The organism is Vibrio ishigakensis, from assembly GCF_024347675.1.
Classification (GTDB): Bacteria; Pseudomonadota; Gammaproteobacteria; order Enterobacterales; family Vibrionaceae; genus Vibrio; species Vibrio ishigakensis.
Map to the genome: position 1 here is coordinate 1323876 of NZ_AP024882.1, position 57095 is coordinate 1380970.

Consider the following 57095-nt stretch of genomic DNA (forward strand, 5'->3'; position numbering starts at 1 on the left):
CCCACATGATTGGTCATGAGGTGACTTCGCTGTTCAATATTCCACATGCGCCAAGCCTTGTGATGATCATGCCTGCACTTTGGAGAGTGAGAAAAGAGCAGAAAGCAGCGAAACTAGTTCAGTTCGCAGAACGCGTTTGGGATATCACAGAAGGCAGTGATGACGAGAAGATCGACCTTGCGATTCAGAAGACCGAAGATTTCTTCCGTTCACTGGGTTTGAAAACACGTTTTTCTGATTACGGTTATCAGTTCTCGGATGTAGAGCCTGTGTTAACCCTATTAGAAAAGCATGACATGACTGCTTTGACTGAAACTAAGGATGTTGACTTGGTTTGGTCGAAGAAGATCTTAGAATCAGCGCTATAGGAGATTAAAGTGATAAGCCTAGGTTTTATTGCAGCCTTCTTTACCACAGTATCTTTTATTCCTCAGGCCATACAGACAATTAAAACTCGAGATACTTCTGGTATTTCATTACCTATGTATACATTGTTTTTTATTGGTGTGAGCCTTTGGATTATATATGGGTGGCACATTCAAGACTTCTCTATATTAATAGGTAACGGACTAGTCTTGATGTTTATAATTCCAATTTTATATATCAAGGTAAAGTCTACTATTGCTGTCGCAAAAGGTTGCACTTCGTAAGCTTTTGTTACTGGTATTAAACTCTAGATAAAAAGGCGCTCACAACAGGTAGCGCCTTTGTTCATTCCATATAGTGGGAGTTTATGTTTGGCATTCATACAGTGACGAATGTCACTATATGGTGGCGAAATAACCTGTATATTTAGCGCCTTTATATCTCGGAGATATATTTTTGTTTTAGAGGGTTGTTTTAATAAATTCCCATGGAGTGGGAACAATAATAACCCAAAATTTTATGTAGGCTTGATCACATGTTTATATTCGGATCTTAGATAATATAACTGCATTGAAGATAACTAATCGAACTTCAATTTAAATTATAAAGTTATATTCTACATAGGAGTTTTATATGTCACAGTCTCAAGTCGAACGCTTAGACTTATCGACAGGAAAACAAACCAAGAAACGATTTTTTATTGTATTTCTTTTGTTTGTAACTGTTGTAATCAATTATCTAGACCGAGCCAACTTATCTATTGCAGCTCCCGCAATGATGAGAGATCTAGACCTAACCACAGAGCAAATTGGTTGGATATTTTCTGCTTGGGGACTTTCTTATGCATGTTTTCAAATCCCTGCAGGTTGGTTAGTTGATAAGTTTAAGCCTAAGTACTTCTTAGCAACCATTTTGATCCTTTGGTCTATCGCAACCGTGATTATCGGTTTCGTATCCAACTTCCTACTTATCATTGCACTTCGCTTTATCGTAGGTATGTTTGAGGCACCAAGTTACCCGATAAACAGTAAGATAGTGACCAACTGGATTCCTGAGAGTGAGCGTGCTTCTTCTATCGCTATCTATACCTCAGCTCAGTTCGTTGGCCTTGCGTTCTTAGCGCCAGTGCTCAGCTATATTCTAATGACTTATAACTGGCAAATGGTGTTTATCGTCACTGGTGGTGTCGGTATCTTGTGGGCGATTTACTGGTTGTTTGCATATAATGAACCGAAAGATTTCCCTGGTATCTCTCAATCTGAACTAGATTATCTGAAGGACAATGGCGCACTGCTTGATGAGCAGGTAGCAGAGAAGAAGGTTACAGACAGTGAGAGTAAAACGGACTTCTGGGGTGACCTACTATATATCGTAACTCGTCGTAAGATCATCGGTACTTGTATTGGCCAGTTCGCACTAGGCAGTGCAACTATATTCTTCTTAACCTGGTTCCCAACGTATTTAGTTGAATATCATAACCTGTCATTTGTTAAAGCTGGTTTCATGGCATCACTACCTTTCTTGTGTGGTTTCCTAGGTGTGCTTTGCTCTGGATTTACTTCTGATTATCTATTGAAAAAAGGTTATTCACTAGCAACGGCAAGAAAGATCCCTATTATTACGGGTCTACTCCTAACAAGTACAATTATTGGTGCTGAGTTCTACCAGTCGACCACTATGGTAGTTGTATTTATGTCGATTGCATTTTTCGCTACTGGCCTAGCATCTATTACCTGGTCATTGGTAGCATCACTAGCACCAAAACGACTAATTGGTTTAACAGGTGGTGTATTTAACTTTGTTGGTGGCCTCTCTGCGGTAATAACACCGGCTATTATTGGCTATCTTGCAGATGGAACGAGTTTCTTCTATCCATTGCTATTTATTGTTTGTCTAGGATTTATTGGGGCACTTTCTTATATCTTCCTAGTTGGAAAAATTGAACGAATCGAAGACCGAGTATAATAAAAATAGGATTTATAAAAATGAAAATTACAAATATTACTCCATACGTGATTAAAGTAGGTAGCCGCGACCAACTATTGGTTAAGGTTGAAACTGATGCTGGAATATATGGTTGGGGTGAATCGGGCTTCTCAAGTCGTGAAAAGACCGTAGCTGAAATGCTAAAGCAATTCTCGCGCTTCTTAATTGGCCAAGACCCAATGAATACGGGCCGAATCTGGCAAGAGTGCTATCGTTCTCACTACTTCGAGGGCGGTCGTGTAACCACTGCGGCTATCTCTGCTATCGATATTGCACTGCACGATATTAAAGGTAAAGCTTTAGGCGTTCCTGTGTATCAACTTCTGGGTGGCAAACAGCGCAACAAGGTTAAAGCATTTGCTACAGTTCCTTGTGACACTAACGAGGTAATGATCGAGAAAGCACAGAAGATCAAAGATCTTGGGTGGGATACTATTCGCTTCGTTGGTTATGGTATCGATGACTACATGCAGGCAGGTGAGATGGTATGGGAACCATTGCCATCTATCGCCAAAACAGCTGAGATGCTAGTTCACGCTCGAGAAGCTCTAGGTCACAGCGTAGTGATTGGTCTAGAGTACCATCACCGTTTATCTGTGGCGCAAGCTGCTTCTTTCTGCCAGAAGATGCCAAGAGGTACGCTGGACTTCCTTGAAGAGCCGATTCGTGATGAGACTCCAGAGGCTTACGAGCAGTTGCGTACCCTTACCGACGTGCCATTTGCTATCGGTGAAGAGTTCCACTCTAAGTGGCAGTTTATGCCCTATATTGAGCGCGGAATTTTCCAATATAACCGCTTAGATATCTGTAACGTAGGTGGCTTTACCGAAGCAATGAAGGTCGCAGGTTGGAGTGAGACTCATTATATCGACCTCATGCTACACAACCCGCTCGGTCCAATTTGTACTGCGGCGTCTGTGCATTTTGCTGCTGCCATTCCAAACTTTGACAGCCTAGAGAGTCGTATCTCGCCAATAGAAAACCTTGGTTTTGACAACCCAGAATTGTTCCCGGTACAACCTAAACTGGCAGGAAATTACTATGAGATCCCAGAAGTTCCAGGTCTTGGTGTCGAAGTGAACGAAGAGATGCTCAAGAATGCGGTAATTGCTGACTGGGAGTGTGGTCACCTGACTCGCGAAGATGGCAGCGTACAGAACTGGTAATTCGCAAAAGCCTTTATGGAGACAACTGTAGAGGCTCTTAAAATACATAGCATGCGCAATTAGGCGTATGCTATATGTCAGTTTGCTGTCTGAACTAAATTATTTGGAAAAGATATTAGTTCGGCAGCTGGTAAATTACGTACAAATCTAATAATAAATGTTTCTTGATTGTAATTTTCTTATATTGCTCCCCCTTTGGTAACAAAGAAAATTTAATTAATCTATTTGCCATTTTTGTAAGCCTAAGCCCAACTGTTGCAACTTACCCTTAGCCACTGGTGCAGTAGCGTTCGGTGCGACGCGCAGTCTGCGCTGAGGACTGTGAATACTAGCCATGCCTTTGTGCATGGCTTTTTATTTCTGTGATATCTATCTAATAATAATGATTGGTTAATTACTCTAAAAATACCAGCTACTTTGACTGTTCCATAGTATGGGAATAGCCTGCAGAAAACAGGATATAGATTGGGGCGAGCTATTAACTGAGTTAATATTATTTCAGTCCTTATTTAATCTCATAAACAAATAATCGAATGTCTTTGGTTTAGGGATTAATTTAGTTTTAATTTAAGTGGGCAATATTTATATTGCCTAAGGTTGTATTAGATGAAAATTGTAAATGTCATACCTCATGCAATCTCTGTCCCGTTACAAACGCCATTTTACTTTTCTCAAGGTTGGGTCCACGCAAGAAGCTCTTTGATCATCGAGATCCAAACTGACGAAGGTATCACTGGTTATGGTGAGTCTTTATGTCACGGTTTGCAGAGCCCACACGTAGCGGCAGCCATGATTGAACACAGCCTAAAGCCACTCTTATTAGGCCGTTCTCCGTTCGATGTCGAGGTGCTTTGGGAGGAGATGTATAACCTTACCCGTCCGTATGGTCAGGCCGGTATCGCGGTCAATGCCATTAGTGGTGTGGATATCGCTATCTGGGATGTGATTGGTCGAGCGCTAAACAAACCTATTCATTCTCTAATAGGTGGCGCCTTTAGAACCGAAGTTACTCCCTATGCAACAGGGTTTTATCGCACTGCAGTTCAGAGCTATCCAATGGCTTCTGTGGACGAGGCTCATACCTACTTAGAGTCAGGCTTTGAGGCGTTCAAGCTAAAGATAGGGTTTGGGGTAGATGAAGATATCGCTTTGATTGCGGCCGTTCGAGAATCAGTAGGGCCAAACGTGAAGATCTTAGCTGATGCCAATGGAGCATATGATCTTGCGACAGCTCGTAAACTCGTCGGAGAAACAGAGTCATTAAATATTTATCTCTACGAAGAGTTGCTCAGTCCAGAGAACCTAAAAGGTTATAAATCCCTGAAATCCCACTCTACGCCGTTAATCGCTGCTGGAGAGCAGGTGTTCGGCAAGATGGGCTTTCAACCATGGCTTGCTGAGCGTGCATTAGATGTTATCCAGCCAGATCTATGCTCCTCGGGTGGTATTACCGAATGTAAAAAGATAGCCGCTTTGGCCCAAGCAAACCATACCCAGATGATCCCGCACGTATGGGGTTCTGGAGTGGGTATTGCAGCGTCTATCCAATTCATAGCATCACTGCCTTCTACGCCACTATCTCTAAATCCAACAGAACCTTTACTAGAGTTTGACCAGTCTTCTCATCCGTTTAGAACGGACCTTATTTTTGATGGTATTGAGATGAAAAATGGCAAGGTGCAGGTGCCAACTAAACCTGGCATCGGTGTAGAGGTGAATGAAGAAGTTATTGAAAAATATAAGGTTAACTAAGACCTAACCAGACTGGAAAAGAAAGAAATGAAAAATAGCAGCACAGTAACCTGGTTGATCTTGGACTGGGGAACAACAAATTTCCGAGCCTTTGCGATGAACAGTCGCAATGAGCTAGTCGGAAAAATCGAAAAGAAAATGGGGCTTCTTCAAGTCAATGAAGGGCGCTTCGCAGAAGCCTTGCAATTGGTTCTCGAAGAATGGCTTGGTGAATATCAGTCACTACCTATCGTCATGGCTGGCATGGTGGGTTCGGCTCAAGGTTGGGTAAACGTACCTTACGTCGAAACCCCAGTTTCAGTAAATGAACTAGCAAGAGAGTCACACCGTTTCACACTACCTTGGGGCGCAGACGCGGTCATAGTTCCAGGTATCAGCCATGCTGATATTGATGAGAGTTTTGATGTCATGCGCGGTGAAGAGGTGCAGCTTTTTGGCCTGCTCGAGAGGTTAAGCCAAAGCGAGGTTGAAGCAGTCTTTCCTGGGACACACAGTAAGCATATTCGAGTAGAAGAGGGCAGATTGACCTCGTTTAGAACCTATATGACGGGCGAGCTTTTTTCTGCTCTATCGGAGCACACTATTCTTGGTCGAGGTCTACCGGAGCAATCTCAATCCAGTGATTCATACCTCAAGGGTGTTCAAGAGAGTCATAACGGTCACTTCACTAATCAACTATTTAAAACACGTACACACCGCTTATTTGAGAACCTGCCAGAGGTAGAAGTTCACGAATATCTATCGGGCTTACTGATTGGTTCGGAACTGCGGCAGCTCGATGATGTAGGCATCTATCTGGTGGGTGGAGAGAAGCTTTGTGAGCGCTACACACAAGCGTGTGACTATTTAGAAAAACCTAATCAATTCGTATCCGGTGACGACTGCTTTTTGGTCGGCATGTTAATAATTAAAGAGGCTTTAGCACAACATGAACCAGTTTAATATTCAGCAGCACTTCCCACTTATCGCCATCATTCGTGGTGTAACACCAGACAACTGTATTCAAGTCGCAGAAATCCTGATTGAAGAAGGCTTCACCATGATTGAGGTGCCTTTGAACTCACCGAAAGCTCTAGAAAGCATCCAAATTTTGGTAGAAAAATTCGGCGATGAATACTTGATTGGCGCTGGCACGGTAACAACGCCTGACAAAGCACACGCTGTAATTGAGACGGGTGCTAAACTTGTGGTCACGCCAAACGTGAACCAAGATGTTATCCGCCTAGCTAGGAGTGCAGGTTGCGTTACCTTTCCAGGTGTTGTAACACCAACAGAGGCGTTCGATGCACTAGAAGCAGGTGCAACGGGTCTTAAATTGTTCCCGGTATCGAGTATTGGGCTAGATGGATTTAAAGCACTAAAAGATGTGTTGCCAGCAGAGACACTGTGCATGCCAGTAGGTGGTGTATCAGCTCATAAAGAGAGCTTAAAACCATTTGTAAACTTGGGCGCCAATGGCTTTGGCCTAGGTTCAGCCCTGTATAAACCAACAATGAGCTTAGATGAAATCAGAGATAATGCTCGTGCGTTTGTCAGCGCATATAAAGAAGCGGTTGCGTAAAACAAACAGCGCACCTGAGTTGGTGCGCTTTTTCATTTATCTCCAATGGTACATGGCGGAGATACCAAAGAAGTTGATGTCGGGGCCACCGATATCGTTGTACCAGGTGTATTCAAAGGCTCCTGACCAGTTTGGGTGGAACTGGTATTCAACGCCTGCACCTAGGTGTGGGGTCCAGCCATCGTCGTCTTCGAAGACGCCTTCACCATTTGCATCCCATTCGTATGCTTGGGTACCTAGTTTGCCAAAAATTGAGACTTTTTCGGCGACTTCATAGGAGGCTTTTGCAGTAAAGGTTAGAGCCTTGGCATCATAACTACCTGACACATCTTTAAGATCGGCTTCACCCAGATCGTGGTAACCAATTTCTAAGGCTAACCATTCATAGGCTTGGATACCTGCAAATAGTGACCAAGAGAAGACGGTATCATCCACGCCAGTTACATCTGTAACTGCAGAGCCAAGGTCGCCAAAGTTTGAAGAACCGAGTTTTACACCACCATAGAAGTGAGAGAAGGTGGCATTTTCGGCAGCAATTGAAGTAGAAGAGATAGCCATCATAAGTGGAGCGGCTAACAGGATTTTTTTCATCGGCTGACATCCTTTCCAAGCACAAGTTAGAAATCTATTAAGTGAGTGTATATCTAATCTTCTACATTGCGAGTCGGGGATGATTTCTGCACAAATAATTGTTAGTCATTCGTGCGGTTTGATTTAAAAATGTGAAGCAGGTCTTAGATGGTTAAACCATTGCCACGGCGAGCGTACTTGATAGCATCATGGCGGGAGTGCACATCTAACTTCTTGTATAGCTTATAGATATGGCTCTTAACCGTGCTCTCGGACAGGAATAATTTGGTCGCAATCTGTTGATTAGAGATACCGTAAGCAAGGAGTTCGAGGATCTGTCTCTCCCTAAATGTCAGCTCGCAGTTGCTGTGACTAACTGGAAGCTCAGATGAACGATAGCTGTTCAACAGCTTTTCCATATAGGGCCGAGGAAGCCAGAGACCACCGCTGAATATGTACTGGATGCTCTCGTTGATGTGTTTAATTTGAGCGTTGCGAAGTAGCAGTCCTTTGAGGACCTTCCAGCGCAAAAGCTTTTCATTGAAATGTTCTTCTGGAACATTGTGAATGAGAAGGGGCCACCCAAGCATATCAAAGTCAGGAACGAGGAATTTACGCTCCATGTCGTTAAGGTAGTCGTAATCAATGAGTACAAGATCGGCGATGAAGTTGTGGCTTTTGAAGACAGCCTCGACAGGCAGGAATCTATGTACCTCCGTGTTAGAAAGGGCTGATACCTGACGCTCTATCAAGCTTGTTTGTAGACTCTTTTCCGCAAGGATAAGAAGGTGTCGAGTTTCCATAATTTTCTTCGTTTAGTGGATAACACGATACAACAAAATCTTCGCAACTAAACTGAACCACTGCATTAATTTCCATGTATCAATTATAGTGCAAAGCTTCTCTCTACATGGGCTTCTGGCCTTAGTTCAGTGCCAGTAAAGGAGGGTAAATACTGAGTGAAAGTATGAGAATGAAAAACAAAAATTAAGACTATTTTCATACTTGTTGGTAGCAAGGTGCTGATTTTTTGCTGAAAACCACTGTAACAACTAGCGATAACTAACCCTTAGGGACTAGATAAATTTCCTCCCATAATACTTTCCTCAGCCTTTCATCTAGGGCTATTTCATACTCCAAGCAACTTCTTCGAAATTGCTTGCAATATTTTGTTTTAATTGGATTTTTTTGTACTATGAACCTTGTGTGACAGTATGTGTCTGGAACGGCGTACATAAAGAAAAGTTCCCTACCTATAATCGAAATGCTCTTGCAAGGTTGGCAGGGGTGGAAGGTTAGTTTTTGTAATTTTCTAAATCGTAAAAGTTAGGAACCTGGAGTACATATTATGACTCTGAACAAGACAAGTTTAGCTATTGCTCTAGCTGCAATGTTGTTTGGTGGTAATGCATTGGCAGATAGAGGTGGTTATAAACACCACGGCGCATCTGATGACATTCATGTAGATAATTATGTCGATGATGGTAATGGCAACAATCAATGGGAAGATAGTGCCAATCATACTGATAGCTACAACGATAAATCTGACAACAGCACCGTAACTAAAAACGATGCTAGTAATACAGCGAAGGATAGCTTTAACGATAAATCTGACAATAGCATGGTCGATAAGTCTGACAACAGTACTGTTAACAAGAGTGACTCTAGTCAAAGTGCAAAAGACAGTTTCAATGACAAATCAGACTCAAGCCTAACTCGTAGTCAGAATGATAACTCCGACAACAGTACGGTGGACAAATCTGATAACAGTACAGTTAATAAAAGTGACTCTAGTCAAAATGCTAAAGACAGCTTCAATGACAAATCAGATTCAAGCTTAACCCGTAGTCAGAATGATAACTCTGACAACAGTACAACTGATAAATCTGATAACAGCACTGTTACCAGAAACGATGCTAAAGACAGTTTCAATACTGACTCTAGTACCAACTACAAAAACAGCTTCAACGACAGAAGCACAACTACTAATACTACAAACAACATCACAATGGATGCCGACGTAGTTATCGCTAACTCGAACCAAATGGGTTTCGTGGCAGCAAATAATGTGTCGAATGCCGGTAGCGGTGGTTTCTTGCGTCGCCCTGGTGGCGGTGGTGCTATGAACCTAAACAGCACTAACAACCTCGGCGGTCTTGGTGGTGCAGCAGGTATTACCTCAGTTGCACAATCTGCTGGAGCAAACAATTTGATCCAACAAAACGTGACAACCAACGCCAGCGTTCTAACCGACTAAGTTGTTAGGAGAGTACGATGCGATTGGCACTGTGTACTATCAGTTTGGTATTTGCTAGCACTGTTTATGCTGATGAGATAGCTCTGCCGGATGAGTTAGTTTCGGTCGATGAGATGCAACAGTCCCGTGGTGGTCAACATATAGAGCTTGACTACACGAGTCTTGCTTCAGATATCGATGGATTCAGCTCAGGAAATTCAGCAATCAATACAGTGAATGGCAATAACGTACTGTCGTCAGGTGCGTTCGCGGACAGTTCTGGTATTTCGAATGTTATTCAAAATACTGGGAATAACGTACTGATACAGAACTCAACCGTCGTCAACCTGACTTTAAAGTAGAGTTATGAAGAAGGTAAGGTATGGAGTAGTAGGGTTGATGCTGGCAATGTCAGCATCAACCTTTGCTATTGAGTTTTTGCCACACAGAGCCAATTATTCTGTGCCGGTAAAAAGCTATAAAGAGATGCTTTTTGGTGACGTTTATCGTCAGCAATATGATTTCAGTTGTGGTTCAGCCGCATTGGCGACTTTACTGGAGTTTCACTACGACAGACCATCCAAAGAACAGCAAATCTTTGATGCCATGTATGCGAATGGTGACAAAGAACTTATTAGTCAACAGGGCTTTTCCTTGTTGGATATGAAGCATTATCTGCAATCGGTCGGTTTGAATGCCGACGGATTCAAACTAAGCCTCGAAAAAATGCGCAAAACGGGAGTACCGGGGATAACCTTGGTTAACTTCGATGGATACATGCATTTTGTAGTAATTCGAGGAATCAATAATAACAACGTAATCTTGGGTGACCCATCAAGAGGCACCTTGGTATTACCTATAGAGGTATTTCAAGAGTATTATCAAGGGCTTGTGTTGCTAGTTCGCAATGAAGCAACAGTAGGACGAGCAGGCTTTATCACGGACGAGAACTTTTCAATTTATCAGGCCTCACCGCTAGAGACAGGTGTTAATCGCGACTCTCTTGGCGTGTATAGCATTACATTACCGAATGCTGGAGACTACTAGGAGTTCCTATGATGGCCAGAAAACTTATCGTCGCATTTGCCCTCTGTATTCTTCCTGTGAGTTTCCTGCATGCTGACGAAATATCTCTGCCTGAGAGTCAGGTAGTAGACAACCAAACATTATCTAGTATGCGTGGCGGGTTTCAGATTGGCGGAGACTACATTGTGGATATTGGGATTAGTATTGCCGCCGCTGTGAATGGCGAGAATATTTACCGTACCACCATTGCCAATTTGGTTTTTAAAAACGGCACACTTACGTCAACTGGCGGGACATCTGTAGGCAACGAGCCTGTTCCTGCAAATCTGGTTAATGTAGTTCAAGTGGGTGAGGGGAATGTAATTGAAAACCCGCCTTCGCCCGAAGCACCTACCCCTGGAATTGTTGACTCGAGCGTGATTAATATTATCCAAAATACTGTAGATAACAGTGTGATAGGTATTAATACCATAGTGGATATTGATGCGAGAGTGGACAGCATTAACAAGCAGATCCAAGCTGACCTTCGTCTGAAAGATGCCCTGCTAAATCATAGACAATAGTTAGAAGTAATATGGCACTCTAACCGTTAACTGGAAGTCTGGAGAGTCTTCCGTCAAGCCCGCCTGAGCGCTCACATTCAAAGAGGAGCGCTGATTCAATCTTAGGTTTACCCCAACATTGAGTGAGTCTAGATGCAGTAACTTGGCATCGTCCGATTCACGTCCATCGACCTTACTTTTCAGAATCGTCTTATGGGTTACGCCTAAGGAGAAAGAGAGGTCAGGATTTACCGCAAAGCCCATACCACCGCCAATGGAGATGGTATCCCCAAGATCCACCTCTACGTCTTGTCCATTAACGTCTACTTTGTCTTTTATGTTGTAGATGTAACTGATGTTGGCAAAAAGCACGGCCGGATCAGATGGGTATAGCATGGTAAGACTCGGCTCAAGACTCCAGAATCCTGAGCCTGTAGAGACTTCTTCTAAGGTGTTTGTTGTTTCATCGATGTCGATATCGTAGGGAGAACGTCCTGTACGGGTTTTTAGGCGTATTCCGCCAATCCAGTAGGGTGTTGTGTCAAAGTTAAACTGATGCCTCAAACCGAGTTCAAGATCGCCAATATCACCGCCACTGTTTGAACGATTAATGATGTCGTTATCACCGGAGCCATCTTGTATCGGTCTGACAGTGGTCTGGTTGTTTCGATACACATAAGGAAGGCGCAGTTCAAATTCAGTTGCGTTGGTAAGGCCTAGTCTCGCGGTGAGGCCAAGCGTTGCGGTGACATAGTCCGCGTCACTGACTTCAATGCGTCCTATGATCAGGGTTGGAAGCACAGTGTAGCCCACAACCGATACGCGGTTGGATGAGTTTTGGGTAAAGCTGAGAGAGGTTTCCAGAGACCAAGTCCCTTTTGGGGAGAGCACTCCGCGCTTTTCTATAACGTCACTTACGGTTAGGGTTACTTCGCTACCATCCTCGGCAAATGCGCTTTGGCCGAGAAGCAATAATGCGGTAGCACACCCGATAATAGGTTTCCCTAACATCACAGTATCCTTTTTCCCGAGACCCTTATTATGTAGGCAAGAAACGGTGTAATCGCAACTAAAAGTGGTTATTAATTGAACGGTTTTTGGACATGCCACTCGTCACTTTTAAGGGTGAAAAAAGCCACCTTACAAATGTTGATTTGACTATCAATCACTTATGTCGATACTAGCGTCGAAGATAAGTAAAAAGGTGACGCGCAATGACAGAAATACGTTTTTCAGAGGGACCGATTCAAGAGAGTGACCAAGATATCTTGAGCAATGGATTGGAACTGCACGGCAAGCAAAACAATGCGCCCGAGTACAAAAAAACACGTCTTAATTGGATGGTCTATCGTGATGAGCAGTTGGTCGGAGCTTTGACTGCCGATCTGCTGTGGGACTGGATCTACATTAGTGAGCTTTGGGTGGATGACAGTTGTCGTGGTACAGGTCTTGGTAAACAGCTTATGGCCAAGGTTGAGGAGTATGCCCGCGAGCAAGGTGTAACGGGTTTATGGCTTTGGACACAAAGTTGGCAAGCGCCAAAGTTCTATCAATCTGTCGGTTTTGAAGAATTCACTCGTTTTGAAGGCTTTCCAAAGGGACACAGCCGTATCGGGTTGAGAAAAACGCTCGCCTAGCTAGGGTTATATTTCATTTCTGACTAAACAGAACTAAGCTATATTTCAGTGACTTACCGTTATTTTTGCCCTGTTTTAACAGTCGCTCGGATAAGGGTTTAAAAGGAAGAAAACGAAATACCACAAGGATAAGGAAATGAAGAAATTACTGGCACTTACGGTCTTAGCACTTGCAGGTTGTGCTTCAGGAACGGATTCAAAGCCTGAGGGTGAAGGTAAGACGGACGCTGGTTCTGGTGCGTTTACTGTCACCACCAATACTTCGGGTTTTGACAACGAGGTGACCACTCATTTCACCGCTAACCCAGACAGTCCCATTATGATTGAACCCAAGTCGGATGAATTAGCTGCCTCTATATCACTGCAACGTATTTCAGTTCGTGATGGCAACGTGGTTGATGTGAAGGTCATGCGTGAGGACGTTCGCGGAATGCTCACCATGGTAGTGACCAATAATGACAAAGAATATCCATTTTCCACTTTAGGGGCGATTGAGAATCTAACCGGTGAGGGCGAAGGTTATTCGTCACAGCTGTTCAGAATGGACTGCAAGACCTTGCTTAACTACGCCAAGCAAAAGGGCGGGCAAGAGTACGAGCTTAGAATTACAGCGACTAACGGGTTTACAGACTATGTGCTGACAAAAGAGGCAAAACAGATGTTTGGAGCTGCATCTGGTGCGTGTCAGCAATAGCTTCTGAACTAGATACAAGAAAAAACGGTCACATTTGTTGTGACCGTTTTGTTTTATAGGGCATCAAATTGTGCTTTGGTGATGCCGTAATAGAGCTTGTCGTCAAAGCCTGTTTCCAACTTGTAATAGTTAGTCATGCGGCCTTCTTGGCGATAGCCACATTTCTGTAGTGTTTTGTATGAGCCAACATTTCCAGCATAACAATCAGCGCAGATCTTATGTGCTCCAAGCTCGCTAAAACCGAGCTCAGTTAGTATTTCACATACTTGGGTGGCGATACCTTTTCCCCACGCCTTAAATGGCAACTGATAACCCACTTCGTAGTTTCCTTGATGAAACATAACTTGGCTGAGGGCGCACATGCCCATGTATTCGCCTTGCTCATTGCGTATCACAAAGGTTGGGCTATCTGGCCATTTATTATCTGCTAGTGATTGCTCTGTATTCTCGATTATAGGAATGAAAAAAGCCTGATAAAGGGACTCATCGGCAGGCGCAAAGAAGAGATATTTGTTTACGCGTTCATCGTCAAACATAGCGATGATGTCTTTAAGATCTTCTTGCTTGATAAGGGCAATGCTCAGGTTGTCTTTGATGCTTACTGCTTTGCCTTGTTTTAGTTCTGTATATGACATGGTTACCTCGTTATTTGCTCTGCAGTTTAGCCAAAGTTGTTAGCCTAATATTGAATAAACGCGACAGATTAGTCCTCAAAGTCGCCATAGATGTCTATGGTTAGGTCACGTTTCTTTAGATATCCGGAAGGCGTTTTATTAACGAGTTGCTTTAGGGTTCGAATCAGGTGTGATTGGTCGCTAAAACCGTATTGCTGTGAAAAATCTGCCCAATCGACTTCTTTTTCTGTCGAATGAAGATCCAAAACCATTTGCTCGAGTCGCATCATCTGTAAGTAGGATTTTATGCTGAGTCCTACTTGCTGTTTAAAGGCTCGTTCCAAAGTGCGGCGAGAGCAAGCGCATGCATTGGCAAGTGCTTCAACCTCTGCGATTTGTTGACTCTCAACTAGTTGTATCGCTTTGTCTACTAAAACAAAGGGTTTGTTGCTCGGAGGGACAATATTAAGTGAATCAAGATGGGTTTTGATAGCTTTGGTTATATCTTGTTTTGATTTCAATTTAAGTAAATTGGATCTGAATGAAGTTGGGAATATGTTTTCAAGCGCAGTAGGCCACGCACACTGATTTAGCTGCAAGGATTCATTACCGTTTAAAAGGTCAGCAGTGTGAGGCTTGAAGGTGATGCCAATGCGCTTTAAAGGAGGGTGATCCTCAAGAAGTAGGAGTTTGTCGCTTATAGAAATAAGGTGAGATCCATTACCTGAAAACAGTTCATCTGAGGCACGATACGCATAGGCTTGTTCATGGGGAGTGATTAGCAGGTGAGCCCTTGGATTAGGGATCAGATAAGGCTGAGTCTCGATGGTGTCATTGTCACCAATTTCAAGATACCAAACCTGATGGATGAGCCATTCAAAGCCACGCAAGGACTGTTTCCAGGTGATCATTACTCGATTTTACCTTGCTTATCACGTATCTCTACGAGCAGTGCTTTGACCTCTTGTAACTCCGCTTTTAATTCTTCATGTTCCGCTGCTAGGTCTTCGTTATCTTCTTCACTCATAAACCAGGTGGCTACAAAGCCGGTAAAGGTACCGAATAGGCCTACACCTGCAGTCATTAAAACACTGGCGACCATTCGGCCTTCGGTAGTAACAGGGTAGTAATCTCCATAGCCTACCGTAGTGATGGTCACAAAAGCCCACCAAAGTGCATCTCCAGCCGATTGTATGTTGGATTCATCTACGCCGCGTTCGAACTGTAATATGCCTATGGCGCCGAATATCACCAACAGTACCGAAATACTGGCAACGATACTAAAGGTGCCTTCCCTCCGATTGCGGAACAGGTAGTAGAGGATGATCTTAGAAGAGCGTATGGCGCGCAGCATCCGCATGAAACGAAACAGGTGAACAAAGCGGCCATATCTGAGGGCGTCCACCATAGGGATACTAGACAACAGATCTATCCACCCCCATTTCATGAACTTGAGTTTGCTTTCGGCGCTATAGAAACGAATACCAAAATCGGTAAGAAACACCATGCACACAAGGGTGTCGATAGTCCTTAGCAGGTCTTTAACGTCTGCTGGAAGGACAAATGCGTTCTCAACAAATAGGGCGCACAGTACGTAGACTGAGAGGATAAGAGTGAAGAACTGAAAGGGGCCGAGTTCCTGCCGTGCTTCTGAACGCTTTGATTGTTCCATCTGATATTACCTTCCTTCGAACGCCTTTATAGTAGCAGGATTGGGTTGAGAAACCCTAAATATGTACTGTTTACAGTCGCTTATACTTGATTTCTATTGGGAGTAGGCGCCTTTTGTCTAAGTAATACCGAAGAAACTTTTATGTTTCGTATAAAAAAACACCATTAATTCGATGAGCTGGGTTGGATAAGATAGCAACCAATCGAGGCAATGAGCGTTTGCTTCCCTTACATGGATTGTTCTTTCACTAATTAATCCAGAGAGTTGCTATGAAATATCTACTGCCATTGTTTGCTACCTTTGCCTTAGTAGGCTGTGATGACACTATTGATTTACAAAGCCCGAACACACCGCCTTCTATTGAAAACCCGATCCCAGTAGACCCTGATTTTGGTATTCCGATTGAAGGTGAAGAAGAGGGTGTTCTTTATTATTACGAGGATGAACAAGGTCTTGGAGAGTTTACTAAGAATGGTATTGTTGTGGCGACAACTAACATGAACCTTGAGCTTATCGATGTGGCTGGTGAGAGAATTGGCACTGTTACTCACTGGAACAGGGATTCTGAGCATAGACCTGTAGGGTTTATTTTTACTTTTGATCAGCGTTTCTATTTCGATGGTCAAGTGTTTGAACCAAAGTACCAGGATGGTAGTGGTTACATGGAATATCATACTGACCGAGATGTTTATGATGGAGCCGTCACTATAGCGCCTCTACCGTTCGATCATTAACGCCACAAACTCAAGCTAAATTAAGTTAACTTATTGAAAAACAGCACTAAGCTTAAGTGACATTAGAAAAGGGAGCACTAATGGACCTTAAGCTTTTGCAAACCTTTAAAGCCGTGTATGAGCAGGGATCGCTATCGAGTGCAGCTGATCTATTAGATGTTACTCAGCCGGCAGTCACCGCATCGATCAAGAAGCTGGAAACCTCCCTTGGCTATCCGCTATTCGTTAGACGTGGGCGCAGTATTTGTGCAACAGCCGATGCGACGTCTCTGTATGAAAAAATCTCGAAGCATATAGATGCTATACAAGCATCACTGGCTCCAAAGCAATGTCTAAATGTTTATGCTTCAGAGAACGCCTTTTTCCTTCTAGGCGATGTCCCGAACATTAATCTAAAAGAGTCGCCAGCCTATGAAGAGCAGATCTATGCGGACTTAAGAGCTGGTTTGGTCGATATTGCTGTCGATTATTTTTCTTTAAAAGAGCAGGCTTTCAATTACCAACCAGCATTCGTCGAAACCTTAGTTGGAGTGCACAACAGCAAGTCATCGTTTAGCTATGAGGAGTATATGGACGCCACGCATATCTTAGTGAATATTCGTAGACACAATCAGAGTATCGTTGAACTGTTCGGTAAACTGGGCAGGCGCGAAGTGGGGTCAACAGCAAACGGCACGACCAATGCGATCATTGCTGCGAATAGAACGAACTCAGTAACGGTTACCACCAGTAGTTTGGTGTCGTTTGCTAAGCAACTAGGCATGGTGTCGTTTGATTTGCCATTTGAAACTAAGACTATCTCTTTAGAGATGACCTATCACAACCGATACAAAAATGACCCTCTATTTAAGAGAGTCATTGAAGATATAAAGAAGGCTTTTTAGCGAATGGTGACAGCGGTGCCGCTCGCTGAAACCATCAGCATACCATTGTCTTTACCCAGAACTTCATAGTCGATATCGATTCCCACAACTGCGTTAGCGCCTAATTCCAAGGCTTTGTTTTGTAGCTCTTGCAGCGCGTATTCACGTGCTTTTTCTAGTTCTTTTTCATAGGTACCGGAGCGGCCACCGACGAAATCACGAATACCGGCAAACATGTCTTTGAAAACATTCGCACCCAAAACCGCTTCTCCTGCGACCACACCGTGATATTGAAGTATGCTTGAACCCTCTACACTGGGTGTTGTTGTCATTAACATATTGAGCCTCTTGAAAAATTTAACGAATATTGACTTGATTCTAGTTGGTTTTTACCTCTGATTACACATAGAATTTAGCAAACGTTTTCTCCATGATTGAAGGCCTGTCATGTCCAAATTATTCAGCCTAAGCATCATACTTTTGAGCTTATCTTTTTCTGTTTTCGCTGAAGAGCAACCAAAACACTCCGAAACACCGATCCTCGACAGACCGTTAGTGGAGCGCTATATCCTCGATGAGCTAAAAGCACTGAGACACGATCAGCAGGATTTGGAGCGTCGCCTGACCATAGAGATCACGGACCGTGAGTTGGAAGTGGCAGACAAATCTCTCAACTACGCCAATATTACCATCAACTATTTCTTCTATTTTATTGCAGCAGTTGCGTCACTGATTGCGGTACTCGGTTGGCAATCCATTAAAGATATTAAGCAGAACACCAAAGAGATGGCAGACCGCCGTCTTGATAAGATCACTAAAGACTATGAGAAGAAGTTCTTAATTCTAGAGCGAGATCTAAGACGTAAGACTCGAATTATTACAGAGAACAACCGCGAGATTGAGATCATCAATGAGGTGCATAACCTTTGGATGCGCGCGCAAAATGCGCCAACACCAGAACAGAAGATCACGACCTATGATGAGATCCTTAAGATTCGTCCAGGTGACCTTGAAGCACTGGCACACAAAGCGGATGCTGCCATGGAAATGCGTGAATACCACTGGGCCATGAGTATCTGTAACCGCGTTCTAGAAGTAGATGACAAGAACGCCCACGCCCTGTATCAACGTGCTTGTGCCTATGCAAGATTGGGCGTTGAGAATCAAGCCATCTATGATCTTCAGCAGGCGATTGAGTCTAGTGCTTCAATGCGAGAATTGATGGTTGATGAGCCAGACCTTGAGTCACTGCGCGGAAACGAGAAGTTCGATGAGATGATAGAGCCGATACTTCACGAAAGTAACAATTAATTTTTCAAGCCTGAACTCATGGTTCAGGCTTTTTTCTAGGAGTAGGGATGATTCCAGTAAATACCTCGATAGTCTCAGGTGTCGCTTTGTCTAAGATAGATGGCGAGACAAAGATGCTATTGATGAAGCGCGTTAAGGGCGGGTTTTGGTGTCACGTAGCAGGCTCGATGGAGGCGGGTGAGACAGGCTCGGAGGCGATAGTTCGAGAGTTTCATGAAGAAACCCAGATCGAGGTGAGCGATCTCTACAATGCGCAGTTTCTGGAGAAGTTCTTTGAGGCAGAAGTGAACGTTATGCAGCTTATTCCTGTGTTTGTGGTGCTGTGCCCTGATAATCAGGCTGTGACCCTTAATGAAGAACATACTGAGTATCGCTGGTGTACTTTGAAAGAGGCGTTAGAGTTAGCCCCATTTCCTAATCAACATGCGGTGTTTAAGCACGTTTGGCAATACTTCGTTGAACGGCTGGCAAATCCGCTGTACCGAGTGGAGCTGAACTAGATGCAGGAGCTCAGCGGTGGTCGTAAAGGGTCGATATTTAAAACTGAGGATGCGGTAAAGAGACCATTGAACCCATGGTCTTCGAGTGTCCATAAGCTTCTCAAAGCGTTTGAACAGCAACAAATAGAAGGCGTTCCTAGGGTTTTGGGCACTGATAAAAACGCTGAGTACCTGAGTTTTGTTGAAGGAGACACTTATAATTATCCGCTTGTTGGCAACGTGGCAAGTATTCAAGCAATTGAGAGTGCGGCAAAGCTACTCCGGACAATCCATGATGCTTCAAAGCCTCTAGTGGATGAGTTGAAATCTTGTAATTGGATGCTGCAAACCAGAGAGCCTGCAGAGGTGATATGCCACGGCGATTTCACACCATACAACGTTGCGCTTCAAGGGAATATAGTCGTTGGCGTATTCGATTTTGATACAGCGCACCCTGCGCCACGCATCTGGGATCTGGCTTACTCCGTCTATTGCTGGGCACCCTTTAAAACTGACCCAAGCGACCGGCTGGGAAATATAGATGAGCAGATTGCTCGTGCTAAATGTTTTTGTGATAGCTATGGTGTAGAGCGGGAACATAGGAAGTTGCTGCAGAACGCAATGGTCTCTCGGCTTCAGTCGCTGGTGGACTTTATGCAAAACGAAGCGAATAAAGGAAACCCTCAGTTTATTCAGAACATCCGAGATGGGCATCATCTCTCTTATTTAGAGGATATCGCGTATATCCAGAGTAATAGCCAGCAAATCTTAGATGGGCTTTGTGTCGATTAGCGCAAAGCATTTGGTCATCATATTGTCACTGATAAGACATGCTTCTTTCATCTAACACAAGTTAAATGGCGTCAGACAAAAGACGTACAACAGGAAAGTAAGATGTCAGATGCAGAACTAAACCTTCAAGAGTTTGACCTAGAGCTTGATGTTCCAGAGCTATATCTTGAAGAAGATTTGGACAGCATTGATTGGCTTGATCTACTGCCAACTCAAGAATAATCACCAAAACAGAACAATTGAAAGGGACGCCAAGGCGTCCCTTTGTCGTATAATTAAGGGAGTAGATATTGACCCGACTCTAGCTTATTACACCTTCATACATACGAAGGCTTTACATCTGAGCGCTGACAAGGAACAATCCACGTCAGTTTGAGTGAGACAGAACGATTAAATATGAGCAACACCACAGGTAAAACCTCGAACCCACTATTCGAGATTATTTTTAACGTAATTCTTCCTTCCTTCATCCTGATGAAATTCAGTGGGGAAGAGCACCTAGGCACAGTTTGGGCTTTGATCATCGCCCTTGCATTCCCAGTAGCTTATGGTGGTATGGAGCTGATCCGCGATAAGAAGTTTAACTACATCTCAGCTCTTGGCTTTGTGAGCGTGCTGTTGACCGGTGGTATCGGTCTGCTTGAGTTGGATACTCGCTGGCTGGCACTAAAAGAAGCTTTGATTCCTGGCCTGATTGGTCTAGTGGTTTTGGGCTCGACCTTTACCCGCACACCACTGATGCAAAAGCTTATCTTCAACGGCACTGTGCTTAACATGCCACTGATTGAAAAGCACCTTAAGGAATCAGGCAATGAGCGCGCGTTTCAAAAGTGCCTGATGAACTCTAATTATCTGTTTGCCAGTACTTTCGCATTCTCATCTGTGATGAACTACATCCTAGCGACCTACATAGTGACTAGCCCTGCAGGTACTGTGGCTTTCAATGAAGAGTTGGGTAAGCTGACCCTGTATAGCTATCCGGTGATCGCTATCCCAAGCATTCTGATGATGCTGGGTACTTTCTACTATGTATGGAAGCAGATCCGTAATATGACCTCGCTTGAGACTGAGCAGATCTTTAATCAAACCAAATAACCATGCGTAAATACCTTGCTCTAGCCCTGTTGGCAGGAACTGCTCAGGCGAATACCTTGTATGAAGTCAAAGCCCACGTGACAGAGCAGGGCAAAGAGATGACATTCCCAACCTTTGAGCTGCAAGATGATGGTAGGGTAGCAAGCACAGAAGTAGGGGGCTGTACCTACATCGCGACCTTGAATCATTATGTGCAAAACACCCTAACTCTCAGTGCGACTATGGCTTGCAAGGACGAAGAGAGTAGAACCATGCCAGCATTTATTCTGAACAAGAATAGTGATGGTGCCAGCTATGAGTTGGAAGATGACGGTAAGGTGGTTTGGAAGTATTCGGTTGAAGTCGACGCCGTAGATTAACTAAGGGACGCATTGAGCGTCCCTTTTTGCTATTTGGCCTTCAGGCTAGCACCGCGACTCGCAATCACGTCTTGGTACCAGAAGAAGCTCTTCTTCTTGATACGGGTTAGCTCTCCGTTACCTTCATCGTCTCGGTCTACATAGATGTAGCCGTAACGCTTACTCATCTCGGCGGTAGAGTTCGCTACCAAGTCGATAGGACCCCACGAGGTAAAACCCATCAGATCGACGCCGTCTAAGATGGCTTGATGAGCTTGAACTAGGTGATCGTTAAGGTATGAGATGCGATAGTCATCAAAGATCTCACCGTTCTCTACTGTATCTTTCGCACCCAGGCCGTTCTCTACGATAAACAAAGGCTTTTGGTATCTGTCCCATAGGAAGTTAAGCAGGATACGTAGCCCTTTCGGGTCGATAAGCCAGCCCCATTCACTCTTCTCTAGGTGCGGGTTTGGCACGCTGTCGACGATATTGCCCACTTCTTTTTGCATAGGATCAGCCGACGCACAACCGCTGGCATAATAACTAAATGAGATAAAGTCGACGCTGGCAGAAGCGATGATGTCTAGGTCGTCAGGAAGCATCTTGATTTCGATGCTGTTCTCACGGAAGTAGCGCAGCATATAGCCTGGGTATTTACCGCGTGTTTGCACATCACCAAAGAATAGCCATTGGTTGTTTTCATGCATGGCTGCTAGTACATCGTCTGGATGACAGGTGTAGGCGTAGTTCAGAGCGCCCAGTAGCATATTCCCTATCTTGGCATCAGGGATGATTTCATGACACAGGTTTACCGCTTTAGCGTTTGCTACAAGCTGGTGGTGAATAGCCTGATAGATCTCTTGCTTGGTCGCATCTTCTTGCAGACCGACACCAGTGAATGGCGCGTGCAGGGACATGTTGATTTCATTAAAGGTAAGCCATAACTTCACCTTCGAACCAAAGCGTTCAAACACGGTACGTGCGTATTTTTCAAAATAGCCAATAACGCGACGATCGCTCCATCCATTATACTTCTCTACCAAATGATACGGCATTTCATAGTGTGACAATGTCACGAAAGGCACCATGTCATGCTTGGCAAGTTCGTCGAAGATACGCTCGTAGTAAGCAAGACCTTCCTCATTTGGCGCTTCATCGTCGCCGTTAGGAAAGATGCGCGTCCATGCAATTGATAAACGTAGGCAGGTAAAGCCCATCTCTTTGAATAGGGCGATATCTTCTGGATAACGATTGTAGAAGTCGATAGCGAAGTCTTTAATACCCGGTGTACGCTCTTCACGAGTTTGGTGTGGGCTGAGAATACCATTCGGAAGCATATCGGCGGTAGAGAGACCTTTGCCGTCAGTAAGGTGAGAGCCTTCAACTTGGTTGGCCGCGATAGCGCCACCCCAGTGAAAATGTTCTGGAAATTGAATCATGGTTATCTCCGATGATTTTTATTGTTTTAGGTATAGTTCAGCGAGTGTTACTTCGCGATGTGATTTAGAGTACTCCTCTAAATCCATATTTGTTTGATCTGACACCAAGGTTAGGCAGAGTGGGGCAAAAGTGCATCACTGATATAGTCGATAAATAGGCGTAAGCGACCCGGCATATATTTCGTTTGCGCATACTGCATCAAGATATTGCCGTGGTAACTGCTGGTAATGGTCCAGTCTTCTAAAACCTGCACAACCTCACCATGCTCTAGAGCATTCTCCACTACAAAGTCATGAAACAGCCCAATGCCAAGGTGATTCTTTACACCCTCGAAGCGCAATTGCGCTTGGTTTACTGCGTATCGCCCTGATACTGTTACCGACTGCGACTTATCCTCTTTGTGAAAGGTCCACACGTTATCGTGTTCCGTCTCGGCTAAGTAAAGGCAGTTGTGATTGAGAAGATCGGAAGGTTGCTCTGGCTTGCCATGTTTCATCAGATAAGGCTTGGAAGCGCACAGCAGTAGGTGCGTTTCACCGAGTTCTTTTAGTACTAAATGCTCATCCGGTTGCTCTGAGAGTCTAAACGCAACATCGATACCTTGTTTTTGGATATCTACTGAGCCGTCAATTGCACGCGCTTTGATCTGGATATCAGGGTACTTCTTTAGAAAATCGATAATGAGAGGTTGAAGCACTATGCTAAGCAAAGCCTCAGGTGCAGACACCAAAATACTGCCTTTTGCTTCTGTATGACTCTGTGAGGAGAGTTCAACCGCTTGTTCTGCGGCATTTAGCATCTGGATTGCTTGCTCATACACCTTTTCTCCCTCTTCTGTGATGCGAAGATTGCGGGTAGAGCGCTCAATTAGCTTTACCGCCAGCGCTTTTTCTAGTCGTGTGATGGTCTTTGAAACAGCAGAGGGCGTCATAGCTAAGCTATTGGCAGCATTAGTAAAATTTCCCTGTTGCACCACTAGGGTATAGGTGGCGAGGTCGGGCAACAGAGCGAGAAGCTGGGTGGTTTTCATTATATGTGCCTGTGATTCACAAATGATTTTCCATTGAGGGCATTATACTCCCAACGGCTTTCAACTAGAATCTCTTTACACTGTAAATCAGGAAAAGATTTTGGACTGAACTGGAGCGTTTCTCCGGTTTGGAATCCCCCTTACAATCTCGTTGACACAAGGATCATAGAATCATGTCTTCTGCGTTTTATAACCAAATTCAACAACAAATCGAAGATGTAAAAGCTGAAGGTTTGTATAAGTCTGAGCGTGTTATCACCTCACAGCAACAAGCTTCTGTTTCAATCTCAACTGGCGAAGATGTTCTAAACTTCTGTGCAAACAACTACTTAGGTCTTGCTAACCACCCTGAGCTAATCAAAGCAGCTCAACAAGGTATGGACCAATACGGTTTCGGTATGGCTTCTGTACGCTTTATCTGCGGTACTCAAGACATCCACAAAGAGCTTGAGCAAAAGCTTTCTAACTTCCTAGGTATGGAAGACACCATCCTTTACACCTCTTGCTTCGATGCGAACGCAGGTCTTTTCGAAACCATCCTTGGTAAAGAAGACGCGATCATCTCTGATGCACTAAACCACGCTTCGATCATCGACGGTGTTCGTCTATGTAAAGCAATGCGTTTCCGCTACGCGAACAACGACATGGCTCAGCTTGAAGAGCAACTTATCGCAGCGACTGAAGCTGGTGCTCGCCACAAGCTAATCGTTACTGACGGTGTATTCTCAATGGACGGTGTGGTTGCAAACCTACCAGCTATCTGTGACCTTGCTGACAAGTATGACGCGCTAGTAATGGTTGATGACTCTCACGCAGTTGGCTTCATGGGTGAAACGGGTGCAGGTACACACGATTACCACAATGTGATGGATCGTATCGACATCATCACAGGTACTCTAGGTAAAGCTATGGGTGGCGCTTCAGGCGGTTACACCTCTGGTAAGAAAGAAGTGATCGACTGGCTACGTCAGCGTTCTCGTCCATACCTATTCTCTAACTCTGTTGCTCCAGCAATCGTTTCTGCATCTCTAAAGGTTCTAGATCTTCTACAACAAAGTGGTGATCTTCGTGCCAAGCTTTGGGAAAACTCTGCACACTTCCGTACTCGTATGGAAGCGGCTGGTTTCACCATGGGCGGTGCTGACCACGCTATCATTCCAATCATGTTGGGTGATGCTAAGGTTGCAGCTGAATTTGCTGAGCGCGCGCTAGCAAAAGGCATCTACGTAATCGGCTTCTCTTTCCCAGTAGTACCGAAAGGTCAAGCTCGTATCCGTACGCAAATGTCTGCAGCGCATTCTCGTGAACAACTAGACCGTGCAATCGATGCATTCATCGAAGTAGGTCGTGACATGGGACTGATCAAATAATGAAAATCAAAGCTCTATCAAAACTGAAGCCTGAAGAAGGCATCTGGATGAACGAAGTCGATATGCCTGAAATGGGTCATAACGACATCCTAATTAAGATCAAGAAGACCGCTATCTGTGGTACTGACGTTCATATCTACAACTGGGACGAATGGTCACAAAACACCATTCCTGTACCTATGGTTGTAGGCCACGAATATGTGGGTGAAGTGGTTGCTATCGGTCAAGAAGTACGTGGCTTTGAGATTGGCGATCGCGTATCTGGCGAAGGTCATATCACATGTGGTCACTGCCGCAACTGTCGTGGCGGTCGTACGCACCTTTGCCGTAACACTATCGGTGTGGGTGTTAACCGCACTGGTTCTTTCTCTGAGTACCTCGTGATCCCAGCGTTTAACGCATTTAAGATCCCTGAAGGCATCTCAGACGAGCTAGCCTCTATCTTTGACCCGTTCGGTAACGCGGTACACACTGCATTGTCTTTTGACCTAGTGGGTGAAGATGTACTGATCACGGGTGCTGGTCCAATCGGCATCATGGCTGCAGCGGTAGCTAAGCACGTAGGTGCACGTCACGTTGTTATCACTGATGTGAACGAATATCGCCTAGACCTTGCTCGTCAAATGGGCGTAACTCGCGCAGTTAATGTAGCAAAAGAAGACCTGAAAGACGTAATGGCTGAGCTAGGCATGACTGAAGGCTTCGATGTTGGCCTTGAAATGTCAGGTGTTAAGTCTGCGTTCAACACTATGCTAGAAACCATGAACCACGGTGGTCGCCTTGCACTACTAGGTATCCCGCCATCAGACATGGGTATCGACTGGAACCAAGTAATCTTCAAAGGTTTGGTTATCAAGGGTATCTACGGTCGTGAGATGTTCGAAACTTGGTATAAGATGGCGTCATTGATCCAATCTGGCCTAGATATCTCGCCAATCATTACTCACCACTACAAGGTTGATGACTTCCAAGAAGGTTTCGACGTAATGCGTAGCGGTCAGTCTGGTAAAGTTATCCTAGATTGGGAATAAGCTATTAAGCTAAACCAATAGTTTTATAAAGCCACCTCGTTTGAGGTGGCTTTTTTGTATTTATTATATGGGACGAAGTTAAGTATAAAAAAGGTAGGTTTAATAGTATGTTCATAATTGAAATATAGAATTGCGCGCTTGCGTATATTTATACAGCCCATTAGTTTGATATTAGTTGAGTGTTTAATATTCTTGGGTGAGGGAACATCTTGAGTATTTTTGCCATTTCTTTGGTTGTCTTTTCAGCCTTGCTACATGCAGGTTGGAATGTGTTGGGCAAATCCAGTTCGGGCTCGGGCTATTCATTTGCCCTCGGCGCTTCATTTACACCTTTTCTACTTCTTTCACCTTATCTGTACTGGTGCTTCACCGTTGTTGGATTTACTAATGTAGGCATAGACTTTTGGTGGCTGTTGCTGCTGAGTTGCCTCGGGCAAGCCGTGTATTTAGTGTGCGTTATTAAAGCCTATCAACAGGGTGATGTGGGCATGATGTACCCTATCATTCGTGCACTGCCAGTGCTTATGGTTGGGTTAGGCACTGTCTTTATCGGACAAGTGTTGACTGCAAATGCTTGGGTGGGATTCTTGATACTCACATTAGGGTGCTTGTTGGTGCCACTGAGACGAACCAGCGAGATTCGATTAAAAGCCTATGCCAATATAGGGGTACTGTGGGCATTTGTAGCTGCGTTAGGGACGACGGTCTACTCTATTGTGGATAATGAGGCTTTGCATTGGCTTCAACATCAAACCTCTGGCTTAACAGATAAACACATTGCGATATTTTATTTAGGTCTGCAGTTTCTGGGCACCTCTACTGTAATACTTCTTTGGCTATTAATTAGTGGAGATAAACACGAACTCAATCAAGCCACTAAATACTGGAAGCGATCATCCATAGCTGGAATTATGATGGGACTTACCTATGGCATTGTTTTATATTCGATGACACTGGTGGATAACGTCAGTTATATTGTCGCGCTGCGACAGGTGAGTATCGTATTTGGATTGTTCTTGGGGATATGGCTTCTCAATGAAAAGTGGTATCTGGTGCGCGGATTAGGGGTGTTGCTTGTGCTAGTGGGGTTAATCGTCGCGTTGGTCTAGAAGTTGTTGAACAGGATCTCTAAGCGAAAACGTATGCTCGCCTCTTCTATGAAGTCTTCTTTATAGTCACGATACCAGTTGTACTCTGGAGTAATCTCATAATAAAGCCAGCTGAACAAGATGTTATGGCGGTAGGTCATACCGATGAGGGTATTGTTGATAAACAAGCCTGGGTCATCGGTTGCTGTGGTGCTTACCACATAATTCATCGCTTGGGTTTTAGAGAGGTACTGGTATAGGGTAAAGCCTGTGCCCATATCCCAAATGCCTTCTCTATCGTCATAGTCCCAGTTGTATTCAGCAAAAGATGTCCAACGTAGCAGGAAATTTTTGGTCAGTGCAAAGTCGAGGTCAAACTGTGTGGATTCACCAGTAACCTTCTTTTTTTGATACACTTTTTGCGTAATACGCAGGGTATTATTGATGGTGAGCGGGTAGGTGAACTGATATCGTGCTTCGATGCTTGGTCTAAAGGTCGCTTTGAAGTTGAAGCTACTGTAGCCTTTTCGAATCCAGTCGTAGCGAACACCTATACTGCTTTCGAGCTCTTCAGCACTGCGGGGAAAGAGGTCGAACAGGTCGTCTTCACCGTCTGACTCAATGACTAGCTTGATGCGTTGGTTTACCCTAGGCAGGTTAAACTTGGCGTCTAGCTTAGTGTCGTATTTGAAACCGTCAATCTCGAAGTAGGTGAAGTCGTTTTTCCATCGTACACTGGTTCCTGCTCGGGCATTTTCGGTAATTCGTTCATCCACAAAGAAATTATCGAACCAAACAGCGGGTTGGCAAAACTTCGTATTCAGATAGTGGTAAGCTTTATTTAGGGCTCTGTCGTCACTCGGTTTACTCAGGCACTTCTCTTCACTGTCCTGTGCAAAGCTAGGAGTAGAGGACAGGCTAAAAAGAAAGGTTAAAGCGAGTAGTACCGACCGCAAATTTCATCCTTAAAGTACGCAAATCAATAATTTAAATGTAACATCAATTCATAGAGTGATTGATTTAATTTCAAAATGTTAGAAAAAGAAAATCTTATAAAGCTGGCGAGCATGAAGATGCCATTTGGAAAATACGCGGGTAGGGTGCTTATTGACCTACCTGAGGAATACCTGCTTTGGTTTGAAAACAAAGCAGAGTGGCCAAAAGGAGAGTTGGGGCGATTGCTTCAGCTTTGCCTTGCTCTCAAGATTGAAGGCCTAGATTCAGTGGTGAAACCTCTAAAAGCCGATTATCGAGGTTAATATGCAGGACGTACTTCAAACCGCGACACCACTTTATATCCAGATCACTCAACTGCTTCAGGCCCGCATCGACAAGGGCGAACTTGCTGCTGGGTCTAAACTTCCATCTGAAAATCAGCTAGTTGAGAGTTTAGGTGTTAGCCGAGTGACTGTGCGAAAAGCGTTGGCTCAGCTGGCTGAGATGGGATATACGGTCTCTGAGAAAGGGCGAGGTACCTTTGTTGCTTACAGAAAGCTCAAACATAACTTCGCGCAGCTTTCTGGTTTAACCGAGGCAACTCAGGGCTCTGGCGCTAAAGCGAGCTCTCAACTTCTAGAATTTGATGTTCAACCAGCTAAGTTAGAAATAGCCGACAAGCTTTCGATTTCAGAAGGGGAAGCCGTTATCTTCTGTGCGCGCTGCCGCCTTCTTGATGAGCAGGTGGTCTCTTACGAAGAATTTTATATTGCACAGCACTCTTTGCCGCATATGACCGAGAAAGACATGCTGGGCTCTAAGTTCGAATACTTTAGAAATCATCAGGTAGAACTGACTCGAACTAAACAAAACCTCAAACCTATTTTACCAAATCGAAAAATAAGCCAGATTTTGGGTGTAAATGAACATCAGCCGATCTTGGTTAACCATTCACTAAACTATGTGAATGATAATCAAGTGTTTGAATTTTCGACGGTTTACTACAATCCAGACCTATATGAGTTTGAGATTGATGCCCAGAGTGACTAGCTAAAACTGTCCATTATGGAATATATCGTCCAAAATGATTGGGCGATTCACTCCTTTTTCTCTTATCAAGAAATCCGTAATCTCCTCCCCAACAAAACATCGTTGCTAACTAAGCAACCGCAAGACGTATCAAACAAAACATGGGAGGGGCGTCGTGTCTCATCAAATCATTAAAGATCTAACAAAACGTTACACTGCTAAAAAATACGATGCGAACAAGCGCATCTCGGCAGAAGATATGGAAGTGATTAAAGAGGCGATCCGTCTATCGGCATCATCTATCAACTCTCAACCATGGAAGTTTATCGTTCTTGAGAGCGACGAAGCGAAACAACGTTTCCACGATTCTTTCGCAAACATGCACCAGTTCAACCAACCACATGCAAAAGAAGCGTCGCACACTATTCTTTTTGCACACAACCCTAAGTTCACTAAAGATGACTATCGTAAAGTGGTTGATGTTGAGGTTTCTTCTGGTCACCTACCAGCAGAGATGTACGACAACATGCTAAACGGTGCGTTTGGTTTTGCTGAAGCTCAAACTAACCAAGAAGGCTTCAACGGTCAGTGGACTAAAGCACAAACCTATATCGCACTTGGTAACACGCTACACACTTTGGCTCGTCTAGGCATCGACTCTACTCCAATGGAAGGTGTTGACCCTGAGCTAATCGGTGAAATCTTCAAAGATGAGCTAGATGGTTATGTGTGTGACTTCGCACTTGCTCTTGGTTACCACCTAGAAGGTGAGGACTACAACCATGGCGCACCAAAGTCGCGCCTACCAGCAGAAGCGGTAGTGACCACGCTTTAATCAATCAAGGCTAGTACTTTTCTAGCCTTTTTTGTTTATACAATTTATCTTGTGGGGTTTAGAGCAGCTTAAGATAGTACTCGCCTTGGATAGCCTCATAGAATGGGTCGTATTAGTATCCAATTAAAGTGGTTTCCTTCCGAAAATAGACTTACATAGTTGCGTTTATCTCAATTTATACAATGCCTAGCCAAGTGCTAGGCTTTTTTATGCCTCCAACTTGACCTCCAGTATCATAACAGTTGCTTTTGGTTGTTTCTTAATCGACAAAACAGTGTTCATAAGCTCATTCTCATACAAAATTAGATCTGCATCCAATTAATTTGTATTAACACTTTACAGTTTGTTGGCAATAAAACATATTCATCGCATAGATTTGTGATTATTTGTATTCACATGTGCCCATTTAAGTCATTTTCAATTGAGCTTAAACAGGCGCTTAAAAATTATCCTGACTTTTGTTGATGTGGTGTTTCTATGACTTTTATCCAGAAAAATCATGACCTTGATCTTCCTGATTGGGGACCGTACTCGAAAAACTTTGTGGGTGTTGCCCACGTTGCAAATAAAGAGCGAGGTCTAAGATTTGACCTTGCTGTGATGCCTGGCTATTTCCGTCGTCAGATGGTGGTGCCAAGCGAAAAATGGGAATCTGGTGTGCATACTTGGGAGGCCGCGCCGAATCTAGAGTATTACAGCTACCGCTATGAGATTGCTTGGAAGGACGAAGTGTACTGCGACATGTCAGTGTCTGAGTCTGGTGACGAGTGTCGTTTGATACGTTGTGATTATCATAACAACACCGACGTTACCCAAAACCTAAACTTGCATCTAGCCGCAAACTTGAACTACCCAATGACCCCCACCAATATGGGCTATCACGATGTTCCAATGGACTTGGTAGAGGCTGTACTGCCCATTGGTGCAATGATCATAGATGCGGTTGACTATGATGAGTTGCAGTTTGAAAAAACCTTGCCAAGTCATAGCAATGTTGAGAGTGGCTTCAAGCGTGGTGAAATTCGAGGCAGCAACTTGGTGAATGCAAGTGGTGTCGCATGTGATTTTGCTGCAAGCGTTGGTGACTGGGTACGTTACAACATAAAACCGGATAGTGAGCAAGGCTTCGACGATGCAATCCTTGTGGTTCGGTACTGTGCAAAGCAAACCGCTCAATTTAAAGTAACAGGGGATGTTGACGCTGAACTTATTCTGGATGCCACAGGAAATGACTTTAAGTTGGCTGAGCTTCCACTGGGTCCTGTACCTCAGCCAGGCATTCAGTTGACTCTGACTTCAATGACTGAGCAGGGAGTGGTGCTAGATAGCTTGGTTGTGGTCGAAAAATCCTTGGTAGGTGAAGTTCGATTCCAGCCTCAGGTCGATAACTATACGCCAGAAATTGTCCGTGTGGGAGAACACGGTGTGGTTCTGAAATACAAAGATTCTGATTCGTACTATGGCATAGCATGGAAACATGACACCTGCTGGGTGAGACAGATCCTAGGCAGTGATTTGGAGCGCTCCTTGCGCCTGTTTGTACCCAATACCTATATGGAGATGATTGAGGGTGACGGCAAGGGCCATTACCTCAACCCTTTTATTAGCCGAATTGGTGTGGATAGCCACTCTTCAAAGGTGGTCTATTGTCAAGTTTCCTCAGGGGATAAAGACAAAGTACTGGCAGACATTAAGCAATTCGTGGAATCGAGTGAAGAAAGGCTTGAGCGTATTTATGAGACAGCTCGAGCAAAGCGCGTTCAGCAACCAACGCTTCCGAGCGGAGAAACCTATCAGTTTAGTCAGCAGCGTATGGCCGCCACTGAAATCCTTAATATGGTTTACCCGGTATACACACGTCGCCAGTATATTAAACATAATGCACCGGGCAAATGGTGGGATTGTCTCTACACCTGGGATTCAGGCTTCATTGGCATGGCGCTGCTCAATTACGATGTAGAGCGAGCTAAGCAAACGCTAGAAACCTATTTGGTGCCTGAGGGAGACAGTCACGCAGCTTATATCAACTTCGGCAGTCCTATCCCAACTCAGATCTATCTACTGCAAGAGATCTATAACCAAACCTCAGATTTGGATTATTTGAAGAAGGTCTACGGCAGCGCGAAGCAGTACTACATGTATTTAGCAGGACATGCGCCGGGCTCAACCACCAATAACATGCAATCAAATCTGATTCGTACCTGGGATATTTTCTGGGAAACCGGTGGCTGGGATGATTATCCGGCCCAGAAATACACCATGGGTGGAGCGTTAGAGCAGCACACAAATCATGCGGATGGTGACCTAAGAAGGACCACGGTATGTGCAACCAACTCGGCTTATACCATACGTGCTGGTCGTATCTTGCGCGATGCCGCCAAATCTCTTGGGTTAGAGGATGATGTGCTTCGTTATGAGCAAGATATCCAACAGATTTCTGAGGGTCTTCAAACTCACTCATGGGATGCAGAGGCCCAGTACTTTAGCTATGTACTGCATGACCAGGAAGGTAAGCCATATGACAAGTTGAAAACACCGGAAGGTCTCAACTTTAATATGGGTATGGATGGCATCATGCCATTGATTGCAGGTGTATGTGACGAAGAACAAAAGCAGGTCTTACTCAATAGACTGAAGTCTTTTGATCATCTGAGAACACCTATCGGTATCACCTTGGTGGATCAGCAAGCCCCTTATTATAAGCACGACGGTTACTGTAACGGTTCGGTTTGGATGCCGCATCAGTGGTTCTTCTGGAAAACCGCACTTGATCTAGGCGACCATGAACTGGCCGAGCAAATTGCTAGCACAGCTTTGAAATTGTGGAAGCGTGAGGTTGAGAGTACATACCTTTGCTTTGAACACTTTGTGGTTGAGTCTGAGCGAGGCGCAGGTTGGCACCAGTTCAGTGGCCTTACTTCTCCGGTTGTAAACTGGTTCAACGCTTACCATGTTCTGGGCAAACTCACTACAGGTTTTGATACTTGGGTGGAAGCACAGGAATTTGATGCGAGCCATACCTCGTTGAAAGCGACTATCCGCGTCAGTGCAAACTCTGAAAACAGCCTAGTGTTAGTGAATCTCGATGATAGCTTTGATTACGTGGCGACTTGGAATGAAGAGCTGGCCCAGATCAACAAACTTGATTCAGGCACACTTGAAATACGCTTGCCGTATAGCCCAGATGCGGGTCGATTGGTAATCAGAAAAAAATAACCAAGCAAGTTTTTGCTTGATGAATAAGTACCTCTTTGCTCGTTGAAGAGGTGCTTTTTCTTGCAACCTAACTAATGCCAAGCGGCCTTTATAGACTGAGTCGCTTTGAACTTAAAAAAATTGCTACAGGAAGTTGTCAGTATGGCAAGTGATACGTCAAAAAGTTTACGTAACCTCGTTATTTATCAAGTGTGGATCCGAAATCACGGAGAAAACGGCACCTTTAAAGGGGTTCAAGCTGATTTGCAGAGAATTAAAGACCTAGGTGCCGATGTTATTTGGTTGATGCCGGTTCAGCCTATTGGTGAGATTAACCGAAAAGGTAGCTTGGGTTCCCCTTATGCCATTAAAGATTTTCGCGGTATCAATCCAGAGTTTGGCACCTTGGAGGACTTTAGAGAGTTGATAGATGCTATCCATGATATGGGGATGAAAACCATGCTTGATATCGTGTTTAATCACACCTCTCCAGACTCCATACTGCGAGAGAAGCACCCAGATTATTTTTATAAAACCGATGAGGGTAAATACGGCAATCGCTTGGGGGAGTGGGCCGATGTAATTGATTTAGATTACTCTAACCTTGAATTATGGGATGAACAGATTGATGTATTGAAGTATTGGGTGGGGCTAGGCATTGATGGATTTAGGTGCGATGTAGCGCCTATTGTGCCGATTCCATTTTGGAGCAAGGCACGACAAGAAGTTAGCAAGATCAAAGATGACATTATCTGGCTAGCAGAAAGCGGACATCCAGGTACAGTGGAAGGCATCAGAAACATGGGTATCGACTATGTGTCGGATGGTGAAAACTACGTTGCTTTTGACATCACTTACGAATACGACTCTTACCCTCACCTCATAAACTATCTTGAGGGCAGGGCGAGCTTACATGATTACCTAGAACGCCTCAGAATTCAGGAGGGGATCTATCCTGAAAATTACGCCAAGCTGAGATTTATTGAGAATCACGACAAACCGCGAGCTAAGGCGCTGATACACAATGAATCGGACTTAAGAATGCATATGGCATTTAATAGCTTTTTAAAGGGCCCAATGCTGATCTATGCAGGTCAAGAGGCGAAAGCTGAACATGCGCCTAGTTTGTTTGATACCGACATTATTCGGATTACCGAACTCGATGAGGAATTTGTGCAGTTTTATCAGCGCTTAACCTCGATTAAGAAGAATGAAGCCCTAGCTCATGGTCTGTATCGAATTCGAGACACAGATGTGTCAGGAGTCGTATTCACTACCTATGAATATCAAGATAGCTTGATTGCCGGCGTGTTTAATATTGAGCAAAAGTGTGGCCACCTAAATTTAGGCTTGAAAGATGGGGTCTACAAAAATCTGATTGATCATGCCGAGGTAGTTATCAGTGAAGGTAATTTAGCTCTAGGGGGGAAACCGGTGATCTTCGAGATAAAAGAGGTTGCTCAAGAAGCGATAGAAAAAGACTTCTACGTCTAAGAGGCTGAGTATTCCCGAAACAAGTGCTCTTACTTTAATCTTTTTAGAGTAGGGGCACAGTTTTTTGAGTATTTGAGTACAGGTTAAGCAAACGATTGTCATCCTTTCGAAATAAAGGTGGTAACTATTATCGAAAGCAGTAGACTATGTGGTTCCAAAGCGTTAACTGGGTCACATAGCCTTGTTAATTCTAAGGTTTTATTATTCTCCGCAATAGGCGGAGATTTTTTTGCCTATCGGTCCAATGGTCTGATATGAGGCAAGCGCGCAATAGGGTATATACTCTTTGTCGCAATAAAGTTTTTGAGCTGTAGGGTGGATCCCCATGCCCTGCAGTCTGGATAGAAAAAGTCGCTTAAGGAAATGTGATGGCAATACCTGATAAAAGCAGCATCGTCATTTTTGGAGCATCTGGCGATCTGACTTATCGCAAGCTGATCCCTGCTTTGTATCACTTGTACGAGAACGGTCAACTCCCAGAGTCGTTTGCTATTTTGGGTGTGAGTCGTACTGAGTATTCAGATGACTCTTATCGTGACAAGTTACGCAAGTCCCTAACTGAGATGGAAGATACTAAACCAGAAATTCTGGAGAAGTTTATGAACCATCTTCACTATCAAGCTATCAATACATCAGATACTGATGATTATCAGAAGCTTGCTGCCCGTTTAGCTCAAATCAACGAACAGTATGGTTTCGAGCAGAACAACCACCTTTTCTACTTGGCAACGCCACCAAGCCTATACAGTGTTATTCCTGCAAGCCTTGCAGCACATGGCTTGAACAGTGAAGAAGATGGCTGGAAGCGTCTTATCGTTGAGAAGCCATTTGGCTATGATCTTGCTTCAGCTCGTGAGCTGGACATTAAGATCCACGAGCACTTCAAAGAGCATCAGATCTACCGCATCGACCATTACCTAGGTAAAGAGACGGTACAGAACCTGCTTGTTTTCCGTTTCTCAAACACCATGTTTGAACCACTGTGGAACCGCAACTACATCGAGTACGTTGAGATCACAGGTGCTGAGTTCTTGGGTGTTGAAGAGCGTGGTGGCTATTACGATGGCTCAGGTGCTGTACGTGATATGTTCCAAAACCACCTCCTACAGGTACTTGCGCTAGTAGCGATTGAGTCTCCACCTCGCATCAATGCGGATTCTATCCGTGATGAAGTGGTTAAGGTTATGCGCTCGCTTAAGCCTCTTGATGAGAATGACCTTAAGAACAACCTTGTTCTTGGTCAGTACACAGAATCGGATGTACGTGGTCAGCACCTATTGGGCTACCGCCAAGAGCCGGGCGTTGCGGATGATTCTCGCACCGAGACCTATATTGGTCTGAAAGCATTTATCAACAACAGTCGTTGGAATGGTGTGCCTTTCTATGTGCGCACTGGTAAGCGTCTTCCTACGCGCGTGACTGAGGTGGTTATCCACTTCAAACCAACGCCACACCCAGTGTTCGGTCAAGATGCACCAGAGAACAAGCTGATCATCCGTATTCAGCCGGATGAAGGTATCCAGATGAGCTTTGGTCTGAAGCAGCCAGGTGCAGGCTTCCACTCTAAAGAAGTGAAGATGGACTTCCACTACAAGAACCTACAAGAGTCTCAAATGCTGACTGCGTATGAGCGTTTGCTTCTTGATGCACTCAAAGGTGATGCAACCTTGTTCGCTCGAAGCGATGCTGTAGAAGCATGTTGGGAATACGTTCAGCCTATCTTGGACTTCAAAAACGACCCTCAAGCTCTATTCGGCTATGCATGCGGCACGTGGGGACCGAAAGAGTCACATGACCTGCTATCAAAAGATGGTCGTGAGTGGCGCTTCCCTTGTAAGAACCTAACTGACACAGATTATTGCGAACTATGATCAACTCAAAGATTTTTGACTCTGCAGATGCAGTAGTAGAAGCGCTAGCACAAGACATGCAAGCGTATAGCGAGCAGGGCCGTCCTGTTCATATCTCTCTATCAGGTGGTAGCACGCCTAAGATGCTGTTTAAGCATCTTGCGAGCGATAAATACGCAACTGCGATCAACTGGAAAAACCTTCACTTCTGGTGGGGTGATGAGCGTTGTGTGGCACCTGATGATGCAGAGAGTAACTACGGTGAAGCGAACGCGCTTCTATTTAGCAAAGTAGACCTTCCTGCTGAAAACATTCACCGCATTCTTGGTGAAAACGACCCTCAAGGTGAAGCAGAGCGCTTTGCTAAAGAGATGGCAGAAGTGATCCCAACAGAGAACGGTACTCCAGTATTTGATTGGATCCTGCTAGGTGTTGGCGCTGATGGCCACACTGCTTCGCTATTCCCAGGTCAAACTGACTACAGCGATCAGAACCTGTCTGTGGTTGCACCGCACCCAGAATCTGGTCAGCTACGTGTTTCTAAAACCGCTAAGGTTTTGGAAGCAGCAAAACGCATCAGCTACCTAGTGCTTGGCGCTGGTAAGGTAGAGATCGTGCACGAAATTCAAACTACTTCGGCAGCAGACCTGCCGTACCCAGCCGCTAAGATCAAATCTACAGCGGGTGAGACTGAGTGGTACCTAGACTCTGACGCAGCGGCAAAAATTGCTTAATCGCTGACGCTAACAAATAAACGGAGAAATTTGATGAAAGGTGATATCGGTGTTATTGGCCTAGCAGTAATGGGTCAAAACCTTATCCTGAATATGAATGACAACGGTTTTACTGTTGTTGCACACAACCGTACTGCAGCGAAAGTTGATGAGTTCCTGCAAGGCCCTGCGAAAGGCACTAACATCATCGGTGCTTACTCTCTAGAAGAGCTAGTTGAGAAGCTAGAAGCGCCACGTAAAGTGATGCTAATGGTTCGCGCTGGTGAGGTTGTAGACAAGTTCATCGAAGCTCTAGTACCTCTACTAGACAAAGGCGACATCATCATCGATGGTGGTAACACTAACTACCCAGACACTAACCGTCGCGTTGCTGCTCTTAAAGAGAAAGGCATCCACTTCATCGGTGCTGGTGTATCTGGTGGTGAAGAGGGTGCTCGTTTTGGTCCTTCTATCATGCCTGGCGGTTCTGCAGAAGCATGGCCAGCAGTTAAGCCAATCTTCCAAGCAATCTCAGCGAAAACTGACGCTGGTGAGCCTTGCTGTGACTGGGTTGGTAACGACGGTGCAGGTCATTTCGTTAAGATGGTTCACAATGGCATCGAATACGGTGACATGCAGCTGATCACTGAAGCATACCAGTTCATGAAAGACGGCCTAGGCATGTCTAATGACGAAATGCAGGCAGTATTCGCTGACTGGAACAAGACTGAGCTAGACAGCTACCTTGTAGAAATCACAGCTGACATCCTTGGCTACAAAGATGAAGACGGTGAAGCACTGGTTGAGAAGATCCTAGACACAGCAGGCCAAAAAGGTACTGGTAAGTGGACTGGTATCAACGCACTAGACCTAGGTATCCCACTGACTCTTATCTCTGAGTCTGTATTCTCTCGTTGCCTGTCTGCTCTTAAAGACCAGCGTGTTGAAGCGGAGAAGCTGTTTGGCAAGACCATCACTCCAGTTGAAGGCGACAAGCAAGAGTGGGTTGATGCACTACGTCAAGCACTACTAGCGTCTAAGATCATCTCTTACGCTCAAGGCTTCATGCTAATGCGCGAAGCGTCGAATGAGAACGGCTGGGACCTAAACTACGGTAACGTAGCACTAATGTGGCGTGGCGGTTGTATCATCCGCTCTGCGTTCCTAGGCAACATCCGTGATGCATACGAAGCGGATCCAGCGCTAGCGTTCCTAGGTTCTGATGACTACTTCAAGAACATCCTAACTAGCTGTCTTGCTGCATGGCGTAAGGTGTCTGCTAAGTCTCTTGAGGTTGGTATCCCAATGCCTTGTACTATCTCGGCTCTATCGTTCCTAGATGGCTACACTACAGCTCGTCTACCGGCGAACCTGCTTCAAGCTCAGCGTGACTACTTCGGTGCTCATACTTATGAGCGTCTAGACCGTCCACGTGGTGAGTTCTTCCACACTAACTGGACTGGTACAGGCGGCGATACTGCGTCAACAACTTACGACGTATAATCTAAGCTAATACAAGTTTCGAAGGCGCTCACGATGAGCGCCTTTTTTTGTACCTAGAAAGGGCTAGTCATTCACGGCAGCTATAAATCCGCGAAAAGAATACGTGATTTGAGCCACACTTTAGAAAGCAAAAGATACAGCCTGTATTTAACCTGTATTATTCTCCGTCACGTGAAATACAAGTCTAACTGCATCCTTTTGGAGAACTAAAATGGCAAGAGATGCTAGCCAGGTGGCTACTACTGTACTCGACCTTCTTGGTGGTGAAGCCAATATCCAACAACTAACTCACTGTGCGACTCGTCTGCGCGTAGTGACCAAAGATGACAACAAAGTAAATAGCGAAGCGCTGGGTGAAACCGAAGGGGTTCACGGCTATTTCTTTAAAAATGGTCAGCACCAAGTGATCCTTGGTACTGGCTTTGTGAGCAAGGTGTTCAATGTAATGAATGGTGAAGCTGATGTTGAACCTCAGCAGGAAGCCGCTCAAAAAGAAAACCTATCAACCTTTAAATCGGTAACCCGCACTTTCTCAGACATTTTCGTTGCCATTATCCCTGCACTGGTAGCGACTGGTCTATTGATGGGTCTTCGTGGTCTGATTGTAAATGGCTTTGGGGTTGAGCTTTCGCCTCAGCTAATGACCATCTCTCAGGTGCTTACCGACACCGCATTTATCTTTATTCCAGTATTGGTGACCTGGTCAGCAATGCGCGTCTTTGGCGGTAATCCGGTTCTGGGTATTGTGCTCGGGCTTATGCTGGTGGCGCCGCAGCTTGCCAACAAGTGGGATGTAGCTTTTGGTAATGCCGAAGCCATGATGATTCCTTTCATGGGCTTTGAAATCGCGGTAACGGGTCTGCAAAGTTCGATCCTCCCTGCGGTATTCATGGGTTGGTTTGCCGCTCAGGTAGAAAAGACATCTCGTCGTATCGTACCTGAAGTGCTAGACCTTATCCTTACTCCGTTTATCACTCTATTTGTATCTCTGATTGCTGGCCTTGTGTTTGTTGGCCCAATGCTGATGGGTGTTGAGAAGCTAATCACTGAAGCTGTGGTTTACTTCCTGCAAATCCCATACGGTATTGGCGGCCTTATCTATGGTGGCGCTATCCAGTTTATGGCGGTAACCGGTATGCACCATACTATCGTGCCTATTACTATCGCTATGGTGACTGAGACAGGTTTTGACTATATCAACCCATTGGGTACAGCAGCTATCGCGGGACAATTCGGTGCGGCTATGGCGGTAGTAATGATGCAGACCAACAAGGTTAAGAAATCAGGCATGTTCGGTGCCGCGCTTCCTGCACTGTTCGGTATTACTGAGCCTGCGATGTTCGCAATCACGCTTCCACGTGTTAAGCCATTCCTATACGGCTGTGTTGGTGGTGCTATCGGTGGCGCTATCGGTGCTATGGCGCACATTGGCTCGGCAGGTACTGGCGCGACAATGCTTCCAGGCATGTTGTTATACCTCGGTGGCGGTCTAGGCATGTACATCGTTGTAATGCTAGTCGCAGCCCTTGTAGCCTTCATGCTAACCAAGCTGTTCTACAAAGAAGAGAAATAATTTTAGGTTCGTCCAAGCATCGTTCGCATCTGCGGACGGTGCTTTATTTTTAAGAGTTGTTATGGATTTTTCTAATCGTCAAAATCGTTTGGTTCGCTTATCTGAAGTGCCTGAGAGTTATCTTGAGAAGATACACGCTATGGCGCAGAACGACCCTTTTTATCCAACCTATCATCTTGCTCCAAAGCATGGCCTGATGAACGATCCTAACGGATTGAGCTATTTTAATGGCGAGCACCATATCTTCTATCAGTGGTTTCCTTTAGGCCCTGTTCACGGTCTAAAGCATTGGTATCACGTGTCGACCAAAGACTTTGTGAACTATAAAGACAGAGGTGTAGCGCTATATCCAGATGAAGAGTTTGATATCCACGGATGTTATACCGGTATCGGTCTGCCTCAAGGCGACAAGCTAGCGCTGTTCTATACAGGTAATCGCTTCGAAGACGGTACGCCGGTGCAAACTCAAGTTCTGGCGTATATGGACACTCAGGGCAAGGTTGAGAAGAAAGGAGTAGTGGTACCTCATGATGCTTCAGAGTATACCTGTGAGTTTCGGGATCCTGTGATCTTTGAGCGTGGTGAGAGCACTTATATGCTGGTGGGTGCGCAAGGCCATGATGAGAAAGGAAAGCTAGCCCTATACAAAGGCGACACGTTCGAGTCATATCAGTATCTTGGTAATGTCGATATCGGTGGTGATGACTTTGGCTTTATGTGGGAATGCCCAAACTATTATGAGCAAGACGATAAAGGCATTCTGATCTTCTCGCCACAAGGGGTAACTTCTGAAAGTAAGTATGATCTCAAGAACGTGTTCTCCGTGGTTTATATGGTTGGCAAACCGATCGATACCCACGAGCTAAGCTTCGATAACTCAGGTTATATCGAGTTCGATAAGGGTTTTGATTTCTACGCGCCACAGATTTATCTCGACGAGCAGGGCAGACGTATCATGTATGCTTGGCTTGGCAACTCGAAAAGTGCTTACCCAACAGATAAAAACTACTGGGCGCATATGATGACAATTCCTAGAGAGCTGCGTTTAGTGGGTGACAGAATTGCGCAATATCCACTACCAGAACTCGAAGGTCTTCGAACTGAGTCTTTTGAAATAGAAGCGTCTCAACAGCTAACTAGTGGTGCGTTTGAGCTTGAGCTTAGTGTTGATGACCAGTTCAGCTTTGAGTTATGCAATGATTCAGGTGACAAGGTAACATTCTCGGGAAGTAGCGAAGAGTTTTGTTTAGATAGGTCTCAATCTACCTATCTGTATGCAGAGCAGTTTGGTCAAGTACGCTTTGCTAAGCGTGGTCTACAGAAGCAGAACATCCGTGCGTTCGTGGATAACTCGAGCCTAGAGATCTTCTGTGATAATGGTGAGACGGTGTTTACTTCTCGTATCTTTATCCAAGATATGAATCGACTCGTCGTAACGGGTGCTGAGGGCACTTTGCATTACCTAAAAGCCAACCAATTCACAAAATAGGCATACTGTCATCAAATGGCAGGAAACTCGTTATAGGCTCTGATAGGTTAATCTTAATTATCGCCTGCAGAGCCTTTAATGAACTATCTACAACTCGCTTATCTTCATCTCGCCACTATAGTGCCTGCCTTTATCATCGGCACTTACTTAATGCTGAGTAGAAAAGGCACGCCGAACCACAAAATGTTAGGCAAATGGTACATGTCGCTGATGGTTATCTCCGCTACAGTCACCCTGTTTATGCCTGCAGAGGTTGGGCCTAGGTTTCTAGAGCATTTTGGCTACATACATCTGCTAACACTTACGGTTTATATCTGTGTGCCTCTCGCATCAAGAGCGGCTAAATCCGGCAATACACGTTCTCATATAGGGAATATGCTTGGATTGTATATAGGTGGACTCTTGGTTGCAGGAAGCTTCGCCCTGATGCCAGGGCGAATGTTGAATACTTGGTTGTTTAGTTAACGGCTCTAGAAGTTGTAAGTCAGTCCAAGCCCAATTGCGGTGCCATCGTTTTGTACTGCGATAAGGTTGGTGCCTGTTGAGGTGTTGTATTCCTTCCTTGCGTAGTCCTCGAATACCGCCGAGAAATCCCCTTGAAGGTTGTCAGTAAAGCGATAGCCAATACCGAAGCGATATCTATAGTCGATGCCACCGAAGGCATCTATTGCCTCGTCTGCACTGATTCCAGTTCTAAAGCTCCAATCGCTCAGTCTGTATTCCACAGAGGTGGCCAAGCGATTGCTGTTTTGCGTGCCGACCAACAGGCCAAACGGGTCACTGTAATCGCTATAGCGAATGCCTTTACCATCCCAATCTGTATAGCTGTAACTGAAGTGCCAATCAAGATTTTTAGTCGCTCTCCATGTGGCATAAAGAGAGGTAATACTTGGTAGTTCGAGCTGTATGTTGTTATCAGAATACTGAGTAGCGAACTTGTGATTTGCGGCCACTGATAAGTTTGGATTGACTATCCAAGTAGCACTGAGAGCACCACTAAAGCCGCTGGTCGTATCTTTTTGTTTGCTGTCATTGCATCCTCTGAAACCGCACTTAGTCTGGTACAGCTCATATTCTGTATAGAGGTACTCTAAAGTTGCCGCAAAGCTTACCTGGCTCCAACGATAAGCGAGTGTGGGCGCTACTGAGACAGTGATAGGGCGAACACGAGTTTCGTCGGTTAGAGGAATAATGACTGATATTTGAGGGATAGAGATGTCAGCCGCAGTTCGGCTGTAGATAGCAAGACCTGCACTCCAATTATCATTTAAAGGTGTAGCAAAAAAGCCCGCAGGAATAGGATCCGACTGCTTATATTGGGTTTCTGCTCCGAACAAGTCGTAATCTGTAGTCACTTCATAGAAGGTGACGTTGGCAGTAACGGTCGGTGAGTTTAGTTGAGTAATACTCGACGGTGCGAGTGCTAAGATAGATGCATCTGTTGCTATTGCACCGTTAGCAGAGGCCATTGAAGAGTTAACAGTGGATGATTCCCAGAAGTTTAAGCCGGTGGCATGACTAAGGCTTGGCAATAGGCCAATAATTGAGGTTAAAACTAGGCGTTTCATAGTGGTTCATTCTCATACGATTGCGTCGAGAATATGAGACAAGATATTGATATGCGAATGTTTTTTTAAAAGAAGATGTAACAAAAAATGAGCCAGCATTTGCTGGCTCATTGTGTTTTTAACCCAGGAAGGCGATATAGCCCTGCAGGACGATGAGGTTGACGATGTCGATAAAGAAGGCACCAACAATAGGTACAACCATAAAGGCCTGCGGGGAAGGACCGTAGTGACTAACCAAGGAGCCCATGTTCATTACCGCAGTTGGCGTTGCACCCATACCAAAGCCGCAGTGGCCACCAGTAATCACCGCTGCATCATAGTTGCTGCCCATTACTCTGAAGGTCACGTTGTAGGCGAACACCGCAAGCACACAGCTCTGTACTGCAAGAATAATTAGCAGTGGCATCGCAAGATCGAAGATCTCCCAAAGCTTAAGACTCATCAGCGCCATGGCTAGGAATAGCGACAGGGAAACCGTACCTATGGTATCCACAGTATCGGTGTTGAATTTGTAGGCACCGGTAAATTCAAAGATGTTGGTGAGGATAACACCTAGGAACAGCGCAAATACGAAGTCAGGAATACCTTTTAGCCATTTGATATCTAGCGTGCCTGTCCACTCCTTGATGTAGGTTGCACCTACCACGCAGATAAGGATCATAAACATGGTTTCGATAACGCGGCGGGGGGTGACCTTGTCTTCTTCCAGTTCGTTATAGGTAACAACATCTGGGTATTTCTCGTGGTGTTTATCACCCGCACCGTACTCAGATTCAAGGTTGTGTTTGGTGATTCGGCGCTGTGCCACTGGACCACCAATTAGACCACCTACAATCAAACCAAAGGTCGCAGATGCCATCGCAAACTCAAGGGTCTTCAAGCCATACAGTTCTTCAAATGTGGCAGCCCATGCCGCACCTGTACCATGACCACCGGATAGGGTAATGGAGCCCGCAACCAGACCCATAAGCGGGTTTAGGTCCATCATGCTTGCAAGGCTAACACCGATAGCGTTCTGGATGATGATGTAAACAGAGGCCACACCTAAGAAGATAAATACCTTCTTACCACCTTTGAGAAGCTGGCTGTAACTTGCAGACAAACCGACTGTGGTAAAGAACATCAACATTAAGATCTTCTCAAGCGGAAGAGTAAAGGCAAGGTCAATGCCTTGGGTGTGCAATACGGTGATGATAATCGCGATTATCAATCCGCCCACGATAGGTTCAGGTACCTTGTATTTTTTTAGGAAAGGTACACGACGGTTAATAAATTGACCGAGGAAAAGCACTGAGATAGCGACTAGAAATGACTCTAGCGCTCCAATTTCATAAACAGTGTTCATATCACTCCTTTTAAGACCAGTTACAGCGCCTTGAATAACTATAGACGAGAAATATAGACGCGAGTCCGTAACATGGTGAGATAAAATGGAGCGGTATGTTACACCTATCTGATTGATTTATCTTGTCATAATGCGCCAGTTTGCACAGAAATAACAATCAGATCGCTTCAATTATCGCCTTTTGATACAACTTTGGTGTTAGACCAGAGAAGCGTTTAAAGGCTCGAGAGAAGTGAGAAATATCGGCGTAACCCAGCTGAGCCGAGATCTGAGTAAGAGAAATTCCCTTGGTCATCAACTGACTGGCGGTATCAAACATCAAGCTATTTTTGATGCTGCGAAATGAGGCTTTCTCTAACTGAAGTTTGCGCTGAAAACTGCGAGTACTCATATCAAACAGCTCAGCGGCCAGTTCTATAGTAAGTTCATGCTCATGCACATAGGGAAGAAGGGCGGTGTAAACGGTATCTGAAAAGGTGCTGTGCCATTCGATTTGATCGCGTTTATTTGCTGATTCGGAAATCGATATGGTTTTATCGAGTATTGCCTTATCTACTTCAACCTTGTGTTCATCCTGACCATAAAGCACTTGGATGTGCTGTGGGACGAATTTAATGAAAGATGAATCTGGCCCTTGTCTGAGGTATACGTGCTTCGGGGACCAACTAGGCATCCTAATGAGGTTGCGTATGAGCTCAACAGCGTAGATAGCTGTAAACACTTCCTCCCATTCTTCCATCTTTAGCGGGCCTTCTGCACGACAAAACCAGGCTTCGTTATCATCCTCAACCAGATATTGTGACGCTACAGGTGCAGAGTCTCTGATCAAGATATTAAAGCGGGTTAGCACCTCACGAACGGTAAATTGGCTAGGAAGGTTCTTAGTAAACTCAGGAACAAGTAAGTGACGGATAGCGTATTGAATTCCGTAGCTGAAGGTTTCGGTAGGCATGGCATCGTAAGCCGCTTTAAAGAATTGCCTAGCTGGGTGGATGGCAACCATCTTGCTCTCTTTGACCAAATTAGGGTCTAGCTTTGATGACTTAAAGATGGGTTTAGGGTCTAGGCCTCTGCGGCTTAAGGCTGTGATCATACTTTGCACAAAGTCGCCACGAATGAGGGGAATACTGTTATTAAAATGTTCCAAACCTACTTCATTTATTGACTCATTAAATGCTTTGTCTGTCACTAAATTTTCCTTGTTTATCAGTACGTAAAAAGCCGGAATAAGGCTTTGCAACCGGTTGAGTATGCGGATATATTGCGCGCTTTCTAACCGCATCAAAAGTCTAACTAAATCTCACACCCTATGAACAGAAGTTTAACCTGCTTAGTCCCAATTTTGTTAGTGAATCCTGTGTTCGCGGAAGAAAAAAAAGAAAAACACCATGAAGACCCAACCAAGATAGTGACCAAGTTGGGTATTGGTTACAACGGCGATGCGACTTTCTCCGGCTCTATTGGTTTAGATGAAGCTCGTATGCTTAACGGGCGGGTTAATCATGATGGAAGTGAGTGGAGTGTTGGCGGTTCTTGGCTGTTTGATATCGGTATATTGAACTTCTATTTTGGTCGTAATACCTATGACGATGACTCCCACAACACCTCATACAGTGTGGGTACCTTTATCCCTCTGAGCTATTTCGGTTTTACTCCGGGTGGATGGCAGATATTTGCGACCGGTGGATATAGCTATAACGATGGTGAAGTGCGGGATGAGTTTGACCCTATCGCTGGGGACTATGTGTTTAGACCTCAAAGCAGCCATGGCGGTTACTTAGGTGCGTTTGCGTTTAAACCTTTGACTGAGCATTGGTCAGTAATGACTTTCGGTGGTGCAGGTCTAGGTAGCGATGACTACAGCAACTACTGGATTGGTGGCGGTGTAAGCTACAAGATCAATGACCACCATTCACTTAATACCTTCGCTATGTACAGTGATAGCTCTATTTATGATTCTGATTCAAAATTGGGTGTGAACTACAAATACGAATTTAAATAAATTTAGACAGATCATTTGGTTACCTCCTGCGTAGTAATCTAAAGTTTTTGGCGAGCTCTACATTTTTCGCCATTAAAATGCGTGCCACCAAAGGAGAGAGTGAAATGCATCAGGTACTAACCAAAGGTCTTTTAGTGTTATCAGCCGTGTCTTTAGCCCCACTTGCAATCGCAGGGGAAGATGTGGTGTATGAAGTGGATGGTCAGCCTTACCAGGGGTATTGGTCAAAGGCATCTGACGGAGCGCCGCTGGTGGTTCTGGTACATGACTGGGATGGCCTTACCGATTACGAAGTGAAGCGCGCCAAAATGCTTAATGATATGGGCTACAACGTATTTGCGGCAGATCTGTTCGGACAGGGCGTACGTCCAACCGAAGTGAAAGATAAGAAGCAGCATACGGGCGAGCTCTACAAGGACAGGGCCAAACTGCAAAAGCTAATGGCAGCCAGCCAGACTAAGGCTGAAGAGCTCAATAGCGGAACAGGTAATACCGTGATGATGGGGTACTGCTTTGGTGGAGCGGCAGTTCTTGAGTCGGCGCGAGCTGGAGCCGATGCAAAAGCCTTTGTCAGTTTCCACGGTGGTTTAGGTACGCCAGATGGTCAAAGCTATAAAATGACCAAGGCACCGGTGGTTGTTTTTCATGGCACAGCGGACACCGCTATTACCATGCAAGATTTTGCTACCCTAGCGGTCGAGCTTGAAGAAGCTGGGGTTTCCCATGAAATGATCTCTTATAGCGGCGCGCCACACGCCTTTACGGTATTTGGCTCTCCAAGGTATAGAGAAGATGCGGATATGAAGTCATGGAGACGCTTCGGAGAGGTTCTAGAAGAAGTTACCCAGTAATCTAAACGCACTCATAGATGGCGTACAGATGGACATAGCGCTTGATACAAGCCTGATTGCCATCGGCGCCATCTTTTTTTATAGGGTGAGCATGAGACTTGTAGCAAGGAGATAAGCTCATAGGGGAAAGCAGTTCATCCAGTTTTTCACCTTCACTTGGCGCAAGTAATATGCCTTGCTCTACATAGCTTGCGAAGTCATCAGGAAAGCGATTAAGCCACCAATCCATCAGTTGTTGACTGCTACTAATGCGACTAAACCAGTGGTCACACACCAGAACCAGACAGTCATTTGGTTGAATAACATACCCATACTCTTCTCGCCATAGGCTCACCATTTTAACCAGGTTCTGCCTGTGGGTTCGATTTGCAGTCTTCAATGAATCAGGCAGTAGCCAAACATTGCCAAAGTGGGTGGTAAATCTTCGAAAGGGCAATTCTTGTGTGGATTGCTCGGGTCTTACATCAAATGCCTCAGATACCAGAGTGGTGCCATAACTGGATGCCACGCCTGTAAGCCGTCGCTCAACCAGGCTTGCTAAGTGTTTGTTGTCCATGCCTCGATTATGGACTGTGGGGTAGGCGCTCTTAGTCAGAGAGGAACAGTCACTTTGTACCTGTTTTAGCGCCTGGATAACGATATCTTTTAACAAACTAAACTATTCCTGTGACCGTCTCTATCACTATGATTTTACTACTTAATATACTGTAAATTTAAGTAAATAATCGCGTTCCATCAAATTCTTCGACTAAGATGAACAAATTTATTAGCTAGACGTTAACAAATACGTCACCATAATGTTTCACATCAGATGCAATCATATGCATCAATAGGAAGTAACGGATTAGATGGAGGATGTGTGAGTCAGGGATACAATAAAACAGCCAAAACTGTGCACTGGATTTCAGCCATAGTCGTCATTGGCATGTTCGCAGTGGGTCTGTGGATGGTCGACCTTACCTATTACAGTGAGTGGTATCAAATTGCTCCGCACTGGCATAAGTCTATAGGCATTTTACTTGCCTTGCTTACCCTATTTCGCTTGCTGTGGAAAGCAATGACCAAGTCCCCAACAGTTGAGGGCTCTAAGTTTGAAAAGGTAGCGGCCAAATCTGCTCATCATCTGATGTACTTTCTTCTTTTCGTTCTATTTATTTCTGGATATCTAATTTCAACCGAGGACGGTCGTCCAATTTCCGTATTCGGTTGGTTTGACGTGCCTGGGCTAGGGAAGTTCTTCGAAAACCAAGCTGACCTTGCTGGGCAGGTTCACTACTACGTCGCTTTTGTGCTGATTGGTCTAGCATCGGTACACGCACTGGCGGCACTTAAACACCACTTTATTGATAAAGATAATACGCTTCGCAAAATGACAAGGGGATTAAAATGAAACGATCAATGTTAGCGCTAGGATTGGCGGTTGCGATGGCAACACCACTTGCAGCAAATGCAGCAGACTATGTAATTGATACTCAAGGCGCTCACGCTTCAATCAACTTTAAGGTAAGCCACTTAGGTTACAGCTTCATCAAGGGTCGCTTTAACAAATTTGAAGGTGAGTTTAGCTACGATCCAGCAAACGTAACTGCTTCAAGCGTTGAGGTTACCGTTGATACTACGAGCCTTGATTCAAACCACGCTGAGCGCGATAAGCACATCCGTAGCGGTGATTTCATCGATGCAGGTAAGTACAGCGAAGCTGTATTTAAATCAACCAAGGTTGTTGATAAGGGTGACGGCAAACTAGAGATCATGGGCGACCTGACTCTACATGGCGAAACTAAGGCAATCACTATCGATGCTGACTTTATCGGTCAAGGTAAAGACCCGTGGGGCGGTGAGCGCGCAGGCTTTATGGGCACAACTCGTCTAGAGCTAGCAGACTTCAATATCCCAGTAATGGGTACATCTAGCTATGTAGATATGGAACTGCACGTAGAAGGCAAGAAGAAGTAATTCTGTTTACCTTTGGCAAAAGAAAGCTCCCAGTTGGGAGCTTTTTTCGTTCTAGTTGTCTAGCTTGATTAATCTTGCCAAGCTTGCGTAAAACCATCGTTCGCAAACTTAACGCTAACCCCTTGAGGGTTGGCTACAGATACCAGTCCGTCGCTGTATTTGAATTGATTGACTATGTAGTTTAGGTCTTTAGTTGTAACTGCGTGGGCTGATTGCATGTAGCTACCGTAGCGCCCGCTGTACTCACAGTGAACCATCATGGATACAGACTTACCGTTGACCTTCCACTTTTGTTTTTGCGGAACCCTAGGATTGGATAGAGAGCAGTAACCTTTACTCGCAGCAACAGTGAAATAAATGTTTGGTTCAGTATGATTTATCTTTTGGACAGAGGCAGATACCAGGATTGAACGACCATGTTTCGACTTAAAGCTGATGGTTGAAACGCCGCCTTGGTTGTCTTTAAAGCTTTGGGTATCAACTTGAGTGGCAGCCTGCATTGCAAGTGCTGAGCTACTCACTAGCATTGATAGTAAAAATAGCGAACCTTTCATGGCATCTCCTTAGGGAGCAATTTTGCTTCCGACCACATTATTACGTATTAGGTTGTTTCTTGGTTCAACTTGAACCAGCAATTTTCTGCTTCTTCAAAAATCGCATGAAACTGCTCGGTTTTAGTTAGTTAAATAATTCAATGACCAGTTTGTTATCTTTGATGACTAAGCTTGGGTCTGAGGACTTTAATAGAGATTCTTGCACGCTATTGCTATCGAGTTTGTATACCGCTTGATTGGAAAGCCCATAGCCAATCATAGAGACCGCAGGCTTTAATAGAGCCTTAATTTCAGGCGATAACTGACCGCCTTTTTCATCGAACTTCTCAAGGCGCAGAGACTTTAGAAAGACTTCTCCGCTCTCTTGCCTGTACTCGGGTATTGCACTGAACTCGAGATCCAAGTCTAGGGTTTGGCTGGGTTGATTAAACATCTGTATCTTGGCATTGGTGTTGGCAAATACAGACAAGCGATCGGCATCTGCTCGACCTATGTTGACCTTGAGATCATCGATTGCAACTTGCGCATACAGCACATTCTCCACACCAACCGATTGATTAAAACTGATGTTGTCTGTGAGATAGTTGGTCATCTCTTGTTCTGAGATGCTGTAGGTAGCACAACCACCAAGTGTTAATGAGGCAAGAACAAGTGAAAAGAGTTGGAAGGTTCTCATTGAGGTACCTTTTTATGACAGGGAGAAGAATAAATATAGCTGAGGATTAGCGGCCAATGTCATGGAAGTGCAACTTAGGAAATGGTCGAAGAGAGGTCGATGAATAGTTGCGAATGTGGCTGTATTTTAGCCACTGGCACTTCTATTCTTTTTTCGAGCTATTTTGCAATCGGAGAAGCGTGATGAATCTAAAAGACGTAATGCAGTTTAGATACTCTACCAAGGAATTTGATCCTGAGAAGAAAATCAGTGCCGAGGATATGGACCAGCTAAAACATATCCTTAGATACAGCCCATCCAGTGTGAACTCGCAGCCGTGGCATTTTCTTATTGCCAGTGGTGAAGAGTCGAAACAACGGGTGGCAAAAGGGGCGCAGGGGACTTATCAGTTTAATGAGCAGAAGATTTTAGACGCGTCGCATGTTGTGGTGCTTTGCGCACGAGCAAGCATAGACGAGCCTTACTTACTTCATCTTCTTGAATCCGAAGACTCAGATGGACGCTATCAAGCGGCAGAGTTTAAAGACTTAGTTCATGGCGCACGTTCTATGTTTGTGAACATCCATAGATATGACCTGAAAGATGCACAGCATTGGATGGATAAGCAGGTGTACCTCAATATGGGTGGACTGCTACTTGGCGCCGGTGCCCTTGGTATAGATGCTTTGCCTATGGAAGGTGTAGATTTGGCGGCGCTGGATGAAGAGTTCGAGCTGCGTGAGGATGGATTCACTGCAGTGGCTGTCGTTGCGTTGGGCTATCGCAAGGCAGGGGACTTTAACGCACAACTGCCTAAGTCTCGATTGTCTGAGGAGGAAATCTTCACAGAGCTTGAGTAGCCCACATGCACTGAAAATGCCTTGAGGTGCTGTCAATTCAGAGTAATCTAGGGTGAGTAGAATAGATTTTGACTTAGATATCAAAAGGATCCTCATGAAGTACACCCTAGAAGTTGATCTTCATACGCATACCCTCGCCAGCGACCACGCCTACAGCACCATTCACGATTACGTTCGCCTCGCGCCTAGTCGAGGCATTAAACTGTTTGCCAATACCGACCATGGACCAGACATGGAAGATGCCCCGCATAAGTGGCATTTCGTCAACAGCCTGACCCTGCCAAGGGTTGCCGATGGGGTGGGTATTCTTAGAGGTATCGAGAGCAATATTAAAGACATTGATGGCAGTATTGACCTAGAAGAGCCTATTCGACAGAGCTTAGACATTATATTGACCGGCTTCCATCGACCAGTATTCGCGCCTCGCAGCATAGATGAAAATACCCAAGCTATGGTTAAGGTAATTGAGAGCGGTAAGGTGCATGTGGTGACCCACCCTGGAAACAATGCCTTTCCGATCCATATTGAAGAAGTAGTAAAAACTGCTGCCCGTGAAAACGTAGCGCTAGAAATAAATAACAGTTCCTTTTTGTTCTCAAGAAAAGACAGTTACCCAAACTGCTGCAAGATTGCTGAACTCGCCAAAAAGTTTGATGCGCCAATCAGTGTGGGTTCTGATGCACACAATGCATGGGACTTGGGTAAGTTCGACAAAGCTGTAGCGCTTATTAGCCAATATGACTTCCCAGCTGAGCGAATCATCAATAACACTACAGATTCACTGTTTAACTACCTGAAAACTAAAGGTATTGATATTCAAGATCAGTTTGAATGGTAAGGCTATCTTCAACCTGAATAAGATTAGAGCCACCTCAATGAGGTGGCTTTTTTATGTTTTTATAAAACATTTTGAATAATTGAGGAGAGTTAAACAAATCTGTCACATTCAGCGCATAGATTCGTTGCGATTTTTTCAAAGGGAAACAATATGAAAAATATTGCAATGACTTGTGGTCTAGTGGCGATTTCTTCCGCTGTGCTAGTGGGATGCAACTCAGATGAGAATAGTGCGCAAACACCTCCGCCTGTGCCAGAGCAGAAGGCTCGCTGGGTACAAGGGGATATGCATGTTCACTCAACGGCATCTGATGGGCATCAGTTGGTGCAGTCCATCTTGAACATCGCCTACAACAAATATGATCTAGATTTCATTGCAAGTACCGAGCACAGCGGCTTTAAGCGTTATGAAGTCAATGAAGGATTATGGCGTGTTAGAGCGAGTGGTGAGCGTATTTTTAACCCTGAGCCAAGCGACGAGCCGGGAGACGAACTACACAGCCACGACTATGCCAAAGACGTTTACGCTGATGACAAGGTCTACACCCCAAGAGCGCAAGATAACAACCGTCTGTACGCCAATTTGGTTGACTATCGCCATGAGAATTTGACGGAAAAGCAATTCCTACTGACCGGCATGGAATACACACTGCCAGTCATCAAAGAGCATACCACCATGGTACTTTTAGATGATGGCGATGTGGATGAGATCAATGAGTTTCATTATCTATACGGTGAGGGAGAGCGCTGGGAAGGAGATGAGCGTAAGCAAACATGGGATGATCTGTTGGAAGCTATGACTTTCCTGCAACAGAACTATTCTGAACGTGCGTTTTTATCTTTTAATCATCCTTCTAGAAAGCATGAGGTAATGATTGAGTATATGCGTGAGCTACACAATGCTGGGCCAGATATCATCATAGGTATGGAGGGGGCACCGGGACATCAGAGAAACCCAGAAGCCCGAGGTTCCTATGAAATGGAGCATCCTATCTTTCTGAAAGAATATGCTGAGGACTATCAGGGACCAGCCTATCATGGACGCACTTATGGTGGATTTGACTACATGACGGCTCGTATGGGCGGTGTTTGGGATGCACTGCTGAGTGAAGGACGACGCATTTCAATCTTTGCTCATAGTGATTTTCACAGCATGGCGAAAGACTTTTGGCCAGGTGAATACAGTAAGTCCCATATCTATCTTGAACAAGAGACTCAAAAAGGACTTCTAGATGCAATCAAGGGTGGCCAGAGCTTTGTAACTCATGGTGATCTTATCTCAGAGTTGGAGTTTATCGCGCAAGGTGAAAACGACGTGAGTAATTCGACCCGTATGGGTGGCGATTTAGTGGTGCCTGCTGGTGAAAATGTCACAGTATCCATCTCTATGAATCTGCCTGAAGCGAACAATAACGGTGATAAACCCGACCTAAAGTTTGTGGATGTGATTGCAGGTTACGTGACCGGCAAGATAGACCCAACAGATCCCGAATTTAATAAACCTTTCGCCGATGATGTGTCTGTAATTCAGAGTTTTGAAAAGGGCACACAGGGATGGGTAGAAAAGGATGGAAAGCTAACCTTGAGTTTCACCCTAGAGCAAGTTGAACAGGATATGTACATCCGTTTGCGGGGAAGTAACAACGAAAAAGGTACGCCTGGCTATGTGGATCTCGAAGGTAACCCAGTGATTGACCTAGAGAAAACCGAGAGCGACCCTAATGTAGTTGCTTGGAAAGACCTCTGGTTCTATTCAAATCCAATCTTCATTACTGCGAATTAACTCAGTGCGCTTAACCTCTAGAGGTTAAGCGCTTTTTCATATCACTCAATAAAGCAACCTCAGTTACATCAATCGCTCTGTTTACCCGCTTGATTTAAATTAAGTGAATTCTAATATAGTTGTAAACGCAACGAATTGGATGACCAAAGACATGAAAGAAATAAGAGCCGATCAGCTAACGCTACTGAAGAATCTACTTAGCAGCACTAATGATACCAACTACGTTCGCGTGCTTTATGCCGCTTGGGCCAGTGCACTGACCACAGGTAGTCGGTATGTTATTGATTTAGTTAAGGCTGAAATCGATGAGCCTACCGAGTCTCAGAGACGTGATATTGAGTTTGCTATCGCTCGCATGGGCGTTACCAACCCTTATTTTATCGCTAAGCAGTTTGTTGAAGTCAACGCAGGTGGTTCCCTTGAGAGCTTAAACTTCAAAAGCTTTGCTTCACTCAACGTAGAAGATGAGGTTGCCTATCATCATGCATGCGTGGCTATCTCTTTGATAAATGGCGGACACATGTGTCTTCGCTCTCATGTTGGGTCACTGCAACAGGCGGGTGTTCCAGATTCAGAAATAGATGCCACAATGAGATTGGCAGCTGTGTGTCATTCCCTTAAAATTCTCGCCTCAATCGAATAACCGCTTGTAAGGGGCGAAGATGTATTCTTTGCTAGGGATATTAGCCTTCGTAGTTTGGGGTTTAGCACCCCTATATTTTCACCAACTGACTGACTTTGATCTTATCACTGTCTTATCCCATCGTGTTTTTTGGTCAGCCTTCATTTTAGTGCTGGTGGCAGCGTGTCACCCACGCTTTATTCGGGGCTTTCGCAGTATGACCAAGCGCGATATCGGTTACTCCGCACTGGCAGGCTTATTGATGAACGGATCATGGTATGGCTTCGTCTATGCCACAGTGTCTGGTAACTTGCTTGCCGCGTCTCTAGCCTTTTATATCGCGCCTATTATGGTGTTTGGTATTGGCTTGCTGGTGTTTAAAGAGAAGATAACCAAAGGGCAGAGTATTGCCCTTGCTTTGATGTTTACAGCGGTTGCTGTTTACGCGGTTTCAGAAGGTGTATTACCTCTGATGAGCCTTGCTATCGCTTCTGCATTTGCGCTGTATATTGCAGTCAAGAAGCTAAGTCGTCTGAACACCTTTACAGGGCTACTGTTAGAGCATGTATTGTTTGCCCCGATAGCGCTTTTCCTGATTTTAAATAACCCACATAGTGTCTCTGAAGTCACCCTTCTAGCTGGCACCGCTCCTTTGCAACTGGTGTCGGTATTGCTGCTTTCCATTTCCGTAACTAAGGTAGCATTGAGTCGGGTTAGTCTTTTCCAATATATCGAGCCAACGATACATTTTGTGTTGGCTATGTGGGTGTTTCGTGAGGCGATATCAGGCGGACAGATGACTGCCCTAGCAATCATCTTAATTGCTATTGCGATCAGCATGCAAAAGCCAAAGCCTGCTTAGGTGTTGCCATTTGCCATGCTTATCACACGCTTAAGTGTCCAGCGAATAAGGATCGGAACAACAGCATCGCCATGTTTCTCACAGTATTCGACTATTGCTAAAGCCATATCGGGTTTCGCGTGCTTTTTGAGGGCTCGGTTGATGACTTTTTTAGCTGGGATAGGATGATCGTGAGGGATCTTGACCATATCCTTAAAGAAAATCTCGAAACCGTTGTTATACAGGTAGTGCTCAATATCTTTGTCTGGAAGTTCGGTTAATCTATGCCTTTCTTGCTCGCCATTGAGAATCGAACGAACAGAGTGTGCATATTTTTTACCTGCAGCATCACCATCGGTCACAACGTGCCAGTCGATATCTAGCGCTTTAGCTACCTTGAGCAGCGACTTTAACCCTGATTGAGCAAACTCAATGATTTGTACGCCCTCAGCGGCTAAGTCATAACCGCACAGTTTTGCGAGTTCGTTGAACAGCCAAACCTCGGTTTCCCCCTCGACTAATAGCCAACAGCGTGCAAATAGGGCGCTGGAGCGGTGGAATCGGATATGAAAACCGACCCGTCGTAGTTCATCCGCTGAGAGCATTTGCGATTGAATACTCTTGGTTTCTGTTCTGTCAGATTTACGCACTAAGCGTTTAATACTGCTAAGAGGTACTGCGCTAAGGAGTACTGCAGAATTAGTGGTGAGTATCTTTTGCATGGGTAGCATCTGCAATAGGGCCCAAGCCCGCGCCAGATGAGTTGGATGAAGTCGACCTTCAGGGTCTTCTACAATCAATAGTGGCCTTGCAACGCGCCTTAGTTCGGTATCACCCTTAGCTTGCAGGTAGTTGTTTAAAAGTCCCATCAGCAATAGGCGAGTCTGTTTGTCCTTAGTTTGGTCAATAAACTGAGTGAGAGAGAGGTGTTTAGCACCGCTTCGCACCCCGCCGGAGCTGAATATGCCATCTCGGGCGCTCCTTGGGTCGTGCCTGCTATGTGACTTGTAGGAAAAGTAGTGGTCCACCAAGTCATGCATGGTTTTAAAGCTACTCTTCATCTCTTCTTTACTAACAAGACCAGGGTGGGCAAGCAATCTTCGACAGGTGTTTTTGATGCGTCTTTCAATGCGTGAGTTCGGAAGATCAGACGCTTCGACGCGTTGGAAGCGCCTTGAATCTCGGAGCCTAATCACCGGATGCAGCTG

Annotated in this window: 60 protein-coding genes (2 of these 60 cut by a window edge); 43 read left to right on the forward strand and 17 right to left on the reverse strand. The window is 44.9% G+C overall.

Annotated features, from left to right (window positions below; all coding sequences use genetic code 11):
* The 7 genes from Pcarn_RS19815 to Pcarn_RS19845 form a co-directional block, all read left to right on the forward strand.
* Positions 1–368, forward strand: partial view of an iron-containing alcohol dehydrogenase gene (locus Pcarn_RS19815; protein ID WP_261836048.1) — the 3' end only. 796 nt of this gene lie to the left of the window's left edge; only the last 368 of its 1164 coding nucleotides appear in the window; its start codon lies beyond the left edge, outside the window; it ends in the stop codon at positions 366–368.
* Positions 369–377: 9 nt separating this feature from the next.
* Positions 378–650 (forward strand): SemiSWEET transporter, encoded by a 273-nt coding sequence (locus tag Pcarn_RS19820; protein ID WP_261836049.1) that lies wholly within the window; start codon positions 378–380, stop codon positions 648–650.
* Positions 651–999: 349 nt separating this feature from the next.
* Positions 1000–2331, forward strand: a complete 1332-nt coding sequence (locus Pcarn_RS19825; protein ID WP_261836050.1) for an MFS transporter — start codon at positions 1000–1002, stop codon at positions 2329–2331.
* A 20-nt stretch (positions 2332–2351) separates the two neighbouring features.
* Positions 2352–3518 carry a mandelate racemase/muconate lactonizing enzyme family protein gene (locus Pcarn_RS19830; protein WP_261836051.1) on the forward strand — a complete coding sequence of 389 codons (1167 nt, stop codon included), beginning with the start codon at positions 2352–2354 and terminating at the stop codon, positions 3516–3518.
* Positions 3519–4124: 606 nt separating this feature from the next.
* Positions 4125–5270: a mandelate racemase/muconate lactonizing enzyme family protein gene (locus Pcarn_RS19835; RefSeq protein WP_261836052.1), complete on the forward strand. Its 1146-nt coding sequence runs from the start codon at positions 4125–4127 to the stop codon at positions 5268–5270.
* 27 nt (positions 5271–5297) lie between these two features.
* Positions 5298–6212 carry a 2-dehydro-3-deoxygalactonokinase gene (locus tag Pcarn_RS19840; RefSeq protein ID WP_261836053.1) on the forward strand — a complete coding sequence of 305 codons (915 nt, stop codon included), beginning with the start codon at positions 5298–5300 and terminating at the stop codon, positions 6210–6212.
* Positions 6199–6831, forward strand: a complete 633-nt coding sequence (locus tag Pcarn_RS19845) for a 2-dehydro-3-deoxy-6-phosphogalactonate aldolase (protein WP_261836054.1) — start codon at positions 6199–6201, stop codon at positions 6829–6831. The genes Pcarn_RS19840 and Pcarn_RS19845 overlap by 14 nt, the downstream gene beginning before the upstream one ends.
* A gap of 36 nt (positions 6832–6867) precedes the next feature.
* On the opposite strand, the gene Pcarn_RS19850 is transcribed toward Pcarn_RS19845, so the two are convergent.
* A complete protein-coding gene (locus Pcarn_RS19850; protein WP_261836055.1) occupies positions 6868–7422 on the reverse strand; it encodes an outer membrane beta-barrel protein in 555 nt (184 codons plus the stop codon).
* A gap of 143 nt (positions 7423–7565) precedes the next feature.
* A complete protein-coding gene (locus Pcarn_RS19855) occupies positions 7566–8204 on the reverse strand; it encodes a helix-turn-helix transcriptional regulator (RefSeq protein WP_261836056.1) in 639 nt (212 codons plus the stop codon).
* Between the two features lie 545 nt (positions 8205–8749).
* Here Pcarn_RS19855 and Pcarn_RS19860 point away from each other — a divergent pair.
* From Pcarn_RS19860 to Pcarn_RS19875, 4 genes are read left to right on the forward strand one after another with little or no spacing between them, the layout of a single operon-like run.
* Positions 8750–9658 carry a hypothetical protein gene (locus Pcarn_RS19860; protein ID WP_261836057.1) on the forward strand — a complete coding sequence of 303 codons (909 nt, stop codon included), beginning with the start codon at positions 8750–8752 and terminating at the stop codon, positions 9656–9658.
* Positions 9659–9675: 17 nt separating this feature from the next.
* Entirely contained in the window at positions 9676–9999 is a 324-nt protein-coding gene (locus Pcarn_RS19865; protein ID WP_261836058.1) for a carbon storage regulator, read from the forward strand.
* A 46-nt stretch (positions 10000–10045) separates the two neighbouring features.
* Positions 10046–10684, forward strand: a complete 639-nt coding sequence (locus Pcarn_RS19870; protein ID WP_261837323.1) for a C39 family peptidase — start codon at positions 10046–10048, stop codon at positions 10682–10684.
* 8 nt (positions 10685–10692) lie between these two features.
* A complete protein-coding gene (locus Pcarn_RS19875) occupies positions 10693–11226 on the forward strand; it encodes a hypothetical protein (RefSeq protein ID WP_261836059.1) in 534 nt (177 codons plus the stop codon).
* Here Pcarn_RS19875 and Pcarn_RS19880 read toward each other — a convergent pair whose 3' ends face one another.
* Positions 11227–12216 carry a transporter gene (locus Pcarn_RS19880; protein ID WP_261836060.1) on the reverse strand — a complete coding sequence of 330 codons (990 nt, stop codon included), beginning with the start codon at positions 12214–12216 and terminating at the stop codon, positions 11227–11229. It lies immediately after the preceding gene.
* A 203-nt stretch (positions 12217–12419) separates the two neighbouring features.
* Between Pcarn_RS19880 and Pcarn_RS19885 the strand changes: the two genes are divergently transcribed.
* Together Pcarn_RS19885 and Pcarn_RS19890 are read left to right on the forward strand one after the other, a co-directional pair.
* A complete protein-coding gene (locus Pcarn_RS19885; RefSeq protein WP_261836061.1) occupies positions 12420–12842 on the forward strand; it encodes a GNAT family N-acetyltransferase in 423 nt (140 codons plus the stop codon).
* 136 nt (positions 12843–12978) lie between these two features.
* Positions 12979–13536 carry a hypothetical protein gene (locus Pcarn_RS19890; RefSeq protein ID WP_261836062.1) on the forward strand — a complete coding sequence of 186 codons (558 nt, stop codon included), beginning with the start codon at positions 12979–12981 and terminating at the stop codon, positions 13534–13536.
* A gap of 53 nt (positions 13537–13589) precedes the next feature.
* On the opposite strand, the gene Pcarn_RS19895 is transcribed toward Pcarn_RS19890, so the two are convergent.
* The 3 genes from Pcarn_RS19895 to Pcarn_RS19905 form a co-directional block, all read right to left on the reverse strand.
* Positions 13590–14171: a GNAT family N-acetyltransferase gene (locus tag Pcarn_RS19895; RefSeq protein ID WP_261836063.1), complete on the reverse strand. Its 582-nt coding sequence runs from the start codon at positions 14169–14171 to the stop codon at positions 13590–13592.
* A gap of 68 nt (positions 14172–14239) precedes the next feature.
* Positions 14240–15061: a helix-turn-helix transcriptional regulator gene (locus tag Pcarn_RS19900; protein WP_261836064.1), complete on the reverse strand. Its 822-nt coding sequence runs from the start codon at positions 15059–15061 to the stop codon at positions 14240–14242.
* Entirely contained in the window at positions 15061–15822 is a 762-nt protein-coding gene (locus Pcarn_RS19905; protein WP_315972689.1) for an ion transporter, read from the reverse strand. Before Pcarn_RS19905 ends, Pcarn_RS19900 begins: the two co-directional genes overlap by 1 nt.
* 269 nt (positions 15823–16091) lie before the next feature.
* Here Pcarn_RS19905 and Pcarn_RS19910 point away from each other — a divergent pair, with 269 nt between their 5' ends.
* Positions 16092–16556, forward strand: a complete 465-nt coding sequence (locus tag Pcarn_RS19910) for a hypothetical protein (protein WP_261836065.1) — start codon at positions 16092–16094, stop codon at positions 16554–16556.
* Between the two features lie 80 nt (positions 16557–16636).
* The gene (locus Pcarn_RS19915; RefSeq protein WP_261836066.1) at positions 16637–17440 is read left to right on the forward strand and encodes a LysR family transcriptional regulator; all 804 of its coding nucleotides are present in this window, start codon (positions 16637–16639) and stop codon (positions 17438–17440) included.
* On the opposite strand, the gene Pcarn_RS19920 is transcribed toward Pcarn_RS19915, so the two are convergent.
* Positions 17437–17757 carry a heavy metal-binding domain-containing protein gene (locus Pcarn_RS19920; protein WP_261836067.1) on the reverse strand — a complete coding sequence of 107 codons (321 nt, stop codon included), beginning with the start codon at positions 17755–17757 and terminating at the stop codon, positions 17437–17439. The two genes, Pcarn_RS19915 and Pcarn_RS19920, sit on opposite strands and share 4 nt — an antisense overlap.
* A gap of 109 nt (positions 17758–17866) precedes the next feature.
* On the opposite strand from Pcarn_RS19920, the gene Pcarn_RS19925 reads away from it, so the two are divergent.
* The 5 genes from Pcarn_RS19925 to Pcarn_RS19945 all read left to right on the forward strand — a co-directional run bounded on the left by Pcarn_RS19925 (position 17867) and on the right by Pcarn_RS19945 (position 21455).
* The gene (locus tag Pcarn_RS19925; RefSeq protein WP_261836068.1) at positions 17867–18730 is read left to right on the forward strand and encodes a tetratricopeptide repeat protein; all 864 of its coding nucleotides are present in this window, start codon (positions 17867–17869) and stop codon (positions 18728–18730) included.
* A gap of 47 nt (positions 18731–18777) precedes the next feature.
* The gene (locus Pcarn_RS19930; RefSeq protein WP_261836069.1) at positions 18778–19230 is read left to right on the forward strand and encodes an NUDIX hydrolase; all 453 of its coding nucleotides are present in this window, start codon (positions 18778–18780) and stop codon (positions 19228–19230) included.
* Positions 19231–20001, forward strand: coding sequence for a phosphotransferase (locus Pcarn_RS19935; protein ID WP_261836070.1), 771 nt, complete (start codon positions 19231–19233; stop codon positions 19999–20001). It begins immediately after the preceding gene.
* Positions 20002–20397: 396 nt separating this feature from the next.
* Positions 20398–21096 (forward strand): VC0807 family protein, encoded by a 699-nt coding sequence (locus Pcarn_RS19940; RefSeq protein WP_261836071.1) that lies wholly within the window; start codon positions 20398–20400, stop codon positions 21094–21096.
* Positions 21097–21098: 2 nt separating this feature from the next.
* The gene (locus tag Pcarn_RS19945; protein WP_261836072.1) at positions 21099–21455 is read left to right on the forward strand and encodes a hypothetical protein; all 357 of its coding nucleotides are present in this window, start codon (positions 21099–21101) and stop codon (positions 21453–21455) included.
* 29 nt (positions 21456–21484) lie between these two features.
* On the opposite strand, the gene Pcarn_RS19950 is transcribed toward Pcarn_RS19945, so the two are convergent.
* Both Pcarn_RS19950 and Pcarn_RS19955 read right to left on the reverse strand, forming a co-directional pair.
* A complete protein-coding gene (locus tag Pcarn_RS19950; RefSeq protein WP_261836073.1) occupies positions 21485–22876 on the reverse strand; it encodes a glycoside hydrolase family 1 protein in 1392 nt (463 codons plus the stop codon).
* Positions 22877–22986: 110 nt separating this feature from the next.
* The gene (locus tag Pcarn_RS19955; RefSeq protein WP_261836074.1) at positions 22987–23907 is read right to left on the reverse strand and encodes a LysR family transcriptional regulator; all 921 of its coding nucleotides are present in this window, start codon (positions 23905–23907) and stop codon (positions 22987–22989) included.
* A 173-nt stretch (positions 23908–24080) separates the two neighbouring features.
* Between Pcarn_RS19955 and Pcarn_RS19960 the strand changes: the two genes are divergently transcribed.
* The 3 genes from Pcarn_RS19960 (at position 24081) to Pcarn_RS19970 (ending at position 27417) form a co-directional block, all read left to right on the forward strand.
* A complete protein-coding gene (locus Pcarn_RS19960) occupies positions 24081–25277 on the forward strand; it encodes a glycine C-acetyltransferase (protein WP_261836075.1) in 1197 nt (398 codons plus the stop codon).
* Positions 25277–26308: an L-threonine 3-dehydrogenase gene (gene tdh / locus Pcarn_RS19965; RefSeq protein WP_261836076.1), complete on the forward strand. Its 1032-nt coding sequence runs from the start codon at positions 25277–25279 to the stop codon at positions 26306–26308. Before Pcarn_RS19960 ends, tdh begins: the two co-directional genes overlap by 1 nt.
* A 209-nt stretch (positions 26309–26517) precedes the next feature.
* Entirely contained in the window at positions 26518–27417 is a 900-nt protein-coding gene (locus Pcarn_RS19970) for an EamA family transporter (protein ID WP_261836077.1), read from the forward strand.
* Here Pcarn_RS19970 and Pcarn_RS19975 read toward each other — a convergent pair.
* The gene (locus Pcarn_RS19975; RefSeq protein ID WP_390904499.1) at positions 27414–28352 is read right to left on the reverse strand and encodes a hypothetical protein; all 939 of its coding nucleotides are present in this window, start codon (positions 28350–28352) and stop codon (positions 27414–27416) included. The two genes, Pcarn_RS19970 and Pcarn_RS19975, sit on opposite strands and share 4 nt — an antisense overlap.
* 75 nt (positions 28353–28427) lie before the next feature.
* On the opposite strand from Pcarn_RS19975, the gene Pcarn_RS19980 reads away from it, so the two are divergent.
* The 11 genes from Pcarn_RS19980 (at position 28428) to Pcarn_RS20030 (ending at position 42478) form a co-directional block, all read left to right on the forward strand.
* Positions 28428–28655, forward strand: a complete 228-nt coding sequence (locus Pcarn_RS19980; protein ID WP_261836078.1) for a DUF3820 family protein — start codon at positions 28428–28430, stop codon at positions 28653–28655.
* Position 28656: 1 nt separating this feature from the next.
* Positions 28657–29382, forward strand: a complete 726-nt coding sequence (locus tag Pcarn_RS19985) for a GntR family transcriptional regulator (RefSeq protein ID WP_261836079.1) — start codon at positions 28657–28659, stop codon at positions 29380–29382.
* Between the two features lie 154 nt (positions 29383–29536).
* Positions 29537–30196 carry a nitroreductase family protein gene (locus Pcarn_RS19990; protein ID WP_261836080.1) on the forward strand — a complete coding sequence of 220 codons (660 nt, stop codon included), beginning with the start codon at positions 29537–29539 and terminating at the stop codon, positions 30194–30196.
* Positions 30197–30673: 477 nt separating this feature from the next.
* Entirely contained in the window at positions 30674–33412 is a 2739-nt protein-coding gene (locus tag Pcarn_RS19995; protein ID WP_261836081.1) for an MGH1-like glycoside hydrolase domain-containing protein, read from the forward strand.
* Between the two features lie 141 nt (positions 33413–33553).
* Complete coding sequence (locus Pcarn_RS20000; protein WP_261836082.1) at positions 33554–34885, forward strand: alpha-amylase family glycosyl hydrolase; 1332 nt, start codon at positions 33554–33556, stop codon at positions 34883–34885.
* 368 nt (positions 34886–35253) lie between these two features.
* Positions 35254–36756 (forward strand): glucose-6-phosphate dehydrogenase, encoded by a 1503-nt coding sequence (zwf, locus tag Pcarn_RS20005; RefSeq protein ID WP_261836083.1) that lies wholly within the window; start codon positions 35254–35256, stop codon positions 36754–36756.
* On the forward strand, positions 36753–37469 hold the full coding sequence (pgl, locus tag Pcarn_RS20010) for a 6-phosphogluconolactonase (RefSeq protein ID WP_261836084.1): 717 nt from the start codon (positions 36753–36755) through the stop codon (positions 37467–37469). The genes zwf and pgl overlap by 4 nt, the downstream gene beginning before the upstream one ends.
* A 33-nt stretch (positions 37470–37502) precedes the next feature.
* Positions 37503–38951, forward strand: a complete 1449-nt coding sequence (gene gnd, locus Pcarn_RS20015; protein WP_261836085.1) for a decarboxylating NADP(+)-dependent phosphogluconate dehydrogenase — start codon at positions 37503–37505, stop codon at positions 38949–38951.
* A 211-nt stretch (positions 38952–39162) separates the two neighbouring features.
* Positions 39163–40524, forward strand: a complete 1362-nt coding sequence (locus Pcarn_RS20020) for a PTS transporter subunit EIIC (RefSeq protein ID WP_261836086.1) — start codon at positions 39163–39165, stop codon at positions 40522–40524.
* A gap of 61 nt (positions 40525–40585) precedes the next feature.
* Positions 40586–42013, forward strand: a complete 1428-nt coding sequence (locus Pcarn_RS20025) for a sucrose-6-phosphate hydrolase (protein ID WP_261836087.1) — start codon at positions 40586–40588, stop codon at positions 42011–42013.
* Positions 42014–42091: 78 nt separating this feature from the next.
* Positions 42092–42478, forward strand: coding sequence for a DUF2306 domain-containing protein (locus Pcarn_RS20030; protein ID WP_261836088.1), 387 nt, complete (start codon positions 42092–42094; stop codon positions 42476–42478).
* A 5-nt stretch (positions 42479–42483) separates the two neighbouring features.
* On the opposite strand, the gene Pcarn_RS20035 is transcribed toward Pcarn_RS20030, so the two are convergent.
* From Pcarn_RS20035 to Pcarn_RS20045, 3 genes are all read right to left on the reverse strand, one after another.
* Positions 42484–43581, reverse strand: coding sequence for an OmpP1/FadL family transporter (locus Pcarn_RS20035; protein WP_261836089.1), 1098 nt, complete (start codon positions 43579–43581; stop codon positions 42484–42486).
* Positions 43582–43699: 118 nt separating this feature from the next.
* On the reverse strand, positions 43700–44926 hold the full coding sequence (gltS, locus tag Pcarn_RS20040) for a sodium/glutamate symporter (RefSeq protein WP_261836090.1): 1227 nt from the start codon (positions 44924–44926) through the stop codon (positions 43700–43702).
* Positions 44927–45083: 157 nt separating this feature from the next.
* On the reverse strand, positions 45084–46115 hold the full coding sequence (locus Pcarn_RS20045) for a helix-turn-helix domain-containing protein (RefSeq protein WP_261836091.1): 1032 nt from the start codon (positions 46113–46115) through the stop codon (positions 45084–45086).
* A 168-nt stretch (positions 46116–46283) separates the two neighbouring features.
* Between Pcarn_RS20045 and Pcarn_RS20050 the strand changes: the two genes are divergently transcribed.
* Together Pcarn_RS20050 and Pcarn_RS20055 are read left to right on the forward strand one after the other, a co-directional pair.
* On the forward strand, positions 46284–46928 hold the full coding sequence (locus tag Pcarn_RS20050) for a hypothetical protein (protein WP_261836092.1): 645 nt from the start codon (positions 46284–46286) through the stop codon (positions 46926–46928).
* A 104-nt stretch (positions 46929–47032) separates the two neighbouring features.
* Positions 47033–47779 carry a dienelactone hydrolase family protein gene (locus tag Pcarn_RS20055; protein WP_261836093.1) on the forward strand — a complete coding sequence of 249 codons (747 nt, stop codon included), beginning with the start codon at positions 47033–47035 and terminating at the stop codon, positions 47777–47779.
* A 1-nt stretch (position 47780) separates the two neighbouring features.
* On the opposite strand, the gene Pcarn_RS20060 is transcribed toward Pcarn_RS20055, so the two are convergent.
* Entirely contained in the window at positions 47781–48431 is a 651-nt protein-coding gene (locus tag Pcarn_RS20060) for a hypothetical protein (protein WP_261836094.1), read from the reverse strand.
* 207 nt (positions 48432–48638) lie between these two features.
* Between Pcarn_RS20060 and Pcarn_RS20065 the strand changes: the two genes are divergently transcribed.
* Both Pcarn_RS20065 and Pcarn_RS20070 read left to right on the forward strand, forming a co-directional pair.
* The gene (locus Pcarn_RS20065; RefSeq protein ID WP_261836095.1) at positions 48639–49169 is read left to right on the forward strand and encodes a cytochrome b; all 531 of its coding nucleotides are present in this window, start codon (positions 48639–48641) and stop codon (positions 49167–49169) included.
* Positions 49166–49735 carry a YceI family protein gene (locus tag Pcarn_RS20070; RefSeq protein ID WP_261836096.1) on the forward strand — a complete coding sequence of 190 codons (570 nt, stop codon included), beginning with the start codon at positions 49166–49168 and terminating at the stop codon, positions 49733–49735. The genes Pcarn_RS20065 and Pcarn_RS20070 overlap by 4 nt, the downstream gene beginning before the upstream one ends.
* A gap of 68 nt (positions 49736–49803) precedes the next feature.
* On the opposite strand, the gene Pcarn_RS20075 is transcribed toward Pcarn_RS20070, so the two are convergent.
* Together Pcarn_RS20075 and Pcarn_RS20080 are read right to left on the reverse strand one after the other, a co-directional pair.
* On the reverse strand, positions 49804–50289 hold the full coding sequence (locus Pcarn_RS20075; RefSeq protein WP_261836097.1) for a hypothetical protein: 486 nt from the start codon (positions 50287–50289) through the stop codon (positions 49804–49806).
* A gap of 124 nt (positions 50290–50413) precedes the next feature.
* Entirely contained in the window at positions 50414–50965 is a 552-nt protein-coding gene (locus Pcarn_RS20080; protein ID WP_261836098.1) for a DUF1439 domain-containing protein, read from the reverse strand.
* 182 nt (positions 50966–51147) lie between these two features.
* On the opposite strand from Pcarn_RS20080, the gene nfsB reads away from it, so the two are divergent.
* The 5 genes from nfsB to Pcarn_RS20105 all read left to right on the forward strand — a co-directional run bounded on the left by nfsB (position 51148) and on the right by Pcarn_RS20105 (position 55908).
* On the forward strand, positions 51148–51804 hold the full coding sequence (nfsB, locus tag Pcarn_RS20085) for an oxygen-insensitive NAD(P)H nitroreductase (RefSeq protein ID WP_261836099.1): 657 nt from the start codon (positions 51148–51150) through the stop codon (positions 51802–51804).
* Positions 51805–51898: 94 nt separating this feature from the next.
* The gene (locus tag Pcarn_RS20090; protein WP_261836100.1) at positions 51899–52642 is read left to right on the forward strand and encodes a phosphatase; all 744 of its coding nucleotides are present in this window, start codon (positions 51899–51901) and stop codon (positions 52640–52642) included.
* A 150-nt stretch (positions 52643–52792) separates the two neighbouring features.
* A complete protein-coding gene (locus Pcarn_RS20095; RefSeq protein WP_261836101.1) occupies positions 52793–54424 on the forward strand; it encodes a hypothetical protein in 1632 nt (543 codons plus the stop codon).
* Between the two features lie 151 nt (positions 54425–54575).
* On the forward strand, positions 54576–55067 hold the full coding sequence (locus Pcarn_RS20100) for a carboxymuconolactone decarboxylase family protein (protein WP_261836102.1): 492 nt from the start codon (positions 54576–54578) through the stop codon (positions 55065–55067).
* Between the two features lie 19 nt (positions 55068–55086).
* Positions 55087–55908 (forward strand): EamA family transporter, encoded by an 822-nt coding sequence (locus Pcarn_RS20105; RefSeq protein ID WP_261836103.1) that lies wholly within the window; start codon positions 55087–55089, stop codon positions 55906–55908.
* On the opposite strand, the gene Pcarn_RS20110 is transcribed toward Pcarn_RS20105, so the two are convergent.
* On the reverse strand, positions 55905–57095 hold the 3' portion of the coding sequence (locus tag Pcarn_RS20110) for an ATP-dependent endonuclease (RefSeq protein ID WP_261836104.1). The gene runs 450 nt beyond the window's last position; the window shows 1191 of its 1641 coding nt (coding positions 451–1641); its start codon lies beyond the right edge, outside the window; its stop codon occupies positions 55905–55907. The two genes, Pcarn_RS20105 and Pcarn_RS20110, sit on opposite strands and share 4 nt — an antisense overlap.

Excerpts from the sequence above, each read along its gene's own strand:
- Pcarn_RS19825 (WP_261836050.1), top strand. The coding sequence starts at position 1,000 with ATGTCACAGTCTCAAGTCGAACGCTTAGACTTATCGACAGGAAAACAA.
- Pcarn_RS19830 (WP_261836051.1), top strand. The coding sequence starts at position 2,352 with ATGAAAATTACAAATATTACTCCATACGTGATTAAAGTAGGTAGCCGC.
- Pcarn_RS19835 (WP_261836052.1), top strand. The coding sequence starts at position 4,125 with ATGAAAATTGTAAATGTCATACCTCATGCAATCTCTGTCCCGTTACAA.
- Pcarn_RS19840 (WP_261836053.1), top strand. The coding sequence starts at position 5,298 with ATGAAAAATAGCAGCACAGTAACCTGGTTGATCTTGGACTGGGGAACA.
- Pcarn_RS19845 (WP_261836054.1), top strand. The coding sequence starts at position 6,199 with ATGAACCAGTTTAATATTCAGCAGCACTTCCCACTTATCGCCATCATT.
- Pcarn_RS19850 (WP_261836055.1), bottom strand. The coding sequence starts at position 7,422 with ATGAAAAAAATCCTGTTAGCCGCTCCACTTATGATGGCTATCTCTTCT.
- Pcarn_RS19855 (WP_261836056.1), bottom strand. The coding sequence starts at position 8,204 with ATGGAAACTCGACACCTTCTTATCCTTGCGGAAAAGAGTCTACAAACA.
- Pcarn_RS19860 (WP_261836057.1), top strand. The coding sequence starts at position 8,750 with ATGACTCTGAACAAGACAAGTTTAGCTATTGCTCTAGCTGCAATGTTG.
- Pcarn_RS19865 (WP_261836058.1), top strand. The coding sequence starts at position 9,676 with ATGCGATTGGCACTGTGTACTATCAGTTTGGTATTTGCTAGCACTGTT.
- Pcarn_RS19870 (WP_261837323.1), top strand. The coding sequence starts at position 10,046 with ATGTCAGCATCAACCTTTGCTATTGAGTTTTTGCCACACAGAGCCAAT.
- Pcarn_RS19875 (WP_261836059.1), top strand. The coding sequence starts at position 10,693 with ATGATGGCCAGAAAACTTATCGTCGCATTTGCCCTCTGTATTCTTCCT.
- Pcarn_RS19880 (WP_261836060.1), bottom strand. The coding sequence starts at position 12,216 with ATGTTAGGGAAACCTATTATCGGGTGTGCTACCGCATTATTGCTTCTC.
- Pcarn_RS19885 (WP_261836061.1), top strand. The coding sequence starts at position 12,420 with ATGACAGAAATACGTTTTTCAGAGGGACCGATTCAAGAGAGTGACCAA.
- Pcarn_RS19890 (WP_261836062.1), top strand. The coding sequence starts at position 12,979 with ATGAAGAAATTACTGGCACTTACGGTCTTAGCACTTGCAGGTTGTGCT.
- Pcarn_RS19895 (WP_261836063.1), bottom strand. The coding sequence starts at position 14,171 with ATGTCATATACAGAACTAAAACAAGGCAAAGCAGTAAGCATCAAAGAC.
- Pcarn_RS19900 (WP_261836064.1), bottom strand. The coding sequence starts at position 15,061 with ATGATCACCTGGAAACAGTCCTTGCGTGGCTTTGAATGGCTCATCCAT.
- Pcarn_RS19905 (WP_315972689.1), bottom strand. The coding sequence starts at position 15,822 with ATGGAACAATCAAAGCGTTCAGAAGCACGGCAGGAACTCGGCCCCTTT.
- Pcarn_RS19910 (WP_261836065.1), top strand. The coding sequence starts at position 16,092 with ATGAAATATCTACTGCCATTGTTTGCTACCTTTGCCTTAGTAGGCTGT.
- Pcarn_RS19915 (WP_261836066.1), top strand. The coding sequence starts at position 16,637 with ATGGACCTTAAGCTTTTGCAAACCTTTAAAGCCGTGTATGAGCAGGGA.
- Pcarn_RS19920 (WP_261836067.1), bottom strand. The coding sequence starts at position 17,757 with ATGTTAATGACAACAACACCCAGTGTAGAGGGTTCAAGCATACTTCAA.
- Pcarn_RS19925 (WP_261836068.1), top strand. The coding sequence starts at position 17,867 with ATGTCCAAATTATTCAGCCTAAGCATCATACTTTTGAGCTTATCTTTT.
- Pcarn_RS19930 (WP_261836069.1), top strand. The coding sequence starts at position 18,778 with ATGATTCCAGTAAATACCTCGATAGTCTCAGGTGTCGCTTTGTCTAAG.
- Pcarn_RS19935 (WP_261836070.1), top strand. The coding sequence starts at position 19,231 with ATGCAGGAGCTCAGCGGTGGTCGTAAAGGGTCGATATTTAAAACTGAG.
- Pcarn_RS19940 (WP_261836071.1), top strand. The coding sequence starts at position 20,398 with ATGAGCAACACCACAGGTAAAACCTCGAACCCACTATTCGAGATTATT.
- Pcarn_RS19945 (WP_261836072.1), top strand. The coding sequence starts at position 21,099 with ATGCGTAAATACCTTGCTCTAGCCCTGTTGGCAGGAACTGCTCAGGCG.
- Pcarn_RS19950 (WP_261836073.1), bottom strand. The coding sequence starts at position 22,876 with ATGATTCAATTTCCAGAACATTTTCACTGGGGTGGCGCTATCGCGGCC.
- Pcarn_RS19955 (WP_261836074.1), bottom strand. The coding sequence starts at position 23,907 with ATGAAAACCACCCAGCTTCTCGCTCTGTTGCCCGACCTCGCCACCTAT.
- Pcarn_RS19960 (WP_261836075.1), top strand. The coding sequence starts at position 24,081 with ATGTCTTCTGCGTTTTATAACCAAATTCAACAACAAATCGAAGATGTA.
- tdh (WP_261836076.1), top strand. The coding sequence starts at position 25,277 with ATGAAAATCAAAGCTCTATCAAAACTGAAGCCTGAAGAAGGCATCTGG.
- Pcarn_RS19980 (WP_261836078.1), top strand. The coding sequence starts at position 28,428 with ATGTTAGAAAAAGAAAATCTTATAAAGCTGGCGAGCATGAAGATGCCA.
- Pcarn_RS19985 (WP_261836079.1), top strand. The coding sequence starts at position 28,657 with ATGCAGGACGTACTTCAAACCGCGACACCACTTTATATCCAGATCACT.
- Pcarn_RS19995 (WP_261836081.1), top strand. The coding sequence starts at position 30,674 with ATGACTTTTATCCAGAAAAATCATGACCTTGATCTTCCTGATTGGGGA.
- Pcarn_RS20000 (WP_261836082.1), top strand. The coding sequence starts at position 33,554 with ATGGCAAGTGATACGTCAAAAAGTTTACGTAACCTCGTTATTTATCAA.
- zwf (WP_261836083.1), top strand. The coding sequence starts at position 35,254 with ATGGCAATACCTGATAAAAGCAGCATCGTCATTTTTGGAGCATCTGGC.
- pgl (WP_261836084.1), top strand. The coding sequence starts at position 36,753 with ATGATCAACTCAAAGATTTTTGACTCTGCAGATGCAGTAGTAGAAGCG.
- gnd (WP_261836085.1), top strand. The coding sequence starts at position 37,503 with ATGAAAGGTGATATCGGTGTTATTGGCCTAGCAGTAATGGGTCAAAAC.
- Pcarn_RS20020 (WP_261836086.1), top strand. The coding sequence starts at position 39,163 with ATGGCAAGAGATGCTAGCCAGGTGGCTACTACTGTACTCGACCTTCTT.
- Pcarn_RS20025 (WP_261836087.1), top strand. The coding sequence starts at position 40,586 with ATGGATTTTTCTAATCGTCAAAATCGTTTGGTTCGCTTATCTGAAGTG.
- Pcarn_RS20030 (WP_261836088.1), top strand. The coding sequence starts at position 42,092 with ATGAACTATCTACAACTCGCTTATCTTCATCTCGCCACTATAGTGCCT.
- Pcarn_RS20035 (WP_261836089.1), bottom strand. The coding sequence starts at position 43,581 with ATGAAACGCCTAGTTTTAACCTCAATTATTGGCCTATTGCCAAGCCTT.
- gltS (WP_261836090.1), bottom strand. The coding sequence starts at position 44,926 with ATGAACACTGTTTATGAAATTGGAGCGCTAGAGTCATTTCTAGTCGCT.
- Pcarn_RS20055 (WP_261836093.1), top strand. The coding sequence starts at position 47,033 with ATGCATCAGGTACTAACCAAAGGTCTTTTAGTGTTATCAGCCGTGTCT.
- Pcarn_RS20070 (WP_261836096.1), top strand. The coding sequence starts at position 49,166 with ATGAAACGATCAATGTTAGCGCTAGGATTGGCGGTTGCGATGGCAACA.
- Pcarn_RS20075 (WP_261836097.1), bottom strand. The coding sequence starts at position 50,289 with ATGAAAGGTTCGCTATTTTTACTATCAATGCTAGTGAGTAGCTCAGCA.
- Pcarn_RS20080 (WP_261836098.1), bottom strand. The coding sequence starts at position 50,965 with ATGAGAACCTTCCAACTCTTTTCACTTGTTCTTGCCTCATTAACACTT.
- nfsB (WP_261836099.1), top strand. The coding sequence starts at position 51,148 with ATGAATCTAAAAGACGTAATGCAGTTTAGATACTCTACCAAGGAATTT.
- Pcarn_RS20090 (WP_261836100.1), top strand. The coding sequence starts at position 51,899 with ATGAAGTACACCCTAGAAGTTGATCTTCATACGCATACCCTCGCCAGC.
- Pcarn_RS20095 (WP_261836101.1), top strand. The coding sequence starts at position 52,793 with ATGAAAAATATTGCAATGACTTGTGGTCTAGTGGCGATTTCTTCCGCT.
- Pcarn_RS20100 (WP_261836102.1), top strand. The coding sequence starts at position 54,576 with ATGAAAGAAATAAGAGCCGATCAGCTAACGCTACTGAAGAATCTACTT.
- Pcarn_RS20105 (WP_261836103.1), top strand. The coding sequence starts at position 55,087 with ATGTATTCTTTGCTAGGGATATTAGCCTTCGTAGTTTGGGGTTTAGCA.